We start from the raw sequence: 57,671 nt of genomic DNA on the forward strand, positions 1-57,671 counted from the left end.
CACTATCCAGTGGCCGGTGAGCTGACGCATGCCAAAGATCCGGCGCATTTTGAACGCGTGTTGCTTAACCGTAAAGCTTTAAATTAAAAATATTAAAAAGGGAGAGTCATGACAGAAACCGGAACCCAACAGGGCTTACGCTGGGTGCGTGAAAGTCTGGCCTTGTTTAAAACGCAGCCACATGTCTGGATGCTATGGTCGCTCGCCTATATCGTGATTTTCATGGTGCTGCCGTCACTGCCTTTGCTTGGCTTTCTCGGCTTGCTCTCAGTAGTGATCTGGCCAGCTTGCATGGCATTTGTTGTCTTGCTCTATCGTCAGGTAGATCTGCAAGGGGAAATGGCGCCACGCATTGTCTGGCAACAACTGCAAACGCATTTCAAAACGCTGGTATTACTTGGCGTCAGCTGCCTGATTTATGCGGTGCTGGCGACTTATTTGCTCAGCAGCGAGCTGGCTGACCTGGTAGCACATGCGCCAACCAAGGCAGGCATGAGTGAATCGCAAATGACACAGTTTTTGGAAAATACCCTGTCATTTGTGGTGAAAGTACTTCTTTTATTGCTACCTTTATTTATCGCTACCTGGTTCTCACCGATGCTGATTGCCTTGAACGGCTACGATTTGCCAAAAGCCATTAAATCCAGCATTGCTGGCATGCTGAAATACACCATGCCCATGGGTGTATCCTGGCTGGTGATGACATTAGGCATGCTGGTGGTGATGCTGGGATTAGGCCTGGTGATAGGGATTTTAGGCGCATTGATACCCATGCTTGCTGAATTGCTGATGCCATTACTGGTATTCGCTGCTTTGCTGGTGATTAATGCCTTGATGTTCGCATTTCAATATATCAGTTATAAAGATGTATTCAAAGCCGCGCCAGTGATACACGCATAACAAAATTAAATAATAAAAAACGCCTGTCCGCTACAGGCGTTTTTTATTTGTTGCTCACATATATTTCCTTAATCAATGCTTCGCTAATGACATGGATAGTTATATTTTTTCCAGCTTGGCGTATTCCAGCATTAACGTTTTCAATCCTGCACTGCCAAAATTGACTTTTACTGCCAGATCGTTGGCATTTCCTTCATAGCTGACCACTACACCTTCGCCAAACTTGTTGTGACGCACGCTTTGGCCGATTTTAAAAGGATAACTCGCTTGCGTGCTTTTTGCCGGCGTGTATTGGCCTCCCGTGGCATACGATTTGGCTGCCGGCTTGCTGTTAAGCCGTTTGGTGAGTTCTTCCGGGATCTCGTCGATAAAACGTGAGGCAATGCCATAGCGCACTTGTCCATGCAGCATGCGGCTTTGCGCATGACTTAAATATAGACGCTGGCGGGCGCGGGTGACCGCGACATACATCAGGCGGCGCTCTTCTTCCAGGCCGCCATTTTCATAGGCAGACTGTTCATGCGGAAACAGGCCTTCTTCAACACCGCAGATGAATACGCTGTGAAACTCTAAGCCTTTAGCCGCGTGTACCGTCATCAGTTGCAATGCTTCATGGCCAACATCTGCCTGATGGTCGCCAGCTTCAAGGCTGGCATGGTTCAGAAACTGGGTCATCAGGTCAGCATCTTCTTCCATATTATGGTGATTGCCCAAATCCCGATTACTGAATGCGACCGCAGCAGTGACTAATTCCTGCAAGTTTTCTACGCGCTCTTCACCCTCTTTGTCATTTTGATAATGCGCCATCAGGCCACTCAAGGTAGTGACCATTTCTGCTGTTTCACCGAGGGTGATGCCGTAGGTCTGGTCTATCATATGGCGGATCAAAGCCACAAAACCATCAATCCCTTTGCCACCTAATGTGCCTTCGCCCACTTTGTTGGTGGCTGCCTGCCACAAGCTGCATTCGTTCTGGCGTGCGGCTTCTTGCAGCTGCTCAAGACCGCGGGCACCAATGCCACGCGGTGGGAAATTGATAATGCGTAACAAAGCGGTATCGTCGTTGGCATTGGCGATCAGGCGCATATAAGCTAGCGCATGTTTGACTTCAGCGCGCTCAAAAAAGCGCAAGCCACCATAGACGCGATAAGGAATATTGGCCGAGAACAGTGAATGTTCCAAGATACGTGACTGCGCATTACTGCGGTATAGCAAGGCGATGTCGCCCAATGCTACGCCTTCGTTTTGCAGCATATTCACTTCATCCACAATAAATTGGGATTCATCAGTATCGTTATAAGCTTCGTAGATACGGATAGGCTCGCCCTTGCCAGCGGAGGTCCATAAATTCTTGCCTAGTCGATTAGTGTTGTTGGTAATAATCGCGTTCGCTGCATCAAGAATATTGCTATGCGAACGGTAGTTTTCTTCCAGCTTAACGATGTTTTCCACTTGAAACTCGCGCTGGAAGTCGGACATATTGCCAACCCGTGCGCCACGGAAAGCGTAGATACTCTGGTCATCATCACCCACGGCAAAAATACTGTTGTGCGCGCCGCCCAACAGTTTTAACCATAGATATTGCAAGCGGTTGGTGTCCTGAAACTCGTCCACCAGAATATATTGAAAGCGCTGCTGGTAATGTGCGCGGATGTGCGGTTCGCGCTGTAATAACTCATAGCAACGCAACAGCAGTTCTGCAAAGTCGGTCACGCCATCACGATTGCACTGCTGGTCATAAGCGGCATAAATCTCCCGCAGTTTCTGGCTATGGCCATCATAGGCTTCCACTGCATCTGCCCGTAAACCTTCTTCCTTGCAGCCATTGATATAGCCCATCACTTGCTTTGGTGGATATTTCTCGTCGTCCACATTCATGACTTTCATCACGCGTTTGATGGCAGAAAGCTGGTCGGCGGTATCCAGAATCTGGAAAGTGCTGGGTAACCTGGCTTCACGGTAATGGGCGCGCAGCATGCGGTTACACAAGCCATGAAACGTGCCTGCCCACATGCCACGCGTGTTAATCGGCAGCATGCTGGTCAGGCGCGTCAGCATTTCTTTGGCGGCTTTGTTGGTAAAGGTCACCGCCATAATACCCATGGGTGAAGTCTGTCCGGTTTGAATCAGCCAGGCAATGCGGGTAGTCAGCACCCGCGTCTTGCCGCTGCCTGCGCCTGCCAGAATAAGCGCCGATACATGCGGCAGGGTGACCGCTTGCAGTTGTTTGTCGTTCAGGCCCTGTAATAAATCGATTTCAGATTGCATGTCATTATTATCGCATGCTGATGCAATTCAGCAGAGAACACTGCAAGCTGAAATTGATATTCATGAGCATAAATAAATTCTTGTGAACTTTCTAAATAGTGCGTACTCATACAAGTACGATGATGATGAATCATCTTTCCGCTTCTTTCCTCCCTGAGCGGAAGCCTTTACGATGAGGCCTGTTGCCCCGATTTACCCCTTAATCGGGGCTTTTTTTATTCTTTTTTTGGGTGTAGTTACTTAATCCTTTTATGTTCCACCCGGAAAACCCACCTGACGCCATGCCTCGTACAACAGGATGGCAGCAGAGTTGGATAAATTTAAGCTTCTGCTATGTGGCAGCATCGGTAGCCTGACACGATGCTCAGGTGCGAATTGGGCGCGGATGTCTTCTGGCAATCCGCGGGATTCAGGGCCAAATACAAAAACATCTTCGTCCTGATACTGCAAATCGGAGTGCCGCGTGCTGCCCTTGGTGGTCAGTGCGAATAGTCGCTTACCTTGTAATGCCTGCGCGCAAGAGCCCCAATCTTCATGCACGGTTAAGTCGGCATATTCGTGATAATCCAGCCCGGCCCGTTTGAGGTGTTTGTCTGATAACTCAAAGCCCAAAGGCTTAACCAAATGCAGTTTTGCCCCGGCATTGGCACATAAACGTATGATATTTCCCGTATTGGGAGGAATTTCTGGCTCAAAAAGCACGATATGAAACATTTTTAGCGGTTTGTTTAGAAACGTAGGATTAGAATGTTGGTGATATGATAGAACGAAAAGTAGCTAGATAAATAATTAAAACGCCATGGCACGTCCCGAAAAAATCAGATTAGGTGAAATTCTGGTCAGACAGAATTTCATGACCCAGGAAGAGTTGGATCAAGCGCTGGAAGAACAGCGCAAGACTGGCCGTCGCCTGGGTCGTGTCATCGCCGATAAAGGCTTTGCCAATGAGAGGCAGATTGCCGAGGCAGTGGCACATCAGCTGAATATCCCATTCCTGGATTTAGGCCAGTACGAACTGGACGCCAAACAGGTACAGAAACTCCCGGAAGTTCAATCACGCCGCTTCCGCGCCATTCTGCTGGAGGAACGCCCAAACAGTTTCCTGATTGCGATGGTCGATCCTTCCGATGTCTATGCTTATGACGAGTTAGTCAGACTACTCAAACGAGACATTGATATTGTAGTCGTGCAGGAAAGTCTGCTGATGCAGACCATCGACCGCTCTTACCGGCAAACCGAACAAATCTCTTCACTGGCCCTGGAGCTGCAGGAAGACCTGGCTGCCAGCAATGTCGATCTCGCCAGCCTGATGGGTGTAGACCTGGGTATTGATGATGCCCCGGTCGTTAAATTGTTACAGACTATTTTTGAAGATGCGGTCCAAGTGCGCGCTTCAGATGTGCATATTGAGCCACAGGAAAACAAACTGCTGATCCGCTTCAGGATTGATGGCGTCATGCATTTCCAGACCCAGGCGGATATGAAAATTGTGTCTGCCCTGATCATGCGCCTCAAAATCATGGCCGGCCTGGATATTTCCGAGAAACGCCTGCCGCAAGATGGCCGTTTTGGCTTCACCGTCAAAGGCCGTGCAGTAGATATGCGTATTTCTACCATGCCTACGCAGTATGGCGAAACGGTAGTGATGCGGTTGCTGATCCAGAATACTTCGCACTTTCAGCTGGATAAGCTGGGCATGCCACCAGAATTGCTGGCACGCTTCCGCAAAATGATCAACCGGCCAAGTGGCATGGTGCTGGTTACAGGTCCGACCGGTAGTGGTAAAACAACGACCCTCTATTCGGCACTGAGTGAACTCAATACGCCTGAAACCAAGGTGATTACTGTCGAAGACCCGGTCGAATATCGTTTACCCGGTATTATTCAGACTCAGGTGAGCGAAAAGATCGAGCTCGACTTCCCCAAACTGTTACGTGCCATTTTGCGGCAAGACCCTGATATCGTGCTGGTGGGAGAGATGCGGGATGAAGAAACCGCCCAAACCGGCTTGCGCGCCTCCATGACAGGTCACCTGGTGTTATCCACATTGCATACCAATGATGCCTCCACTGCGCCCGTGCGTTTAATCGACATGGGCGTGCCGCGCTTTATGGTGGCAATGTCACTGTTAGGTGTGATGGCGCAACGTCTAGTGCGGCTAATTTGTCCGCACTGTGCCGTAGACCATACGCCGACCGAAAATGAAGCCGTCTGGTTACGTCAGGTGCTACCCCAGGAAGAAATTCCATCGGTGTTCAAGCATGGCAAAGGTTGCCAACACTGTAATCGCACTGGCTATCTTGGTCGTATCGGCTTGTATGAGCTTCTGGAAATGACGAATGATTTGGCGATGGCAGCCAACATGCCGGATACCAATATTTTTATCCAGAAAGCCCGCGAAAAACTTAAAGGTAAAACCTTAAAAGATCAATCTTTACAGCTTGCTCTGCAGGGTAAAACTACACTGGACGAAATTATGCGTGTAGATAACCAGTTTGAAGGATAAAGCCTGTGCCGATATTTGAATATAAAGGACGTAGCGAAGATGGGTTGATGGTTTCCGGGGTGCAGGAAGCAGCCGATCTGGATGCTGTAGGTAGCGCACTTCTCCTTTCAAAAATCACACCTATTGAAATCAAGCAAAAAGCAGCAGTAGCGGTAGCTTTCAATTTGTTTGAAGAAAAAGTCACCAGCCTCGATGTCATGTTATTCAGCCGCCAGATGTACACGTTGCTTAAAGCGGGCATTCCTATCATGCGCGCGCTCAACGGAATCCAGAGCTCTGTAGGCAACGCTAAACTGGCTAAAGTAGTTGGCCAGCTAAGAACAAGTCTGGATGCAGGTCGTGAATTGTCAATGGCAATGACCGAGCATCCCAAAGTATTCGATAACTTTTATATCAGCATGATTCGTGTGGGTGAAACCACCGGTAATCTCGATAATATTTTTGCCAGGTTAGCCGAGCACATTGAATTCGAGCGCTTCATGCGCGGGCAAATCAAGTCGGCTCTGCGTTACCCCATGTTTGTAATGACCGCCATGGCGATTGCCATTGTGGTCATTAATATCATGGTGATCCCGCAGTTTGAAAAAGTATTTGCCAGTATGCATGCGGATCTACCATTCATTACCAAAATTCTGATCGCATTCTCCAGTTTTATGCGCAATTACTGGTTTGTGTTGATTGGTATGATTATTGGTGCCGCCTACACTTTTAAGTCCTATATCAGTACAGCCGCAGGCCGCTCGAATTGGGATAGAGTCAAAATGCGTATTCCCATCGCCGGAAAGATTATTTTTAAAGGCACCATGGCCAGGTTTGCGCGAAGTTTTGCGCTTTCCACACGCAGTGGATTACCCATTCTTTCCGCTTTGCGCCTAGTCTCTCAAACCGTTGAGAATGATTATATCTCGGTCAAGATTCTTAGCATGTCTGCCGGCATTGAGCGCGGCGAGACTATTCTAAGGACGGCAACGCAAACAGGCGTATTTAATCCTCTGGTATTGCAGATGATCGCTGTTGGTGAAGAGTCTGGGTCGCTGGATGATTTAATGCAAGAAATCGCGGATATGTATCAAGCTGACGTGGAATATGACGTTAAAACACTGGGGGCGCAAATCGAGCCTATCATGATTATGTTTTTAGGTGCGCTGGTCTTGGTCTTGGCCTTAGGGGTATTTTTGCCGATTTGGGACATGAGTTCTGTCATGCTCAAAAGCGGCTAATTAAAAAGGATGAGCAGTTTTTCAATTCTTATCATTGAAATTATTCATTAAAAAAATCGTATCATTATTCAGTATAGTTTTAAAAATGTCTGATGTTTAGAGCTATTTAAATATTGGACCAAAATTGTCTGGCATACTTTTTGCTGGCATAAAATTAACGCAGTTTGCACCTGTCACTGTGACAATAAAGGCAGGAATTTTTGATTAGGAGTCTTGGGAATGAAAAAACAGGCTGGCTTTACATTGGTTGAATTGGTTGTGGTGATTGCTGTATTAGGTATTTTGGCAGCGACGGCTTTGCCAAGATTTGTTAATGTGCAATCAAATGCACGAGTCGCAGCGGGCAACGGGCTTGCAGCTTCACTGCGCTCAGCAGCAAATATGGCGCGCGCATCCTGGGTAGCTGCCGGAAGTAATACTGCTAATCTGGTCGTACCAATGGATGGAAACAACGTAACAGTAAATGCAACTGGTTATCCAACAGCGGATGCAGCTGGTATTGTTGCTGCGTTGCAAAATCTGGATGCACAGTTTGGTACACCTACCCATGCAGCAGGGGTTTCCACTTTCCAAGTGGGTACATTTACACAGTGTACTGTTACATATACAGAGGCTACAGGATTGGTAAGTACTGCAAACTTAACTGCAGCAAGATGTGGTGGTTAATGAAGGATGAAGCAAACTCATGGGTTTACGCTCGTTGAGTTGGTTGTAGTCATCTCTTTAACGGGCATTGTGATAGCTGTGGCTACGCCAAGGTTTGCGAATGGCGATATCTTTGAAACCCGCGGAGACGCGGGTTTGCTTTCATCTACATTACGGTATGCGCAAAAAACTGCGATAGCGCAACGACGACAAGTGTTTGTAATTACCGATACCGCAGCACAGCCTCAAACCGTCAAATTATGTTTTGTGAGTGACCCGAACTGTCCGCTGGCGCAGGCCGTGATTAATCCCGAAACAGATGGCCCTTATGTGATGACACTTTCCAGAAATGTCAGTGTGAATCCATCTAACAATAGTTTGGGGTTTAACGGGTTAGGTCAAGCTGTACCTAATGTAGCAGCAAATTATGTTGTGACCAATCAAAAAAATAATGCGCAAACATTCACAGTAAACATCGAAGCTGACACCGGTTACATACGCTAACCATGCTTTGGCTGGCACATTACTATGTCCCAAATCAGTCGAAAAATAAAAAATATAAACAGTCGGACTCGAAAATCCAATCGTGGATTTTCGCTAGTGGAGCTGGTGGTGTTTATTGTGATTGTGACCACGGCAATAGCAGGTGTGGTAGGCGCGTTAGCCTGGATGAGTGGACACTCTGCTAACCCCATGGCGCGTAAACAGGCGATTGCGATTGCCGAGTCGCTGATGCAGGAAATCCAGCAAATGCCTTTCACATTTTGTGATCCTGATGACCCGAATGCATCAACCGCTGTGGGTTACGGCAATTGTACAACCCCGCAGAATAATCTTAACGGCCCATCACCTGCGGGTGAGAGCAGGTACAGTGCAACTAACCCTTTTGATAATGTCGCCGATTATGGCGGTTTCACCATGCCCGGCGGCGGGTGTGCAAGTATTTGCCGCATAGGCAGCAATGTTTCCATTCCCGGTTTGACGGCGTACACAGCTGCAGTAGTAATCGCGCAAGCGGGCGGTGCCGCACCTTTTGCGGGACTACCTGCGGATGCGGTTCTAAGAGTTGACGTTACGGTGACTGGTCCTTCCAATACCAGAATCAAGCTAACAGGTTTCAAGGTTCGCTATGCGCCAAGAGTTTAAAAAATCTTGTGCATTCATGCGCGGCTTTACCTTGGTGGAGCTAGTGGTGGTCATTACTGTTACCGCGATTATCGGCGGTATCTCATCCACGTTTATTCGGCATTCGGTCATGGCTTATGTGAACTCTGAAGCCTATTACGAGCTGGCAGACCGTGCCGATATTTCATTGCGGCGTATGTCGCGCGATATCAGAAATGCTCTGCCTAACAGTGTGTGGGTGTCTCCCGCCGGTGATTTTGTTCAGTTTGTACCCATCAAATCAGGCGGCCGCTACAAGCAGGATGACTTTGGCGCCAATAACATGAGGGTGCTTGGAGATCTGCCTTCTATGGCCGTTAACGATCAGTTAGTCATTTATAACCTCGGTATACAAGGTGCTGATGTCTACAATGGGGATACGCTCCGCGTTATCAACGCAGCTCCCGATGTCAATTTAAAACTAATGCAGTTTGCGGGTAGCGCCTTCCCGTTATCATCACCGGCTGGCCGTTTTTACGTCGTCAATGGAGCTGTAGCGTATGTGTGTGATCTTCCCAATCGGCGTCTGTTGATGGTGAGCAATATTGCACTTCCTTCAGCACACCCTGCCAATTTCAATGGAGCGAATGCCAGTGTGGTGGTGAGTGATGTCACAGGATGCAGTTTCACCTATAGTGAAGGCGTGATGCAACATACAGGTGTGATGACTGCCCAGTTGGAGCTTTCAAAAAATGGAGGGGTGGCAAGGTTGGTCAACCTCATCAATGTGGTGAATTCGCCATGAAATCCATCTTTTATCGGGCAAAAGGTTTTATGTTGCCTATGGCAATCTTTCTACTGGTCATACTGGCGGCATTGGTAGGCTATGCCATGCGGTTGGCAATGCTTGCCAACTTAGGGACTATCCAGGATGTGCAAGGAGCGCAAGCCTATCTGGCGGCACGAGCCGGGGTAGAGTGGGCGGCATACCAGGTATTGACGCCAGCAAACATGCAGGCGTGCCCGGCAATACCGACACCTTTTACAGTGAACGGTTTTAATGTTGCGCTGACTTGCAACCATTCAGTCGAGCAAGACAAAGCAGGAACTCAGGACATTCGTATTTATACCGTTCAATCAACCGCATCGATTGGCTTGGTTGGGGCGAAAGACTACATAGAACGAAGGATAACGATGACGCTGAGCCGGTGTATAGACTCTACTAATGGTGAGGAATGTAATTAAGGAATACCTAGTGGGCGGATTCATCAAAAAAATATTTCTTTGTATCGCGATTGGGCTGATATGCTCAAGTCATCTTTACGCCGCCACAGTAAGGTTAAACCCTGGCGGTGGACTCAGTGCAGGCGATGGTTTGCATACATACATCGAAGACACCACCCAAATCCAAGTACGTAGACTGAACAACACCGGGCAATTGTATAGCCCGAATGCCATACCAAGTAATACTCAGCTGGATAATGGTATTTACCTTAAAGCAAATGGCGGATTGATCGGGCCTGATCATTTCGGTTTTCCAAGTACGTTGACGCCCACAGCCTATATTAACCGTACGGTTTCTACACCTACTCCTGCAGCAATCTCGCAAGGTGTGACACAAAGTACGACTTCACAATTTAGTGCACCACGATTCAGTACCCTCGTTGCAGGGCCCAGTGTCACTGTAAACTGGAAGTACACTTATCCGCTTGATTACATCACTGCAGAAGTGACCTTGGTCATTCCGGTAGGGTACCCTATTAGCAGTTCAAATCCCGTGCGCTATTACCATGCGGTGGACACTTATCTCGGCGGAGACGATAGGGGGTGTGGCGTACGTTATGTAGACACAAACGGCAAACAGATTGTGGGTACTTACCCATTGTCAGGTGGTACAAATGCGCCATGCCCATCAAGCAATAGTTTGCCTGCGAATCTGGATGTGGTTGAATCATTTCGAGAGCGTAACCGGAGCTTTGATCATTATTGTGTGGGCGCATGGGATTCGTTTTGGACCAGCACCAGCAGCAATGCTTGTGCTATCGCAAAAACCAATTCATTAAGCGACACTATATCAACATCAAAAATTGATACCGGGATAGCAATTGAATATGATTTTATCTTGCCTGGTACATATACCTTTAGTTATGACTTCGTTGTGGGGTCAACCTTCGTCCCAAATTACGACCATCTGGAAATTCGCCATGCAGGCACTGGAACATTATGCCCGGTAGATATTCAAGTGCTGGCATGTCTTTCATCTACAGTGCCTTGTCCTGACAACCAGCTTGTTGCTACTGGTGTTCTGACGGGAAATCTTACCGTTTCACCAAGCACACCTACCGTCACAGCTACACCAGATTCGACATTCAGTATTGGGAGTGGTGTACCAATCGACACAGTATCAATCACTGGAAGTGCCGCAGCTACTTACACCCTAGGGGCTGGCAACTTGACTAAAGCTCCATTGAGCGGGGTCAAGTGCTGGAATACAGCGACTAACTCGCAGAGTTGCAGTTTCACTTTCACCAACACACCTTGCGTAGATTCTTTTGAATGCATGGAGAACAGTCAGGCCACCTACAATAATTTGAAAACTACACCCTCTGCCCGTAACCCGCTGCATACCAAGGTGTGGAACATGAATTTTGATATGGATATTGTGGCCGTACTGGCAAGTGGCGCTCAATCGACAGGCTACAATTCCGCTTCAGGTTTAATTGTCGATCTGGTGGTTGACGATAATAATAGTTGCGGCTCAACAGTCGTTGCTACCCAAACTTTACCGTTTGCCAGTACCGATGCCGGGCGTAAAAAAATCACTTTCACTGCGTCAGCATCCAATATGACGAATGGTAGTTACCCCAAAGGTGTATACCCGAATTTGAGATGCAAAGTGCGTGATCTCACGCTTAATAAATCAGGATGTTCTTCAGATAATTTTGCACTTCGGCCTCAGTCATTTGCTATATCATCCACGTCCGCTAATTTAATCCAAGCCACCGCAAGTCCGACTGTCACGTTGCCGCGTAAGGCATGGATGGATAATTTCAACTTGATTGCGTCGACTGGAGAAATCAATTACACAGGAACTCCGCAGATACTTGCTAGCAGAGTGTTTTCGCATACCGGAAATGTTTCTTTGGGTAAGTTTGGTTACGGCATCCCCAACCCTAATGCTTTACCACCCTATACTCCTCCTGAAAAGACTAGTTTTCCTCAGGCGGTGAATGGAATAAGCAGTGGAAATGATTTTTTATATAGTGAAGTCGGTTTTTTTAGATTTGATCAGTATGGTGTTTATGATGAAACTTTCGCTGCTGTAGATACTGCCAAAGGGGATTGTAATAATGAAGCAGTTACCAACCCTGATTCAAGTTTTAATCCTAATTCTTTTAATAACAATGGCATAAAAAACGGTTGCAGGTTTGGCAATACAAGTGCCACTAATTTCCTGGGTCGTTTTATCCCTGATCATTTCCGAATCGCACCAGGCACTGTTGTCAAAGCGTGTAGTAACTCATTTACCTATTATGGACAGGATGTCGCTAATACTGGAGGGGTGTCGATTCCGTTCACTATTTTCGCTGAGAATGGCGCAAACGGTACCACCCAGTATTACAGCGGTGTACCATCAACAAGTACCTACGCCAAATTTGTTCCTTCAACGTGGACTAACTACAAGTTCACGACTACGCCAAATCTTGGATCCGGCGATACGTTAAGAAGTGCATTTAATCCTGCTTTGCCAACGGGTTGGACTAATGGCCAGGTTTTCGTAGATGCCAAGTTCAAGATTGATCGTCCTGCAAACCAGACTATCCCGCAAAATGTGGCGTTTAGTGCGGAAATCAGCGATTCAGATGGCACTGCCACTAAACCTGTCAAGATTGCGTTGGATAGTAGCACTCAATTCCGTTATGGCAGGTTGGCAATCCCTCCCGTGCATGGTTCTGAATTATTGCCATTGCCTTTGAGAGTTGAGGCACAGTATTGGGATGGTGCCAGTATCAACTCCTATCGTCGCAGCACCGACGATAGTTGTACTGCGGTTCTGCCTTCAACCGTTGTCATGAGAAATTACAGAGGCAATTTGAATGCTTGTGAAACCCAGTTAAGCGGGGGCGCAATGACTAATGGAATATCTAATTTGAGGCTGTCAGCCCCTGGTGTCGGGGGGGATGGAAAGCCTAACACAGGCAGTGTCGATCTTGAAGTGAATCTGGGTGCCGTAGTTGCTGGAGAGAGAACGTGTACCGGACCAGCTGAAGCTAATGCGACCAGTGGAGTCATCCCCTGGTTTGGTGGGCCGGATCCAGTAGGGCGCGCCACATTCGGGGTCTACAAAGCCCCCATCATCTACATGCGAGAAAACTTCTGATTCACTCAAAACCACCTTAACAGGTGGTTTTATTATTTTAATCAATGAATTGAAGTGGCCAAGCAGGCACTAAAGTTGCTACCTGTTATAAAAAAGCCTAACGACTGACAGTTTTTGTAACGAAATACCACAGTTTGCAGGTTTAAATTACCTGATATGTAAAGCCGTAGTAGCTTATATAGTCAATCATACGACAATGCTTTATGATTCACTTTAAAATTGATTTGTTGTGCATTGATTTTAAATAATAAATTTTCATTATTCTAACTATTGGGTGTATATGAGTTGGTTTAAACGACAAAAGAACAAGCAACAGGTGGGGGTGAGCTTCACTGATATGCATGTTAGCACCGTGGCGTTAGCGCCAGGGCTAGATGGCGCTAAACCAACTGTCTCACTTGCTGCAATTCAGCAGGTGCCGCTGCAGGCGACTTCCACTTTGCGGCATTTTGTGACCAAAAATGACCTAAAGGCCATGCCTTGCAACGTCATGCTTAATGTAGACCAATATAATGTCTTGCAGATCGAAAAGCCCACCATGCCGGAATCCGAGATCAAGCAGGCATTGCGCTGGAAGGTAAAAGATCTGCTGGATTATTCGGTTGAGCAAGCCGTCGTAGATGGCATTAACGTACCTGTAGACCCTGCATATGCTAATCGCCAGCCAGCGATGCTGGCTATTTGTGCTAAAAAATCCACTGTCTCCCTGATTGGTAACCAGATGGTAGAAGCTGGTTTTAACCTGAAAACCATTGATGTACATGCGCTGGTGCAGCGTAACATCGCGCAATTGCTGGAAACCGAGGGCCGTGCGCTGGTGATGCTGACTATGCTGCCCAGAGGATGTTTGCTGACATTCACTGCCAAAGGCGAGTTATATCACGCCCGCCTGATTGAGCTGGATAGAGATTTCCTGAATGACAGGGGCGATTTATACCAGAGTAATTTCGACAAACTTGTACTCGAATTGCAACGTTCACTGGATAGCTTTGATCGCCAGTTCCCATATTTGAGCCTTAACCGGTTGGTGGTGTCACCAGTAGCCAATCGTGATTACCTGGTGAGCGGGCTGAGTACCAGCTTGTATGTGCCGGTCAATGTATTCAACCTGGAAGACATCGTTGATTTGCCGCCTAACCAGGACTTTGCCAGCCTGGAGAAACAGGCGATGTTGCTGCCCGCCCTGGGCGCAGCTTTACGCGAGGAGGCAGTCGCGTGAGTCAGCAAATCAACTTGTTTGAAAGCGGGCTTGTCAAGTCCAAAGACTGGTTCACGTTATCTTTCGTAGCTGCGATCTATATTCTGGCTGCCATCGTCATGGTGTATTTCTATACCGGTATTGAGTCTGAAAATGCCCAGCTGCTGGCTCAGCGCAATCAAACTGTGATCCAGTACGAAAGCATGCAAAAAAAGGTGGAGGAGTTTGCCAAGAAAGCAGTACCGGTTGATAACAGTCAGCTGGAAGCTGAACTCAAAAACCTGAATAGCCGATTTGAAATGCAATCGCAGATGCTGGTCATTTTCCAGCAATCTATTTCCGAGAATGCTTACCACCTGATTGATTATATGCGTGGGTTAGCCTCACAGCAGCTTTCTGGCGTGTGGTTGACTGGTTTTAAAATCGAGCCTGCTGCACAACATGTATCACTGTCTGGCCAGGCATTGCAAACGGAAGAAATTCCTTTGTACCTGGATTTGTTATCTGCACAAAAAGTATTTGAAGGTACCCAGTTTTCCGGTTTGCAGTTCAAACAGGTTGAATTGCAAAAGCAGCTTGCGCCACAAGCACCTGCTGTGGCCATACCAGCCACTGCGCCTGCAGCTGCGCCAGTGACTACCCCTGACACTTCGGGCAAAAGTGCTTCTGCCACTCCAAGCACCACGAATAATCCTGTCACGCCACCTGCAAGCACAGCACCAGCAAACGCAACGGTTCCTGAAGAAGCAAGCAAGCTGAAAATTTATGCATTCGATGTTAAAGGCCAGGATCTACGCGATAAAAGCAAACCTGCCACTGCTTTGAGCTGGGATGACTTTGTCAGCCAGACCGGCACCCAGGCTAAGCCACAAGCGAAGCAGCCATAGGAAAGTGCACCCCTGATGCGATTTGAACAGTTACACACACTCAACACTAAATGGCTGGCGCTATCCAAGCGGGAGCGCTGGATGATTTTTGGCGCGGGCCTGTTTGCCGTGGTTGGATTAATGGATACCTTTTTGCTGGAGCCACAACGCGTCCAGTTAGCCGGCACGCAACAAGAGATTCTAAAAATACAGAATGACACGACAACATTGACCGAACAGATGACCACTATTGCCAGCCAGGCTGCACCAAAGCCTGAGAGCAATGGCTTTAAGCGTGATATTGATGCCGTGAATGCAAAAATCGCCAGTCAGTCCTCAGACCTGGTGAAAATTTCTGCCTATATGGTGCCGCCGCAGGAAATGGTGCTGTTACTGAAGAAGCTTTTGCAAAAGCACACCGATGTGCAGGTGATTGAAATGCAGTCACTGCCGGTGGTCGACTTTATTGAGAAGCAAAGAAAACTGATACAGGACCAAAAAGCGCCTGCCACCAGCAATCCACAGGATGCGACCGCTGAAGATATCTGGAAAAACGTACCGCATGTTTACCAGCATGCAGTGAAAGTCAGGCTGAAAGGTAAATACTTCGCGCTGATGTCTTATGCACAATCACTGAAAGCGATTGGCCAGAGAGTGGCATGGGAAAACGCCGAGCTGAAAGCCGATTATCCGGAAAGTGAATTGACCGTTCAGGTATATACCCTGAGTGGCGAAAATGCATGGTTGGGGATTTAGCATGCGCGTATTGGTAAAAGCAATGTGGATGTTAATGCTGATGCAAGGTGTCGCCTTTGCGGAAATGGTGGACCCCACCAAGCCGCCGCCATCTGTCATGGAGTATTTGCCAAATGCAGAAATGCAGGCAGAAAAGCCATGGGAGCTGACCGCTTTGCAGCATAACGGTAAGAGCGGATTTGCTGTGGTTAATGGCCAGATGGTGCAAGTGGGCGAGAGCTATAGTGGTTTCACGCTAGCATCGGTGAAAAACCAGCAGGCGGTATTCGTCAGTAAAACCGGCGAGAAAAAAGTGATCGGGTTAGGTTTGACCAGCTATATCGTGCCTGCCCAGCCACCGGCAAAAATTAAAGCTAAAACAGCCAAACAGACTAAAAAAGCAAAGAAATAAAGTAATAAGTACCTGCGTGTTGAAATGTTCAGCATTCAGGTTAAAAACACATTGAGAGACTGCTATGAAAACTTTTGTGAATACCTTGGGTGTGGTGATTATCGGTGCCGGACTGGCAGGGTGCAACAGCAATCCGTTTGCGCCAAGCAATGCATCCATCAACCCTAAAATTCAAAGTGAGCTGAGCAAATCTGCTGCCCAGGCAAAAGGGCATACAGCTCCGTTGCCAAAAGAGGTGACCGACGAACTGTTTGAGCCTCTTAAAATTGAACCGCCCAAATCTCTTGCCAAACGCGTTGAGCCTAGATTCGACCTGGTCGTCAATAAGGCGCCGGCTACGCAGGTGTTGATGGGTATCGTCTCCGGCAGTCCTTACAGCATCGCATTGAGTCCTGACCTTAGGGGAGATATCTCGATTAACTTGCGCGATGTGACGCTGTTTGAAGCGCTGAACGCCTTGCGTGATTTGTACGGCTACGAGTACAAAATGAGTGGCAAACAGATTTTTGTCGAGCCACAAAATATCCAGACAAGGGTGTTCCAGGTGAACTACATCAGCGGAGCACGTAAAGGTACTTCAGCCACGAAAGTGACTTCAGGCACCGTGAGCAATTCAAGTGGTGGTGGCGGTCAGGCTGCGGCAGCTTCCGGCGGTACTGCAGTAGGTGCACCGGCAGCATCGGGTGGTGGCGCTGCCAATCTGCAGGTGTATGCCTCTGATGTCAGCATGGGTACCAATAATGATTTCTGGGGCGAGATGGCTAACTCGCTGAACAGCATGATCGGTGAAGAGGGTGGCCGCAAGGTGGTGATCAACTCGCAGTCCGGCCTGATCATGGTCAAAGCGATGCCTAAGGAAATCCGCCAGGTTGAGAAGTTCCTCAGCCTGATGCAGGTGACGGTAGACCGCCAGGTGATCCTGGAAGCTAAAATCCTCAAAGTACAATTGAATAAAGATTCACAACAGGGCATTAACTGGTCTGCAGCCAGGTTTATGCGCGGCCGTGATGTGACCTTCGGTAATGTAAGCGGTAACAGCACTGTGAATGGTGACACTGGCAATATCACGGATGGCAATGTCACTACTTCGCCGGCAGCGAATCCAGGTTTCCTGGATAACAATTCTGCGATTGGACTGGGTGGCTCGGTATTTGCACTTGCTGTACAGGGCAAGGGCTTCTCTGCATTGCTTACTTTTCTGGAAACACAGGGTAATGTGGAAGTACTTTCCAGCCCGCGTATCGCCACCATTAATAACCAGAAAGCCGTGCTGAAAGTCGGTAACGATGCGTTTTTTGTGACTAACGTCAGAACCAACGTGACCACTACCACTGGTGGTGCGATTGTGACACCGGATATCCAGCTGCAACCGTATTTTTCCGGTATCTCGCTGGACGTGACACCACAGATCGATAAAAACGACAATATCATCCTGCACGTACACCCGTTCGTCAGCGATGTGACACAGGTCAACAGGACCGTGACATTGTCCAGTGCTAACGGTGGTGTATATACTATCCCGACTGCGTCTTCCAACATTAACGAAACCGACAGTATCGTACGCACCCGGGACGGCAACGTGATTGCAATCGGCGGGTTGATGTCCGAGTCTATAGATAATACACGGACTAAAGTGCCGGGTTTCGGTGATATCAAATACCTGGGTAACCTGTTCCGCCAGAAGAGCGAAATCACCAGAAAAACCGAGTTGGTGATCCTTCTGAAATCCACTGTAGTACGTGGTGGCGACAATTGGGCTGAAGATATGCTTGAAACTCAGGGCCGTATTGATAAACTGAAAGGTGAGAGCTTCTAGGAGCGGGTTATGTACCTGCAACACTTTGGTTTAAAAGAGTATCCATTCACCATCACCCCGGATACCAGTTTTTATTATGCGACGCGCAGCCTGCAAGAGGCTTTGAATACCTTGCTGGTGGCGATTCAGTCCGGGGAAGGGTTTGTCAAAATTACAGGCGAAGTTGGCACTGGCAAGACGCTTTTGTGCCGCCGCCTGCTCAAAGCACTCGAACCCACCTGCAAAGTGGCGTTTATCCCTAACCCGTATCTTGACCCGCATGCCTTGCTGATGACTTTGGCCACCGAGTTTGGCGTGGCTTTCAAACCGGATTTTACCCACCATGACATGATAGATGCGCTGCATCGCAAACTGCTTACTTTTGCTGAAGAAGGCACGCATGTCATTGTCTGCCTGGATGAAGTGCAGGCGATGCCGTTGGAAACGCTGGAAGCATTACGCCTGCTGAGCAACCTGGAAACCGAAAAACGTAAATTGATACAGGTAGTGATTTTTGGGCAGCCAGAGCTTGAAGAACGCATCAACCATCCGTCTATCCGCCAGTTACGCCAGCGCATCAGTTTTGAGTATCAGCTTAAAGGCTTGCAATGGTCTGAATTGGGGTTCTACCTCAATCATCGTATGCATGTGGCCGGCTACCAGGGCGGCATGGTTTTCACACCGGCCAGCATGCGGCTACTTTACCGCTATGCCAATGGCATCCCCAGGTTACTGAATATCCTGGCGCACAAATCCTTGCTGTCAGCGTTTGGCAGAGGCCAACAGGGTGTATCTGCAGAAGATGTCAAAGCCGCTATCCTCGATACACAAGCCAGTGTTAGAGCACAACACCGGTGGTGGAGCCATGGTTTAAAATGGTGGCTGGCATTTCATTCCGCTCTTGCCGGTGTTGGCCGTTAATCAGGGCTTTGAGGACAAGCAGTGAGTTTAATTAATCAGGTATTGAAAGATGTTGAAGCGCGCCAGGGCGGGACCATGAATGATGGCTGGGCTGGGCAACAAGTCAAACCGGTTTTGACACATCAACCTTCTACTTCCCGGCAATGGGCCAAACGCCTGATTTGGCTATTGATGATTGCGGGCTTGGTCGCTTGGATAATATTCAACCGAACCGAATTGTCAGCGTTTTACCGGTCAACTTTAGCCAGTATTCCATTGGCTAGCGAGAAAAAATCGTTTGGGAATAACTCACAAACCAAGCCAACAGTTACCACATTGCCTGCAAAAGCAGCTATTCCAGAAACACCAAAGCAGGCTTCAAGTGAGAGCAATCCAGTTGTTGATGCGCATCCGCAATTAACCAAATCTCTGTTTAGTGAATGGCAAGCCGAGCTTGCTGAGTCTATGACCAAACCGCCCATTCGTCAAAAAGTGACGCCTGCGCCTGTGTCTAAACAAACGGTTGTCTCTAAGCAAACTTCAGTCAAAGGTGAAGCACCACAGGTTGAAGGCGAATTTTCCATCAAGCCGACCGAAAGCAACTCATCAGGCACTGTGGTTTCTGTCGTTGAACCGCCGCTGGAATCAGGTAACGCTGGTAAAAGCAAAGCCACTGCCGAAACATCCACAGAAACCAATGGCACTGTGAACAAGCATGTGCGGCCGGAACAGGAAGTCAACTTGCTGATTCAAAAAGCAGTTGATCATGAACAAAAAGGGCGGTTGAGTGAAGCGTTGACCATTTTACGCCAAGCACTGGTCACGTATCCGCAATCTGAAGATGCCCGTCAATTACTCGCCGCTTATCTGTTTGAAACCAAGCAGGAGGCTGAAGGTGTAGCCGTATTGCAGGCAGGTATCAAACGTAATCCAGAGCAAGTCGGGTTATCCAAATCTCTGGCTAAATGGCAGTTGGCACACAATCAGCCCGAGGCTGTGTTGCTGACTTTAAAACCATTTGCCACTGTGTTGGCGCGTGACGCCGAAAGCCAATGGATACAGGCAATCGCTTGTCAGCAACTGGGCCAGCATCAAGCAGCTTTGCCTTACTTTGAGCGTGCGATCATTTTGCGTCCGGGTCAGGCGCAGTGGGTGGTGGCTTATGCTATTTCTCTACAGGCAAGCGGTCAAAATGCGCAAGCCTTGCAACAATTACAGTCAGCGCAGACCATGCCATTAAGTGAGCGCCTAGCCGAATTTGTTAATCAGCGTATCCGCCAGCTTGGTGGTTCAGTGCAACCGCGTGACGAGTAAGTGGCGAGCGCGGTAAGTTTATTGCTCACCTGAAATAGCACTTTATTCTTCTGTACTTTTTAATGTGCGCGCAAACACCAGCGCCGATACTTGTCCAGCCCCCGCTTGTTTGAGTACCTTTGCCAGCGCATGCATGCTTGCACCGGTAGTCATGACGTCATCTACAACCAGCACATGTTTTCCCTGCCAATCTTTTGGTGATGCAAACGCACCGCGTAAATTGCGGATTCTTGTTTTCATGTCCATGCCCGCTTGCGATGGCGTGTCCATCACGCGCGTGCAACCATCAATGTCCAGCGGAATCTTCAATGCTTTTTGTAAGTGCTTTGCCAGTTCCAAGGCATGGTTAAAACCTCGCTGGCGCACTCTTTGTGTATGCATGGGCATGGCAATCATCACGTCCGGGATATTAGCGGCTAACAATGTCGGCAAATGCGGCAGCACAGCCTCCGTGATTAATTTGCCTATGGGTAATTGCTGATGGTACTTGAATTGTTGCAACAAGCGGTCTAGCGGATAAGCATAACGGAAAGGTGCAAACGTCTGGTCAAATGCAGGTGGATGTTGCAGGCAAATGCCACAGTAATCGCCATTTAATGTAGGCAGTGCGCACTGTGGGCAGCGCGATGAGGTATACCAAGGTAGTGCGGCAGCGCAATCATTGCAAAATGGCGCATGACCTGTCTTGGTTTCTGACCAATATTCGGGTTGATATTTCTGGGCAGGCGCTGCACACATAGGGCAAGGCTGGCTGGCTTTTAACCAGGCTTGTAACCATTGTAAAAGGTGTATGTGATTAATATTTAAGCTGTTGTAAAAATTTTTCACGTTTAAGAGTAAACAACCTATAATTCAGCCCAATTAAAATCATCTTAAAACTGTCTGCGATTACTATGGAACAACAAACTTCTTCTAGCGCTTGTAACAGCGAACTGCAAACTTCCATCATTAATATCGATGGCCTCAAAGCCGCCAGTGCCTGCGAACACACTACCGTTGAACGCTGGTCTGTCGATGACATCATGGCATTGTTTGAACTGCCGTTCAATGATCTACTGCACAAGGCACAACTGGTACATAGGGAGCACCATGAGCCGAACGCGGTACAGGTCAGTACCTTACTTTCGATTAAAACTGGCGGATGTTCGGAAGACTGCGGATATTGCCCACAAGCGGCGCGATTTCACACTGAGGTGGAAAACGAACCTTTAATGAAGCTGGATGACGTGTTAGCCGCGGCCAAAGCGGCCAAAGACAGCGGCGCCAGCCGTTTCTGTATGGGTGCTGCCTGGCGCGGCCCGAAACAGCGTGACCTCGACCCGGTGCTGAAAATGATTGCTGAAGTGAAAGCGATGGGCCTGGAAACCTGTGCTACTTTGGGCATGCTGAAAGATGGCCAGGCCGAGCAATTGAAAGAAGCCGGGCTGGATTATTACAACCACAACCTGGATACGGCGCCGGAATATTATGGTGATGTGATCAGCACACGCACTTATCAGGATCGCCTTGATACCTTGGATCGCGTGCGTAGCGTGGACATCAATGTTTGTTGTGGCGGTATTATCGGCATGGGCGAAAGCCGTGCACAGCGCGCCGGTTTGCTGGCGCAGCTGGCGAATATGGAGCAACCGCCCGAAAGTGTGCCGATCAACTTGTTAACGCAGGTCGAAGGTACACCTATGCATGGTACCGAAGCGCTGGACCCACTGGAATTCGTGCGCACGATTGCTGCTGCGCGCGTGACCATGCCAAATAGCTTTGTCCGTTTGTCCGCCGGTCGTCAAAGTATGGGCGATGCTGTGCAGGCTCTGTGTTTCCTAGCTGGTGCCAATAGCATTTTCTACGGTGAGAAATTGCTCACAACCGGCAACCCGGAAGCCGATGCTGATAATGCATTATTCGCCAAACTAGGCCTGAAGAAAATCTAGTAATCATATGCTGGACTTTTTACAAGCCGATCTCGAAAAGCGCAAAACCTTGGGACTGACGCGTCAGCGTCGGTTGCTGGATTCGCCGCAAGCCGAGCATATCACCGCCAATGGTCAGCGATATCTCTCATTTTGCAGTAACGATTACCTTGGCCTGGCAAACGATGCTGCGCTGGTGACTGCCTTGCAACAAGCGGCGGCAGAGGCGGGTGTTGGTAGTGGCGCCTCCAATTTAATTACCGGCCATCACCGTTATCACGACCAACTTGAGCATGCATTGGCGACATTGGTTGGCAAGCCAGCAGCTTTGCTGTTTTCAACTGGGTACATGGCTAATATCGGTGTGATCAGTGCCCTGATGGGACGTGACGACGCGGTGTTTTCGGACAAGCTTAACCATGCCTGCCTGAATGATGGCGCTTTTTTGTCGCGCGCCAATCATCACCGCTTTCCACACAATGATGTCGCCGCTTTGGAAAAACTGCTGCAAACCAGTACAGCCCGCCACAAATTGATTACTGCAGATGCCGTATTCAGTATGGATGGCGATATCGCACCCCTGGCCGCATATCTTGAGCTTTGCGAACGTTACGATGCTTATCTCTACGTAGATGATGCGCATGGGTTTGGTGTGTTGGGCCCGCAAGGCCGCGGCACATTGAAACATCTGGGTCTGGAATCGCCACGTTTAATCATGATGGGTACGCTGGGAAAGGCTGCCGGAGTTGCTGGCGCATTTGTTGCCGGGGAGCAGGTGGTGATTGATTACCTGATCCAGTATGCCAACAGCTATATCTACACCACGCCGGCGCCACCGCCATTATCGGCAGCTTTGTTAGCTTCGGTTCATGAAATTGAACATGGCGATGCGCGCAGGCAACAATTATTTGCCATGATTAATTTGCTGAAAAGTGAGCTGTCACTCATGCGCTGGCATTTACTGCCATCAGAAACTGCGATACAGCCATTGATCGTCGGCGATAATTTTGAAGCGCTTGCGCTGAGCCAATATCTGCAAACGCGCGGTATTCTGGTACCTGCTATTCGACCGCCTACCGTACCGGTCAACAGCTCGCGTTTACGTATTTCGCTTTCTGCCACGCATGGTGAGCAAGAAGTGCGCGCCTTGATTGATGCATTGCATGAAGCCGAGCGCATCATTCCGGTCAGGGAACAGGCATGAGTTGTTTCATAGAGATGATGGGTCAGGGCAAGCCGCTGGTGCTGCTGCACGGCTGGGGCATGAATAGTGCCGTCTGGGAGCGCATCACCAAACGCCTGTCGGCCAACTACCGCTTGTTTCTGGTGGATCTGCCCGGCATGGGCCAAAGCCGCCCGATTACTCCCTACCATTTGCATAGCATGGCTGAAACGATCGCCGAGGAAATCCCGGGAGTTTCCAGTATCCTGGGCTGGTCGTTAGGTGGATTAGTAGCACAACGGATTGCCTTAAACCAGCCGGATCGGGTTGAGAAACTCATTCTGGTGGGTAATAACCCGTGCTTTGTCAGCAAGCCGGATTGGCCGCACGGCATTGAAGCCCGGCACTTTCAGCAATTCAATGAACGTTTTGAAAAAGACTTTCAAACGACTTTGCTCAATTTCCTGACTTTGCAATGCATGCACGCAAAAGACGCCCGTAGCACCGTGCGTCAGTTACGTATCGCTTTCGCTGCCAAGCCAACGCCGACACAGGAAAGCCTGAACCTGGCGCTGGATATCCTGTTGCAAACGGATATACGTGAAGAAGTCAGCCGCCTGTATCACCCAACCCTGATTATCCACGGTGACCGTGACACCCTGGCACCAGTCAGTGCCGCACACTGGTTGGCCATGCACCTGCAACGCGCAAAACTGCGTGTGATTGCCGGTGCAGCGCATGCGCCGTTTCTCTCGCATGCCGATGCTTTCTGCGAAGCGGTAGACACATTTATGGCCGAAGACTCCGCGGTGCGCGCTGTTGCGGAGACTTGAATGCAGGATGAATATTCAATAGACAAGGCGCGCATGCGGCAGGCGTTCCATCGTGCGGCAAAACAGTATGATGGCGCCGCCATTTTGCAGCGCCAGGTGCGTGAAGAAATGCTAAGCCGTCTGGATGTCGTCAAGCTGCAACCGCAAGTCATCCTCGATGCCGGATGCGGCACCGGGCATGGTTTATACGCCTTACTCAAACAATATAAAGCCGCAAAAGGCATCGCGCTGGATATCGCCGAGGGCATGCTGGCACGTACACGTACACTTTTTCCAACATATAAATTCTGGCAATCACAGCCGCGCTTTGTCTGTGGGGATATTGAAACTATTCCTTTAGCCACCGGTAGTGTGGATATGGTGTGGTCCAACCTGGCTATGCAATGGTGTAATGACCTGGATGCCGCCTTGCAGGAATTCCGTCGCGTGCTACGCCCTGATGGCTTGCTAATGTTCGCTACATTGGGGCCGGATACCTTGAAAGAATTGCGGGCAGCTTCAGGTGCCGATCATACGCATGTCAGCCGTTTTATCGATATGCATGATATTGGCGATGCCATGACCCGTGCCGGGTTCAATGCACCGGTGCTGGATGTCATGCATTACACCCTGACTTACGATACCGTTGAGTCGGTGATGCGCGACCTCAAGGCGATTGGCGCGCATAATGCCACTGCCGGGCGACCTAAAGGATTGACCGGAAAAGGGTTTTTGCAGAAATTGCGCCAGGGTTATGAAGGTTTCCGCCAGCAGGGAAAGCTGCCAGCGACCTATGAAGTCGTATTTGTGCACGCATGGACAGGTAGCCAGCCGTACACCGAACCCGGCAGCAGCCCGATACAACTGATGCCGCGCAAAGTCACAGCAGAATAAGTGATGACAATCGATTCGTTGCCGCGCCATTTCTTCGTCACCGGGACTGATACCGGCGTCGGGAAAACTACGGTGACGGTGCGCCTGATGCAGCACTTTGCCGCACGAGGCCTGAAAGTGGTGGGGATGAAACCTCTTGCGTCCGGCTGCGAGTGGGTGGATGGCCGCTGGCAAAATGAAGATGTGAGGCAATTAACCGCCGCCTCAAATGTGCAAACACCGCCTGAACTCGTGAATCCCTATTGTTTTCAACCGCCAATTGCCCCGCATATTGCTGCTGCGCAAGCGGGTACAGAAATTCAACTGGATGTCATCAAGGATGCTTATACTGCATTAACTGAGCTGGCAGATGTGGTCATTGTAGAAGGTGCAGGCGGTTTGCTGGTCCCGCTCAATAAAACCCAAACCATGGGCGATCTGCTGCGAGTGCTTGAACTGCCTGCGCTGGTGGTGGTAGGCATGCGACTTGGCTGTATTAATCACGCGTTGCTGACCAGGCAGGTTTTGCAGCAGCAAAAAATTCCGTTTTGCGGTTGGGTAGCTAACCAGATTGACCCTCACATGAGCATGCAGCAAGAAAACCTGCAGACGCTGGTTGAGTGGGTACAGCAGCCGCCCGTTTTGCATTTGCCTTATCAAGGACAAGAAACCTAGATGGTAAAACAGTCAGAAATGGGCCAATCCCCCCTAAGCCAGATTGGCATGCACGCACCTGTGCCACCAGTCACAAAGGCATTGATTGCTCTCAATCTATTGGTGTTTGTGATCATGCTCTGGGGTGGTGCCGGCTTCTGGCATTCGCCTAACAATGTGCAACTGACCTGGGGCGCTAACTTTGCGCCTGCTACGGCAGATGGACAATGGTGGCGACTCGGTTCTGCCATGTTCCTGCATTTTGGCGCATTGCATTTAGGCATGAATATGCTGGCTTTATGGGATGGCGGCAAGCTGGTTGAACGCATGTTTGGCCCGGTGCGATTCTTAAGTATTTATATTGTCAGCGGCATTGCAGGTAACTTGTTGTCGCTGGTTATTCAGGGTAATGAAGCAGTTTCCGGTGGCGCTTCGGGCGCCATTTTTGGGATCTACGGTGCGCTGCTGGTGCATGTCTGGTATACCAGGCAGCACATGCAACAAGTCGAATTCCGCTGGCTATTCTGGGGTGCCCTGGCATTCTCGGCGCTGACGATTATCATGGGATTTATTATCCCCGGCATTGATAACTCGGCGCATATTGGCGGCTTTGTGACCGGGATTGTTGGCGCAGTATTATTGCTGCCGACCAGTGAAGCGCATCATCCGCATCTGCAAAAGTGGCGTTTTCTTTCCGGCATCAGCTGGCTGATTGCTATCGCGATTTTGCTGACGCATTTGCCGGAACCTAAATATCGCTGGCATGAAGAACTGGCCATCCGCAAACAGGTGCAAAAGTTTACCCTGATAGACCAGCAGGCCAACCGCAAATGGAACGCCATTATGCTGGAAGGGCGCGAGGGCAGTGTCAGCTTTGACGACATGGCTACCCAGATTGATGAAGAAGTGGCGAATACCTACGAGGAAAGTTTTGAAAAACTTTCCTCGCTACCAGATGACCCTAATCTGCCGTCAGCGGCGTTGCTGGAACAAGCCAAGGCTTATGCCTTGAAACGCAGTGAAGACAGTAAAGCTGCTGCAGATAAGTTACGTAACATTCCATTTACGCCTGGTCGCGCAGCCCAGTAAAACGCGCATTCATACGTTTTCAGTAAAACGTATTCAATCCAGCCCTGCAATTTAAAGCGATGGCGCTATAAATCCGTCGCATCTCTCTGTTGTTTGAATTTCTTTTGTTGTTTCGGGCTATGGAATTTGCCATGCAAACGATGAGCCCGAGTGAAAGCCCGTTTCCAGAAATCGTCAGATTGCGGCAAGTAGTGTGCCTTGAATACCTGCCAGTCTTCACGCGTAAAGCCAAAATCCATACACGAGAAAATCAGTCCGGCAATATCTTTGCGCACGGCAGTGCCATTGGGTGAAACACCTTGCAGTACACGGTGCAAGTCCAGCAAGTAAAACTCAGTGTCCGCTGTTAAGGATGCAGATTTCTGCAAGGCGATATGGCAAAGGTAAAAGTCTCTATGGCATAAGCCTGCGGCATGAAATTTTTTCGCCAGCTTCGCTACTGCGATTAACATCGCGTGGCGCTGTTCTGCTGAGGCAGGTTGCGATTGCCAGCTTTTGCAAATATCTTCCAGTGATTCAATATCACCTAAATCTTCAGTCAACAAAAATGAGCGCTGGCTGGCAGCACAGTGACCTTGTATGCCATACGCTGCTATCGGAGTAGTCGCAATGCCAATGTTTTCAAGTGACTGAATTGCACGCACTTCAGTCATGGCGCCAATAATCGGGCGTTTAAAAGTCAGCCAGTTTTTGACAATCTCTTGCCAGCCAGTGACGCCATGCTGTTTGATGAAGTAGGATTGTCCGGCAATCGTGAGACGCATGGTTTTACGATTGGCAGCCGCGCGTACGGTATGGCCTTCTAATGCCATAAAATCTTCAAAAGAAAATTCCGTTAAGCGAGACGCGTGTTTAGGTGACAGCCAAAGATGGGTATCAGAGGATGGTGGCACAGGATTACGGTGCTGTGTTTGTTGAGCCAATGTTCTTTTCCGAAGCTAACTGCGTGAGTAGCTTTGCCTCAGCCTTTCCTGGGTTGTCTTGCATTAGTTGGTTAGCACAAGCCAGCCCGGCCTTGCTAAACGTTGCACGCTCAGAGGTCAGTGCTGTAGCAAGCGCCTGATCAAGTGCGGATTGTGTAAATGGACTGGCAAGTACGATCCCTGCACCTGCATTTTCTATATATGGGGCATAACCGCACACATTTGTAGTGACTACCGGCAAACCGCAAGCCATGGCTTCCAGCAATACATGACCAGCCAGTTCGCGTCTGGCCGGATGCACCATCCAGTCACATGCTTGCATCAGCTGTGGAATATCATCACGACCGCCCAGCACCTGTATCTGGCCGCTTAAATGATGTGCCTCAATATGTTTCTGCAACCAGCGTGGATTATCCTGGCCTATGATCAGCATGCGGACATTTTTTCTCATACTTTCCGGCAAACTGGCAATGGCCGTGACTGCGCGGTCAGCCCCCTTGGTTTTAAAGCCTGAGCCTACCAGTAGCAGTGCAATCTGCTCAGGCAATATACCGAATGTGTCTGCCAGCCATTGCTTTCCGTGTGCACGGTTAAAACTGGGGAATCGCTGCGGATCCAGGATAGGCGGGATCAGGTGAAAACGCTCGCTTGGTGTCTGGTACCAATGCTGGAATGTCGTTTGTTCCTGCGGCGTCAGCGTCAGAATGTGGGTGTTGCTGCTTGGCGAGAAGATTGATGCTTCTGCCTGCTGGAACCAGCGATAACGACTGGTCAGCCTATACCACCACGGCCGCTCTTCATGTGCTTTAGCAATAAAGCAGGAGTCTGCAGCAAAATAGACGTCTATCGGCTGCATGCGGTTAAAGCCTACCACCAGGTCAAAAGGTTCTGCCCGCACAGCCTGCTGCATCGCGCTAATCAGGCTGGCATGTCTGGTATGGTTACGCCAGCCGTTGCTTGCGCATAACTTCACCTGGATTTCTGCTGGCTGCTGCCCTTGCCATTCACCAGTGAAAATCGTCACTTGGTGACCCAGTGCAACACAGTCTTTTGCAATACGCAGCATGTCGCGCTGCACACCGCCATATGGGAAATATTTGAATATCAGAAAAGCAAACTTCATGGCCGAGATTGTATGCGAAAATAGCGCCCATGAAACGGATTCTGATTGTCAAAACCACCTCAATGGGTGACGTGATCCATGCACTACCAGCCGTGCAGGATATATTGCAGCATTTTCCGGATGCGCAGATTGACTGGCTGGTAGAAGAAAGCTTTGCTGATATTCCCCGTTTGCATCCACACGTTCAGCTGGTGTTTACCGTTGCCATCCGTCGTTGGCGAGAGCAATTGTTAAGCTGCGAAACCTGGCGTGAAGTGAGAGCGGTTAAACGTGCAATCGCCAGCCACACTTATGATGCCGTGATTGATGTACAAGGCCTGATTAAAAGTGCCTGGATGGCGCGCTGGGCACGTGGGCCGCGATACGGTTACGATACGGATTCTATTCGCGAGCCACTGGCGAGTCGTTTTTACCAGTATCAATATGCTATCTCTTATCAGCAACATGCCGTAACGCGTATCCGTACTTTAGTAGCTTTGAGTTTAGGATATGAAGTACCGCAGGATTTACCGGATTATGGTTTGCAAGGTGGGCAGTCAGTTGCGACCGGTTTGCCGGTAGCATTGACATTACCAAACCGTTTTTGGATCGCTTTGCATGCAACTAGCCGGGACAGTAAATTATGGCCTGAAGCGTATTGGATAGCACTGGGGCAGCACTATGCTGCACTAGGATTGGCAATGTGCTTGCCATGGGCTTCAGTTGAAGAGAAAGCACGCGCAGAGCGTATAGCTTCGCAAGTTAAACAAGCAAAAGTGTCGCAAGCGATGGTATTGCCTAAATTAAGTTTGCAGCAATTGGCGCAGGTCATTCCGCGGGCAACATTTGCGGTGGGCGTAGACACCGGATTGTCACATTTGGCTACAGCACTGGATATCCCAGTAGTGGCTTTATACACAGATACCGACCCAGGATTAACCGGGGTTGCAGGTGGGCGTAAAGCAGCAGCGATTAATTTAGGTGGCAAACAGCAAGTCCCTGATATCCCTGCAGTTCTGGCAGCAATCAAGCATGTAACCACCTGATCATTGGCACTGGCTTGATCGGTGCTATTCAATTTTCACATAAATCGTTCACTTACCCTTGAAATCAGTAGGGGCATCCCCATGTTTGTGAGCATGGTATGAAATTAGTGAAACGAAAAAGTCTTGAATTCTATAGGGGATCATCATGCAAGAACCACAAACATCCGTAGAGTCAGCGCCGAACGAGCAAGCTGTCAACGAGATAAATCCACAACAAACTGATAACCATGAGGCACGTATTGTGGAGCTGGAAGCTGCGCTGGAAGAGGCAAAAGCCCAAGTGCTGTATGTAAAAGCCGAGGGCGAAAACGTCCGCCGCCGTGCGCTGGATGATATTGATAAAGCACGCAAGTTTGCACTGGAGAAATTCAGCAATGAGTTGCTGGCAGTGAAAGACAGCCTGGATGCGGCATTGGTCGTCGAAAATGCCGATGTCACTAGCTACAAAAATGGTGTTGAATTGACCGCCAAGCAATTACTGGGTGTGTTCGAAAAATTCAATATTGCAGAAATCAATCCATTGGGCGAAAAATTTGACCCCAACAAGCATCAGGCAATCAGCATGGTGCAGGCGGAAGGTGAGCCTAATACAGTCTTGAGCGTACTGCAAAAAGGCTATGCACTGAATGAGCGTGTATTGCGCCCGGCGCTGGTGACTGTCATCCAAGCAAAATAATTTATACAACCACATTTTAACCACATTTCCATTGGGGACTTGAAATCTGTTCAGGCATCCCAATTATTGAAACATGAGGTTTTGATTAACAATGAATGTGATTAATAAAATTTAAGGAAGCGAAGAATGGGAAAAATAATTGGTATTGACCTGGGGACCACCAACTCATGTGTAGCCGTCATGGAAGGTGGCAAACCACGTGTGATTGAAAACGCTGAAGGTGCGCGTACAACGCCATCTATTATTGCGTACCAGGAAGACGGCGAAATTCTGGTAGGTGCACCGGCTAAGCGCCAGGCAGTGACTAACCCTAAAAACACCTTGTTTGCGGTGAAACGTTTGATTGGTCGCCGCTTTGATGAAAAAGAAGTGCAAAAAGATATCGATTTGATGCCTTACACCATTTCAAAAGCAGACAACGGTGATGCCTGGGTTGAAGTGCGTGACAAGAAACAAGCACCACCACAGATTTCTGCTGAAGTTTTGCGCAAAATGAAGAAAACTGCGGAAGACTATTTGGGTGAAGAAGTGACTGAAGCAGTGATTACTGTGCCAGCTTACTTTAACGATAGCCAGCGCCAGGCCACCAAAGATGCGGGCCGTATCGCCGGTTTGGACGTTAAACGTATTATTAACGAACCAACTGCTGCTGCTCTGGCATTTGGCCTGGATAAACAAGAAGGTGACCGCAAGATCGCGGTATATGACCTGGGTGGTGGTACGTTCGACGTGTCTATCATCGAAATCACGGAAATCGATGGCGAGCACCAGTTTGAAGTTTTGTCGACTAACGGCGACACATTCCTGGGTGGTGAAGACTTTGATAACCGTATCATCGACTTTTTGGCAGATGAGTTCAAAAAGGAAAATGGTCTGGACTTGCGTAACGACTTGCTCGCTAAGCAACGCCTGAAAGAGGCTGCTGAAAAAGCCAAGATTGAATTATCTGGTGCGCAACAAACTGAAGTGAACTTGCCTTATATTACGGCAGATGCCACTGGTCCTAAACACTTGGTGGTGAAAATCACGCGTGCCAAACTGGAATCACTGGTGGAAGACCTGATTGAGCGCACTATCAGCCCATGCAAAACAGCATTAAAAGATGCCGGTGTGTCTCCTTCAGATATTTCTGACGTGATTTTGGTGGGTGGTCAGAGCCGCATGCCAAAAGTGCAAGAGAAAGTGAAAGAGATTTTTGGCAAGGAGCCACGTAAAGACGTAAACCCGGATGAAGCAGTGGCAGTAGGTGCTGCGATCCAGGGTGGCGTGTTGAAAGGTGACGTCAAAGATGTATTGCTGCTGGATGTAACACCTTTATCCCTGGGTATTGAAACCCTGGGCAGCGTGATGACCAAGCTGATCAAGAAAAACACCACGATTCCTACCAAGGCATCACAAGTGTTCTCGACAGCGGAAGATAACCAGAACGCAGTAACGATTCATGTGTTGCAAGGTGAGCGTGAAATGGCTGCTGGCAACAAGAGCCTGGGTCAGTTTAACCTGAGCGATATTCCACCTTCACCACGTGGCATGCCACAAATTGAAGTGACTTTCGATATTGATGCCAACGGTATTTTGCATGTGTCTGCTAAAGACAAAGCCACTGGCAAAGAGAACAAAATCACCATCAAGGCTAACTCAGGTTTGTCTGAAGAAGAAATTCAGCGCATGGAAGAAGATGCTGCTAAATATGCTGACGAAGACAAAAAACTGCGTGAGCTGGTGGATGCCCGTAACCAGGCTGACAGCGTATTGCACAGCGTGAAGAAATCTCTGGCTGAACACGGTGACAAGATCGAAGCCGATGAAAAAGCCAAGATTGAAGATGCGGTGAAAGAGCTGGAAGCTGTCGCCAAAGATGGTGATGACAAAGAGGTCATTGAAGCTAAAACCAATGCCTTGATGGAAGCATCACAAAAACTGGGTGAGAAGGTCTATGCTGAGCAACAAGCACAGGCCAATACCGAAGGCGGCGCACAACCACAGGATGAAAAAACAGTGGAAGGCGACGTGGTAGATGCCGAGTTTGAAGAAGTGAAAAAAGACTAATCCTAAAGGGCGGGTGGTGACACTTGCCCTTCTTTATGATGCCGGCAAACACACTTCGTTGATAGCGAGTGTGTTTGTTTGTATGGCGCAGGCGCATGATGGCGCAAATGCATAATCGGAATAAATATGGCAGCTGCAAAAAAAGATTACTATGAAGTGTTGGGTGTAAACCGCGATGCTGGGGATGAAGAGATAAAAAAATCCTTCAAGAAATTGGCAATGAAGTTTCACCCTGACCGCAACCCGGATAACCCCAAAGCTGAAGAAAGCTTTAAGGAAGCCAAAGAAGCTTACGAAATATTAAGCGACGAGCAAAAACGTGCTGCTTATGACCAGTATGGTCATGCTGGTGTCGACCAGAGCATGGGCGGTGGTGGCTTCAGCGGATTTAACTCCGGTAATTTCAGTGATGCTTTTGGCGATATTTTCGGTGATATTTTTGGCGGCGGCGGTGGTCGTAACCAGCGATCGAATGTGTATCGTGGTGCTGACCTGCGTTACAACCTCGAAATTTCGCTGGAAGACGCGGCTAAAGGGACTGAGACTAAGATCCGTATCCCGGTGCAGACTAATTGTGAAACATGTCATGGTTCAGGCGCCCGTCCAGGCACTTCGCCTGTGACTTGTACCACCTGTAACGGCCATGGCCAGGTGCGTATGCAACAGGGCTTTTTCTCCGTGCAGCAAACGTGCCCGAAATGTCATGGCAGCGGCAAGATGGTAAAAGAACCATGCCCAACCTGCCATGGTGGCGGCCGCATCAAGCAGAATAAAACCCTGAATGTCAAAATTCCGGCCGGGGTTGATGAAGGTGACCGTATCCGCTTGAGTGGTGAAGGTGAAGCAGGTGTAAATGGCGGGCCAACAGGTGATTTGTACGTGGTGGTCCACTTAAAAGAACATGCGATCTTCCAGCGTGAAGGCGCCAACCTGCATTGTGAAATGCCTATCAGTTTTAGTACGGCTGCTCTGGGTGGGGAAATCGAAGTGCCGACACTGGATGGCGCTGCGAAAATGAAAATCCCATCCGAAACGCAAACGGGCAGTGTATTCCGTTTACGTGGCAAAGGCATCAAGCCATTGCGCTCCAGTGAACATGGCGATTTGATGGTGCACGTGGTGGTAGAAACGCCGGTGCGCCTGACTGAAAAGCAGAAAGACTTGTTGCGCGAATTTGAGAGTAGTACTCAGGCAGATGCCGGCAAACACAGCCCGAAAAATAAAAGCTGGGTAGATAAAGCGCGCGACTTTTTTAGCTGATTCTTAAAAGGATGGATTAACGGATAAATCGCAATTTTTGCTTTATCCGTTTTCATTTTTGTATGAGGGGCATAAGTCAGTAAATTGCATTGGTTACAATTCAATAACAATTAAATTTTGATTTTTACAATTCAGTTACAGCTCGGTCAAATAATTGCAATAACTCTCTCCTAAACTAGAGCCATCTTTAAATGAAACACAAAACGTTTTGTTTAATGGCTAGCTTGGTTGATTTGTCAACGACTAGCATTGATTTCCTCCTGATCCAAACCCCCTTTTAACCCGCCTTAGCGGGTTTCTTTTTGTCTGCTACTTTCGCAACATCATCACGCATATATTCCAGGCTTGCTGAAATTAATGGTGAGCAGCGTGTAGTCTGTAACCGCAACATCGTTTATGATGATTAGCAATTACATTACAGGATCAGCTTCAAAAGTTGATTCTGCACATATCCATCATGTTAAAAATCGCTATTTTTAATGCTAAAGCAGACGTAGGGGCAACAACAACTGCGCTTAATTTGGGCGCTGCCTGGCAACGCCAGCATAAGCCCGTTCTGTTAATCGATATGGATCCGCAGGCGCGCCTGACTGAGACTTACAAATATATCGGCCTCGATTTGCAAAAGCATTTGTTCAGGTTTTATCAGTCTGATACGCCGTTACTAGAGTTGATTCAGCCTTTACGTAACGGGCTGCCGCTGATTACAGCCAATAAAGAGCTGATGAATCTGGATTCGCAGTGTGGTCGCGGGCCTGCAACTTTGAAAAGGCTGGCTGAAGGCTTGGCTAAGTTGCAGCCTACGCATGCTGAATATGCAGTACTTATGGATTGTTTCTCCGGAATCGGAGTTATTTCTCTAAGTGCCGTTTTCGCCAGTGATCTGGTGCTGGTGCCGGTGTCGGCGGATTATTTATCCATTCATTCCGCTGTTAAAGTCGACAAAGCACTCAATGCGCTGGAGCCGGTGTTAAAACGGCGCATCCAGCGCCGCTATCTACTGACGCGTGCTGATAAACGTAAGGAAATGACCGCTGAAGTTGCGCAGGAAATGCGTCGCCTGTTTGGCAACGAAGTGCTGCTCACCCAGATCTCAGAGCATGCGGCCTTGGCAGAGTGCGCACGTATGGGTCAGCATGTGTTTGAGTATGATGCTGCGAGTGCCGGGGCACGTGATTACATGACACTGTATTTTGAGTTGCAAGATGTCATCAAGAAATTGCCACTTTCGACATCATAGTGACTGCATTTAGCGATGGCGGCTTCCCAGCCATTGCCGTCGCCAGAACATCAGCAGCATCACTGATGCAATGCCAAGCATGATAAGGATCGCCCACCAGAAACCATACGGATCATGCGTCCATGGCATCTCTTCGAAATTCATACCAAAAATACCGGCGATTAATGTGGCTGGCATAAACAGCATGGCCACTACCGTCAGTGCGCGCACTTCCAGGTTCACCCGCTGGCTGATACTGGTCATATAAATATCCATCAGGCCGCTCAGCATGTCACGGATAGCTTCAAGAGATTCCGTAAAGTGTGCGGTGTGGTCGTACAAGTCGCGTAAATAGGGCAAGGTTTGCGGACTAAAAAAGCCATGCTCATTACGAATCAGGCTGTTCAGCACTTCGCGCAGCGGCCACACGGCACGACGCAACTCAATGGTGACATGTTTGAGCCTGTGTATGTTTTGCAGATCTTCCGGGCTGGGCTGGTCAAGCAAATGCGTTTCAAGCAACTCGGCATCTTCGTTGATCGCTTCCAGCACCTGGAAATAGCGCTCCATCAAACTGTCCAGCAGTGCATAACAAAGGTAATCCGGGCCACTTTGGCGCAACAACACCTGGCCTTGCCGTAACCGCTCACGCACCGGTTCAAAACTGCCGGATGGCCGCTCCTGAAAGCTAAGTAGCCACTCACGGCCCAATGCAATACTGATTTGCTCTGAGCTGACACTCATGGACTCCGCATCGTAATAAAACAAACGTGTTTCAAGAAAAAGGTAATCCGGGTAAGTATCCAGTTTAGGTCGTTGCTCGGTATTTAAAATGTCGTCTAAAACCAGCGGATGCAATTTAAAACGACGGGCAACCGCTTGCAGCAACGCAATGTCCAGCACGCCATGTACATTAATCCACGAGGTATGTTCTGCCGGCGCCTGCCATTCGACGATGTCGTGCATGGTCAGTTGCCTGGAATCCATATCATTGGCGTTGTAGCTGATGCTATGGATACAAGCAGGCGTTGCTTCATTTTCTGTGGCAGTTTCGGGTGTAAATCCCGGGCTGGAAGTACCAAGTAAGCGATGCTTGCGGTGAGAGTGTTTGCGTTTGGCCATAAGTATACGAATCAACAATGCGGGTTTAGCATAAGCGTTCATTATGCGGAAATCAAGCCAAAGCTAAGCGGCAAAGCCAACAGGCAGGCCACAAGCCAGTCTATGATAAAATAAGCGAAACTATTCAATGAAAGAATCGCATGTCTGGCAACACCATTGGTACGCTGTTTACCCTGACTTCGTTTGGCGAGTCGCACGGCCCGGCCATCGGCGGGGTGGTTGATGGTTGCCCGCCAGGTTTGGAATTGTCGGCAGCGGATTTGCAGGTTGACCTGGACAGACGTAAACCTGGGACTTCCCGTCATGTGACCCAGCGCAGTGAGGCTGATGAAGTTGAAATTTTGTCTGGTGTATTTGAAGGCAAAACCACTGGTGCGCCTATCGGGTTGTTAATCCGCAATACCGACCAGCGCTCGCAAGACTACAGCAAGATCATGAATACGTTCCGGCCCGGACATGCAGACTACACATACACCCAAAAATATGGCATTCGCGATTATCGTGGCGGTGGTCGTTCCAGTGCTCGTGAAACGGCTGTGCGCGTAGCCGCAGGCGCCATTGCCAAAAAATGGCTGAAACAAAAATACGGCGTGCAGATTCGTGGCTATCTGAGCCAACTGGGCGAAATAAAAGTGCCATTCGTTAGCTGGGATGCGATATCACAAGAAGGTAATCCTTTCTTCTCGCCAAATGTGGAAATTCTGCCGCAACTGGAAGCTTATCTGGACCAAATCCGCAGTGAGCGCGACTCTGTCGGTGCGCAAATTACCGTTGTCGCCGAGCATATGCCAATCGGTCTGGGCGAGCCTATTTTTGACCGCCTGGATGCAGATATTGCGCATGCCATGATGGGTATTAATGCCGTTAAAGGCGTTGAAATCGGCGCAGGGTTTGATTCTATAGCGCAACGCGGCAGTGAGCATTGTGATGAGCTGACGCCACAAGGTTTCGCTTCCAACCATGCAGGTGGCGTATTGGGTGGCATTTCCAGTGGTCAGGATATCGTGGTCAATGTGGCTTTTAAACCAACGTCGAGTATTCCTCAAGAGCGTCGCTCGATCAATCACGCTGGTGAGCCGGTGATGATGCAAACTACTGGCCGTCACGATCCTTGTGTAGGCATACGGGCAACACCGATTGTGGAAGCCATGTTAGCGCTGGTGCTGATGGATCATGCTCTGCGCCATCGTGGTCAGAATGCCGATGTGCACACGACAGTACCCACATTGTAAATCCATAAAGATTACCAAACCTTCAATTTTCTAACCGACTGATGGCTGCCAAGCTGGTCACGGTTTTCTTTAAAAACGCGAGTATTTAATGAGTCACGCTTTACACTTTAATCTCTCGCGTTTTTATTTCATCTATTACTTTTTCGTCGGCGCTTTTGTGCCTTATTGGGGGTTGTACCTCAGCTCAGAATCCTTTTCACCGGCTGATATTGGCATACTGATGTCTTTGTTCCAGGTCAGTCGCATCATCGCCCCTAATTTGTGGGGCTGGTTGGCTGACCACACCAGGCAAAGAGTGCGTTGGATCCGGACCACAGCATTTTTAGGGTTATTTGGTTTCGCAGCGATTTTCTGGGCACATGATTTTATGACCATGTTTGTGGTCATGGCAGCTTTAAGTATGTTTACCAGCTCTACCTTGCCACTATCCGAGTCTCTGTTATTGGCACATCTGGCGAGCACCAACGGCCATTACAGCAAGATCCGTCTATGGGGCTCCTGGGGCTTTATCGTAGCGTCTGTTTTGCTGGGTTATTTAACTGACTGGTTTGGCATTAAAAGCCTGCTCTGGTTTATCCTGGTTGTGCAGTGCGTGCTGTTCGGATTAACCTGGAAACTCCCTGAAGCACATGTGCCGCCTCATGCAAATGATAGTTTTTCTGTGTGGAAAATCCTGAAGCAACCTGCGGTTATTTCCCTTCTGGTTGGCTGTGCCATGATGGTGACCGCACATGGCTTGATGTATAACTTTTATTCTATTTACCTGGCAGAACACGGTTACAGTAAAGGCATGATAGGCTGGTTGTGGGCGTTAGGCGTGATTTGCGAAATAGGCATATTTATCAAAATGCCGTGGATTATGTCCCGCTTCAAACTGAAAACAATTCTAGTCGCCAGCCTCTTGATAGGCGTCATTCGTTTTTCCATGATGGGTTTGGTGCCGGATCACCTGGGTTTATTATTGCTGGCGCAAACCATGCATGCATTTACCTTTGGCAGCTTTCATGCGGCGGCGGTAGAGGTGGTCACGCAATATTTCAATGGCCGCCATCAGGCCAAAGGCCAGGCCATCTATAACAGTGTCGCGTATGGCATAGGCGGTGCCCTGGGTGGCTTGCTAGGCGGGTTTTCACTGCAGTACTTAGGCGGGCAGCTCACTTTTACGCTGGCTGCCTTATTTCCTTTATTAGGCGCAGCGATTGTCATGTTCGGACTGCATTTATCGCAACCCTATGCCCGCAGCGGCATGTTCAGCCATTAGCTAAAATGCAGATGTGAAAACAGCCCGCATGCGGGCTGTTCTTGTTTCGCTAAAGATAATTAATTAATACGTTTGTCACGCTCAATCAATGCATAAGCACTATGGTTGTGGATGCTCTCAAAGTTCTCTGATTCCACCACATATTTCACAATGCGTTTTTCTTCATTTAATTGTGCTGCGACATCACGCACCATGTCTTCCACAAATTTTGGATTGTCATACGCACGTTCAGTCACAAATTTCTCATCCGGCCGCTTGAGCAAGCCATACAACTGGCACGAAGCCTGTTCTTCCACAAGTGAAATCAAGTCTTCCAGCCAGATGAATTCGTTCAGCAAGGCAGTCACTGTCACATGCGAACGCTGATTATGCGCGCCGTAATTTGAAATCTGTTTGCTGCATGGACATAAGCTGGTGACTGGCACCATGACCTGAACGGTAATTTCAAACTGGCCATTCTTGATTTCACCGATGAAAGTGACTTCATAATCCAGCAGGCTTTTCACGCCAGATATAGGCGCGGCCTTGTTGATGAAATACGGGAAACGCATCTCTACATAACCGGATTCCGCTTCCAGGCGTTCCACCATTTGACGCAGAATTGTCTCGAATGAGTCGATCGAAATGGCGCTTTCGTTCATGTTGAGAATCTCAACAAAGCGCGACATATGCGTGCCTTTGAAGTTGTGCGGCAAATGCACATACATATCGAACACCGCTACGGTATGTTGCTCACCACCGGTTTTATCTTTGACAATGACCGGGTGACGGATAGACTTGATACCTACCTTGTTGATGTCTAGGCGACGCACATCGGGAGTATTTTGTACGTCTTCAATCACTGCAGGGATTACGGGTTGATTCATCAGGGTTTCCAAAGCGGGAGTTGCCCGCGATTTGATAAATGGTTGAATATACTACTCAGCTATTAATTTCTCAATAGCAGAACAAATACCGGATTTGTCTAGACCGCAGTCGCTCAACATAGTTTCATGCGAGCCATGCTCGATAAAACGGTCAGGTAGTCCTAAACATAGAGTGGATATGACAATATGATGGGCTTGCAGGCATTCCATCACGGCAGCACCGGCGCCCCCCATGATCGCATTCTCTTCTACAGTCACTATATGGTCATGCGTGCGGGATATTTCAAGTACCATGTCCGTATCCAGCGGTTTGATAAAACGCATATTTACCACAGTCGCGTCCAGCGTTTCTGCTGCTTGTAGTGCCGGATGCAGCATGCTGCCAAAGGCAAGGATGGCGACTTTTTTACCCTGGCGGACTAATTGTGCCTTGCCAATTTCCAGTGTGTCCAATGATGCCGAAGTCGCTGCACCTATGCCGCTACCACGGGGATACCGCACAGCCGCCGGGCCTTTGTACTGATAGCCGGTAGTCAGCATCTGGCGGCATTCCTGCTCATCACTCGGTGCCATGATCACCATGTTAGGGATACAGCGCATAAAACTTAAGTCAAAGCTACCAGCATGTGTGGGGCCATCAGCGCCGACAAGGCCAGCACGGTCAATCGCCAGCAAGACATCCAGGTCTTGCAGCGCAATATCATGTACCAATTGATCATAAGCGCGTTGCAGGAAAGTGGAATAGATGGCAACTACCGGTTTCAAGCCATCGCAGGCCATCCCTGCCGCAAAAGTGAGCGCATGCTGTTCTGCAATGCCTACATCAAAGTAACGTTGCGGATACTTTTCCGCAAAACGGTTGAGGCCTGAGCCATCACACATCGCTGGTGTGATACCAATCAAACGGCTATCTGCCGCTGCCATATCCACCAGCCAGTCACCAAAAATCTGGGTATAAGTAGGGCACCCACTCTGGGTCATGCAATGGCCATTCAGCGGGTCGAACTTGCTGACACCGTGATATTTATTCGGATTATCTTCCGCCGGACTGTAGCCTTTGCCTTTTTGCGTGACAACGTGCAAAAACTGTGGGCCTTGTAATTGGCGGATGTTGCTTAAGGTATCTACCAGCGTCGCGATATCATGGCCATCAATAGGCCCAATGTAATTAAATCCGAATTCTTCGAACAAGGTGCCGGGAGTGACCATGCCTTTGGCATGCTCTTCAGCACGGCGGGCAAACTCTTTGACCGGGGGAATAATATCCAGTACTTTTTTCCCGCTACGCCGAACGCTGTCATACAGTTTGCCGGACATCAGGCGCGCCAGGTAATTGTTCAATGCACCGACATTATTGGAAATGCTCATGTCATTGTCGTTCAGGATCACCAGCAGGTTGGTGTCCATATCACCCGCATTATTTAGGGCCTCGAATGCCATGCCCGCTGTCATTGCCCCATCGCCGATAATCGCGACGCTGCGACGGTCAGACCCCAGCGTTTTGGCAGCAACCGCCATGCCTAATGCAGCTGAAATAGAGGTGCTTGAATGGCCGGTACCAAAAGTATCGTATGCGCTTTCGTCACGTTTGGGAAAACCGGCGATGCCGCCGGCTTTACGTAATTGCGCCATCGCATCACGACGTCCGGTTAAAATTTTATGCGGATATGTTTGATGGCCAACGTCCCATACCAGCCGGTCATCGGGTGTATTGTAGACGTAATGCAATGCAATCGTGAGCTCTACCACGCCAAGGTTGGACGACAAATGCCCGCCGGTTTTGGAGACGCTTTGAATGAGGAATTCACGTAATTCTGCGGCTAGTGCTTTCAGCTGTGACCTCTCCAGCAGGCGCAGGTCGGTTGGAGAATCAATGCGGGACAGCAGGGAAGTCATCATTAGGATGTGCGCTCACAAATGAAACGGGCAATCGCGCGAAGTGGATCAGCCTGCTTATCAAACCCGGCAAGTAACTGCAAGGTTTGCTCATACAATCTTTTAACCAATGCATTAGCCTCCTCAATACCAAGCAGGCTCACATAGGTCGATTTTTCCTGCAAGGCATCTTTACCAGCCGTTTTCCCCAGGGTTTGTGTATCTGCAGTGGCATCCAGAATGTCATCTACCACCTGGAACGCCAAGCCCATGTTCTCGCTGTATTGATTAAGCAAACTTATGTGAGCTTCAGAAGTGCTTTCTGCTGCGTAGGCGCCGAGCAGTGTTGAAGCCCTGATAAGTGCGCCGGTTTTGTACTGATGCATGGTTTCGAGCTCGGAGCGAGTCAACAGCAGGCCTGTGCTTTGCAAATCTATACTTTGTCCACCGCACATGCCGCGCGAGCCGGTGGCTTGCGCTAATACCTGCACTTGTTTTAACGCTTGTGGCGCATTTGTATCGGCAATCGTTTGAAATGCAAGGGATTGCAGCGCATCGCCCACCAGCAAAGCCGTCGCATCCCCGTATTGCTTGTGGCAACTGGGCTTGCCACGACGCAAATCATCATCATCCATGCACGGCATGTCATCGTGCACTAGCGAAAACGCATGTATCAACTCTACAGCCACTGCAGCGGCATCGGTCGACTTTGCTGGTGCTCTGACAAGCTCGGCAGCCGCATAACTAAGCAATGCCCGCACGCGCTTACCGCCGCCTAGCACTGCGTAACGCATGGCAGAATGCAATCTTGCAGGTGACGTCTCTTCTGAAGGCATCACGCGCGCGAGTGCATCTTCAACCTGTTGTTGGTGAATGGTTGCCCAAGGCTCGAATGTAAATAATGAGATGCTCATGACTGTAAGTGAAGTTGTGGCGAATCACTCAAGTTCGAAGGGTTTTAATTGCTGCTGCTGATTCAAGATCAAAACTGTTTGTTCAGCCTGCTGTAACGATGTCTGACAGGCTTGTAGTAATTGCATGCCATCAGCATAAGCTTTGAGCGCGTCTTCAAGAGGCAACTCTCCTGACTCCATGTTTCTGACAATCGTCTCCAACGCGATCATGCGCTGTGCAAAAGTTTGCGACTCACTTGCCACATCTGGAGATTTTTTTGAAACACTCATGAAAGTCAACCTGTTAAAACGCCTGACATTTTAACAAAACTATTTCGCTTGCGGGATTATTCTCAGAAGGTCGGAAGCAGATCAGGCAGGTAACACGCGTAACAGGAAGTTGCGGATATCGTCTATCTCCTGTTCGCAGACGCTATGCGGCATGTCGTATTCGTGCCATTCCACTGGATATCCAGCGTCTTCCAGCACTTCTCGCGAGGATTGCGCAGTAGATAATGCGATGACATTATCAAAACGCCCATGTGCCATCCAGATAGGCATGTGTTGATTTACGGGGTGCTGTTCACTTGAAAGTTTACTTTTCAAAGGCAGGTAAGTGGAGAGTGCGAGTACACCAGCTAAGGGTTGGTTGAACCGTGTAGCAGTATGCAGCGCAATCGCGCCACCTTGTGAAAACCCGGCCAGTAGAATTCGGTTTGATGAAATGCCTGTAGAGATTTCACTCTCAATCATCGTATTAATCGTGCCCTGCATTTCTTTGATGCCAGTCTCGTCCTGGGGACTATCCGGCTGAAGACCAAAGATGTCATACCAGGCACGCATCTCGTAGCCATTGTTCAGACTCACTGGTCGATAAGGTGCATGCGGCAGTATGAATTTAATATGCGGCAGGTCAAGCATATGCACCACGGGCTTAAAATCATGACCGTCAGCACCCAGGCCATGCATCCAGATGACGGTGGCTGTCGAATCTTTTGTGTTGAGGATGATCTTTTCCAGCATTGTTTAGCAGTCAGAATTAAACTGTCAGTATATCAGCTGAGTAGTACAGAACTTAATAATGCAGAAGTCAGAGCATCGGGTCGCTTAAAGTATAGCGACAGACCTGGAACACAATACTTCTGCGCTCAGGTCGCAGGTGATATTGGCTGTACCGGGTGTTCTCGCTAAAGCTGAAAAAGTGGTTGCAGACGTGAGTGGTACGCCATTGTTTATTTCACTGCATGCTCGTGCAATGGGGGCGGGGATATCGGCAGATGGTTTATTGAGTTGAATGTCCGTGCTCACTCTTCTTGCGTAAGCGTCTGCCTCAGCTAGACATGCATTGTCAGCGGCTTCTTGCGTGTAATTTTGATAGGCTGGTATTGCGATAGCCGCAAGAATGCCTATGATGGCAACGACGATAGTTAATTCAATTAGCGTGAAGCCATGATATCTATGCATTCTTAATGCCCTTTGATCGTTAAGCTTAAAATGGCTTGGCTGTAGCGTTCTGTTTCTAGCTTGCAATTAAATAAAAGCCCCGCACATGCAGGGCTCTTTATCAATCTGCTTATGTAGATATTATGATCGTGTGCAATTGCCACCAGTTGCCAAATCGCAGGTTACTGTACCTGTGCCTGGATTTCTTGGTGTAGCAGTGATAGTGCCCAAAGTTGTCGAGGTCATTGCTGCGGCACTTGTTATCGTGCCTCCACATGCTCCACCTGTGCCTGTTGGAGGTGTCGCAACTGGTGTTCTGCCAATCGAGATATCTGTTAAAGCTCTTTTGGCATAAGCGCCTGCTTCAGCCATGCAAGCGTTATTCGCTGCATCTCGTGTGTAATCTTGGTACGCAGGAATCGCTACAGAAGCCAAAATACCAATAATAGCTACCACAATCATCAATTCAATCAGGGTAAAACCTTGTTGTACGTGTTTTTTCATCATATTTCCTTCAAGTCAAGTTTTAGAGTGAACATCTTCTAGTTCAGCCACTGCTTTTCCAACAGTGTTCGGTGAAACTATAAGCAACAGATGTGCCAGCCAAAATTTAATTCAATAAGTGATTGAAAAAAAAGAATTAAATAAGTTTTATGTCTTAGTTCTTTGAATTGAAGTGCATTTCTGAGGAGTAGATTCAATACGAGTGAAATGAGAAAAAGTGACAGACTTAGTCAGTCTTTATGATAAAAGTGATTTTTTTTGTCAGCTTACAGCACTGCTTGAGAAAGCAATAAAGGGATTGTGTTGTGCACAATCCCTTTATTTGTGACAGCGTCAGACTTTTGGCCTGCACTGTGTTTGCAAAAACTTAAATAGTTATAGCGTAAGACTTACCAGAATTTCCACCAGGGTGTACTGTTGCCTTGCGAACTTTTTCCAGAACCCTGGCTAATTACTTTCCCGATTCGGCTACCTTTTTCAGGCTTTCCAGGCCTGGATCAAAATACTCATTGATGGCTTTAGTCGCTGCATCATCGTTTTGTTCTGGTTTTGGAATATTAGATGAGTCGGCACGTGTGTAGCTGCCTTTTACAGTTACTACCGTTTCGTTACCTTTGGCAGTCACAGAAACAGTTGGATAAAAGTTGGACAGTTGCAGTGTGCTTTTATCCAGGATGTACTCATATTTCAAGCGCATGCCAGCGTCATCGATTGACCGCAGTTTTTCATACATGGTGCCACCGTTTTTCAGCTTGACTGTGCGATAAGTAGTGTCATCACCGTTCTCGTCCTTTTTCTGCTCTACTTTGGCAGACTCAACGCCAGAATGCCAGGCTTGTACATTGCCAAAATCCTTCAACAAGGCCCACACTTTCGCTGCAGGGGCTTTGATGGTGACGGTTTTTTCAAATCGCAATGCCGCGGCACCGTGCGCAGCAGCGGTCAATGGAATCAATGGCAATAAAGAAACGGCAATGATGCCAAATATTTTTTTCATTTCAATCTCCTGATATTTACAGATGTTTTAAAGCTTAAAAGTAATCAGTCTTCTGAGTTTTAAAATAACCCGTGACTTTACCTAAAAAAAAGACTCTTTGCGACTAATTCATGGGCAATCCTGTGAAAAAACTAAAAAAAGAAATGGTGGAAACACGGTTATTATTTTGCTTCCAGAATAAATTGCCCAAACGAGCGACAAAGTTTGGGGCTGGCAATAGTGTTTGTTACCGTATTAGTTTTTGCATCGATAATCGACACTGTATCTGATCCCCAGTTGGCAACTAGGACTTGCTGCGTCGCTTTGTCATACTCGATACCTTCGGGAAACTCGCCAACCTCAATAGTCTTGATCGTTTTTCCACTGGTAATATCGATCACGGAAACACTCTCAGCATGATTGTTGCTGACATAAGCCCGGCGACTGTCGGGGCTGATCGCTACGCCATACGGATGCGCGCCGGTTTTGATAGTGCTGGTCTGGAAGGAGTCCACATTCAGCAAAGTTAGCGAATTGCTAACGACATTGACAACAAATACCGTCTTGCCATCAGGACTTAAAGTCAGCGCAAACGGATGGATACCAACCTTCACTTGTGCAATCGGTTGCAGTGAACGCGTGTCAACCACCGTCACATCATCACTATCGCGGTTGGCGATAAATAGCTTTTTGTTATCTGCACTTACCACCATGCCCGAAGGGGTTTTGCCTGCTTTAAAAGCTTTTTGTTTTTCCGGATGTGCGGTGTCTACTGCAATCACTTGCGCGCCACCCCAATCGGCAACATACAGCGTTTTTTCATCACGACTTAACGTGATGCCGACTGCCTGGATATTCACGGGGATTTCCTGGATGGCTTGTTGTGTGCGGCTATCGAGCACGGAAACGCTTTGGCTATTCGCATTGCTGATATATACCCGCTGCTGTTTGCTGGCGATTGCCACGCCGACCGGCGCTTTGCCGACTTCTATTGTATGCGTGACTTTTTTGTTCTCAATATCGAGTACGGAGACTGAATCGCTGCCTTGATTGGTAATGTAAGCAATATTGCCTGCAGACGTATTCAAACTCCAGAGCAATGAGAGCAATATGCCCAGGCTGATATGCCGGAAATCAAATTTGCGTCTATGCATTGATTTTAGATACGTAGATGTGTTCGAAGTAAAGGGCATGGCAGGAAAACGCTTTGACTTAAATCGGGTTGACAGCGGAGTTTGCATAAAATTTTGTTTAGAAGCAACAGATTGGAACGAAATTTGTAAATGTATGAAAATTAAGGGTTTTTAATCTCTTTTTGTAGGGTAGGAAAAACTCCTGACCCATTAATTACCCTACAATAAGTATGGGGATTATTAAACATTCATATAGAGGAGCTTTGAAATGAAAAAAACATTTTCTTTAGGTAGTAAGTTGATATTGGCAATATCCTTCCTGGTCGCAGCACATTCTGCTAATGCGTTAACCACAGGCACAGTGTTAGGAACTGATTTCGTAAATGGGCAATCGAGTTATAGCACGTCTTTTTCAGACGGGACTTCTGCTACTTTTGTAGGTAGCAGATCCTTCCAGAAAAAGACACAAGATGGTATGACAGGTGTAGGTATTTCTGGCGGAAGAACAGCAGGCGAGATTGATATCGATGAAACGCTGACCGGCACTTTTTCTAAAGAAGTCATCTTTTCAACACTGACAATTGGCTTGCTGTTTGACGGCCCTGAATATAATGATGTGAAAGAGGTCGCAAAATTCCTGGTGAATTTTGCTGACGGAGGGAGTGATACTTTTTATTTGACGGCAACTGGCAAACATACTGCGAGCTGGACAGGCGAAGGTTCTCCCTTATCCCTCGGTAGTGGCGCTGTGGATGGTGGGACTGGCGCATGGCTATTGAATAATCCTTTTGGCTTCCGCTCAGTCGACAGCATCGTATTTAGTGCATCACCTGGTGTTGCCAAACATTCTTGCCATAACTGTACCAACCAGTCAGACTTCACTTTTGTAAGTGCGACCGTCATCCCGGTGCCTGAAGCGCAGACTTCAGCCATGCTGTTTACGGGATTGCTTTTGATGGGTGCTTTGTCATTGCGTCGTAAATTCTGATTAGCAATCTAGGCATTAAAAAGCTCACCGTTGGTGGGCTTTTTTGTTAGCTGCCAGCCATTTCATCCACGCCACCATGGATGTCCTTTCATTAAACTGTAAAGTGTGAAAAAATTGCAGTAAATATTGAAGGCAGTTTTTATGTTAGATCGTGATGGATACCGTCCTAACGTGGGGATTATTTTATGTAATTCCCACAATCAGGTGTTTTGGGGCAAACGTATCAAAGAGCATGCATGGCAGTTTCCTCAAGGAGGCATCAAGTATGGTGAAACTCCTGAGCAGGCGATGTATCGTGAATTGATGGAAGAGGTAGGCCTCAAGCCTGAGCACGTGAAAATTTTGGGTCGCACCCGGGATTGGCTGCGTTATGAAGTGCCCACCAGCTGGATCAAGCGTGAGTGGCGCGGCAGTTATAAAGGCCAAAAGCAAATCTGGTTTTTATTACGGCTAACCGGTCGTGATTCCGATGTCTCATTGCGTGCCACCGAGCACCCGGAGTTTGATGCCTGGCGCTGGAGTGAATACTGGGTGCCGCTGGCAGATGTGATTGAATTCAAGCGCGATGTTTACCAATTGGCCCTGAATGAGTTGGCTGTTTTTCTGCGCAATCCTGCCAAGCGTTATGGCGGCAAGACACGCAAGCCGGCCAATAATGCGCTACCTACCGTAGGTGATGAGTAACTCTATTTAATATTTCAAACAGCCTCAGTTATATCACGCGGCAAAATCCACTCAGGACGAATTCGGTGGCAAGTATAGCCGTCTGGGTAACGGACCAGATAGTCCTGATGCTCGGGCTCAGCTACCCAAAAATCACTGGCAGGTGTCACTTCAGTGACCACTTTGCCTGGCCAGATGCCTGAGCTATCCATTTCATTAATTAATTCTTCAGCAGTTTGCTTCTGTTGCTCGTTCAGGTAAAAAATCGCTGAGCGATATGAAGGCCCCATGTCATTACCCTGACGGTTAAATGTGGTTGGGTCATGAATTTTGAAAAAGAAAACTAATAGCTGTCGCAAAGAGATGCGATCAGCATCGTATACAATTTCCATCGCCTCAGCATGATTGCCATGGTTGCGATACGTCGCATTTTGCACATCACCGCCGCTGTAGCCAACGCGCGTACTGATAATGCCGGGTAACTGGCGAAACAGATCCTGCATTCCCCAGAAACAACCACCGGCAAGAATTATTTTGTCTGACATATTAGAAAACGCTCTCTTTCAAAGCAGTAAAGAAAATGGATAATCAAAAATTAAAAAAATAAGCTAACGAGAAACTAAAAATATTTCGAAACCTGTTTATGATGTTCTCGCGTATCAAATCAACTACTTACAATCTGTCCAGTATAGGAGGTTTAGGTTAAAATGCTGAGTTTTAGTTCTATTGCATGTTTTGGGGAAAACTATGGCTGTGAAGTTAGGGATTAATGGGTTCGGGCGTATTGGGCGCATGGTTTTGCGTGCGGCGGTTCAAGAAGACGAATTCAAAGATATTGAGGTAGTAGCTATCAATAGCTCATATGACATCGAGTATATGATGTATATGCTCAAATATGATTCCGTACATGGCCGTTTTCAAGGCACAGTAGAAGCAGACAACGGTAATTTAATCGTGAATGGCAAACGCATTCACCTGACTGCAGAGCGTGACCCTAATCATATTGACTGGAGCAAAGGCGGCGCGGAAGTCATTGTAGAATCTACCGGCGCATTTTTAACGCTGGACAGCTGTCAGCCTCACCTTAGCCGTGGTGCGAAAAAAGTGGTGCAATCGGCGCCGGGTAAAGATGACACGCCTATGTTTGTTTATGGCGTGAATCATCAGGAATATGCTGGCGAAGCCATTATTTCTGCTGCCTCGTGTACCACCAATGGTCTGGCGCCTTTAGCCAAAGTGCTGCATGACAATTTTGGTGTCAAACGTGGGCTGATGACTACCATTCATGCAGCAACTGCCTCGCAACTGACAGTTGATGGCACTTCCAAGAAAGACTGGCGCGGCGGCCGTAGTGTTTTTGAAAACATTATTCCTTCGAGTACCGGTGCTGCCAAGGCAGTGGGTAAAGTGATTCCTGCGCTAAATAAGAAGCTGACTGGTATGTCCATGCGAGTCCCATCTGCCGATGTATCCGTAGTTGACCTGACTGTAGAGCTAAGTAAAGAAACCACTTATGAAGCTATCTGTGAAGCCATGCAGCAAGCTTCTAAAGGTGCATTAAAAGGAGTGCTGGATTACACCAGTGATAAAGTAGTTTCTACAGATTTCCGCAGTAGCCCTGCCGCCAGTGTGTTTGATGCGGATGCGGGTTTGATGCTGGATCCTACTTTTGTCAAAGTGATCGGCTGGTACGATAATGAATATGGTTATACCTGCAATCTGTTGCGTCTGGTTCAACATATTGCTTAAATGATGACGGGGCTTATTGCCCCGTTTGCATATCTGTCATAATCCATTTTGCCTATTTAATTATTAATCAATCTTGATCGCTACGGAGCGCATGTATGAAATTCATCAAAATGACCGACCTTGATTTGCGCGGCAAGCGTGTGTTTATCCGTGCTGACTTAAATGTGCCGGTAAAAGATGGCGTGGTCACCAGCGATGCGCGTATTGTGGCCAGCATGCCAACAATTGAATTTGCTTTAAAAGCGGGCGCCAAAGTGATGGTGACTTCGCATCTGGGTCGTCCTGAAGAGGGCATTTACTCAGAGGAGAACTCCCTCAAGCCGGTGGCTGATGTCATGAGCAAGCTGCTTGGGCAACCTGTGCGCCTGGTAAAAAACTGGCTGGCTTCCAATGCGCCCGCTGATAGTTTGGGGACAGAAGATGGCCAGCTTATCCTGCTGGAAAACTGCCGCTTTAATGTCGGCGAAAAGAAAAATGATGATGCACTAGCCAAAAAGTATGCTGCTTTGTGCGACATATTTGTGATGGATGCCTTTGGCACCGCGCACCGCGCTGAAGCCTCGACCCATGGCATTGCCAAATTTGCGCCTGTGGCCTGTGCCGGTATTCTGCTGACGGAAGAGCTGGATGCATTAGGTAAAGCATTACTGGCGCCAGCAAGGCCATTCGTGGCTATTGTCGGCGGTTCTAAAGTGTCCACCAAGCTGACCGTGCTGGAAAGCCTGTCTGATAAAGTGGATCAATTAGTGGTAGGCGGTGGCATTGCCAATACTTTCCTCAAGGCTGATGGTCATGAAGTGGGCAAGTCCCTGTGTGAAGATGACCTGGTGGAGACTGCCAAAGGTTTGATGAGCAAAATGTCCGACCGGGGCGCCTGTGTACCGATCGCAAAGGATGTAGTAGTGGGTAAGCAGTTTGATGCCAACGAGCCGGCAGTCAAAAAATCTGCCGATGAAGTGGCAGCCGACGACATGATTTTTGATATTGGCGAGAAATCGGCGGCTGAGCTGGTGGATATCATCATGAATGCGGGGACTGTGGTATGGAATGGCCCGGTTGGCGTATTTGAATTTGACCAGTTTGGCGAGGGCACCAAAACCATAGCCAAAGCCATTGCAGAAACAAAGGCATTCACGCTGGCGGGTGGTGGCGACACGATTGCCGCTATCCAGAAATATGATATTTACGACAAGGTTTCGTATATTTCTACTGCAGGCGGCGCTTTCCTCGAGTTCCTCGAAGGTAAAACCTTACCGGCGGTGGCTATCCTGGAAGAGCGCGCCAGCTGATCCTGACCCACATACATTCTCCCGCTAATGTTTTAAAACGTTAGCGGGACAGTCAACCGGTGATGTTTGTCATACACTTCAACACGGTTCCTGCCTTGTTTTTTCGCCACATACAGTGCCTTATCAGCTTGTTCCAGCAATAAGTCACCATCTTCACTGAAATTCAGCGCCTGATTGCGTGCATGTTGTTCTTTGTGAGTGGTGGAATGCTGCACGCCCAGTGACGCAATACCGATGCTGATCGTCATCAGGCGATGCCCGGCAAAGCGGATATCCAGCTCCATCACTTTCTGGCGGATACGTTCGGCAATTTTAATCGCTTCCTGCTGGTTGGTCTGGCCCAGAATCAGCACGAACTCTTCGCCGCCATAGCGCGCCGCCATGTCGCCGGGGCGGTTGCTATAACGTTTTAAAATGCCTGCCAGCTTACGCAAACACTCATCTCCGGCCGCATGCCCCATGCTGTCATTCAGCTGTTTAAAGTGGTCTGCATCTATCATCATCACACTTAAGCTGGATTGATGGCGGATGGCACGTGACCATTCATCCCGCATGAATTGCTCTAGCCGGCGGCGATTGGCCAGGCCGGTGAGCGGGTCAGTGTGGGTGAGCGCGGAGATGCGATCCTCAACCTGCTTATGATGCGTGATGTTGGTCAGTGATAGCAAGAAAAGCTTGTTATCAGCCAGCGATGTTTGCATGGGTTGCAAGCTCAAAGTGAGCCAGGTGGGTTGTTTGGTGGGTGTATGACACAGATAGTCCATGCTGAAGTGACCGACTTTGCCACTTAACACTTTTTCAATGCCGGAAATCAATGGTGGCAGATTAGTATCTTCATTGGCACGGCAGATGTCCAGGTACGCAATACCAAACCAGTCGGTATCCAACTCCAAACCAAAAAACAAACCGAATGAACGCCAGGCCTGATTGACATAAATAATGCTGCTCGTCTCATCTATCACTGCAATTTGCAGTGGCAGTGTGTCCAAAATACCATTCAGTAATTGTTCTGCAATATCCACAAAATATCCAACAAGGTTGCTGAAACTTACAACGGGAATAGCGTGTCAGTCTTATTCTATTCAAGCGGGAACCGCCTGTCTAACTTTCGTGATGTAAATTAGCATTAAAATTGCTTGTGTGATAACTAACCAACAATGAAAGAAATCAATAATGACTACTCGGGTAGGTATTAACGGATTTGGCAGGATAGGCCGCATGGTGCTGCGAGCCGCATTAAATCAGGCAGAGTTTAAAGAGCTGGAAGTGGTTGCCATCAATGGCATCGAAGAGCCGGACCATATGCTCTACATGCTGAAATATGATTCAGTGCATGGCCGACTGGCATATGATGCACACTTAGAGGGCGATTTTCTGGTGGTGGATGGCAAAAGAATACGCTTGACTGCCGAAAAAGATCCTGCGGACATCAACTGGGCAGCTGTTGAAGTCGATGTGGTAGTTGAGTGTACCGGTGTTTTTCTGACAAAAGAATCTTGTGCAGCCCATATTGCCGCAGGTGCAAGTATTGTGGTGCAATCGGCGCCAGGTAAAGATGATACCCCTATGTTTGTTTTTGGCGTGAATCACCTGGATTACCAAGGCGAAGAGATTGTATCCGCGGCTTCTTGCACAACCAATGGTCTGGCGCCTATCGTTAAAGTGTTGCAAGACCAGTTTGGGGTCAAGCGTGGATTGATGACGACGATTCATGCGGCAACGGCTACGCAGAAAACGGTTGATGGTACCTCGAAAAAAGACTGGCGCGGCGGGCGTGGAGTGTTTGAAAACATTATTCCTTCAAGCACCGGCGCGGCAAAGGCAGTCGGTAAAGTGATTCCTGAGTTAAACAAGAAGCTGACGGGCATGGCGATGCGTATCCCTTCAGCAGATGTCTCTGTCGTTGACCTGACTGTGGAGTTGGAACAGGAAACTTCATATGCAGAAGTTTGTGAAGCAATGAAATTTGCCTCCGAGCGTGATTTAAAAGGCGTGCTTGGCTATACCGAAGAGCAAGTGGTCTCAAGTGATTTCCGTGGGTATCCGGCAGCCAGTGTATTTGATGCCAGCGCCGGCATCATGCTCGATTCCACTTTTGTTAAAGTGATCGGCTGGTACGACAACGAATATGGCTACACCTGCAACCTTTTACGTCTAACCAGTTATGTGGCACAAGCCAAATTGGCGATAACGCAATTGCCAGAACAAACCGTAGAGGCAGAAGCTGCTTAACGTGTCTTGAGCTTTACTTCAGTCAACATGCCCCGGTAAATTGTTCGCCAGTCATCTAACAGTGCATTTATAATATCGGTTTTACTTTTGCGATAGATATTATGCGTGCGCCTTTGCTGGAAACTTCGATTAAAAGCCTGAAGAAATTGCATCAAGGCAAGGTGCGCGACATTTATGATATCGACGCGCAAACTATGTTGCTGGTCAGTACTGATCGATTGAGCGCGTTTGATGTGATTCTGCCAACCGGTATTCCTCACAAAGGTGCCATGCTGACACAAATGGCTAATTTCTGGTTTGAACAACTGGCAAATGTAGTGCCCAATCACCTGACCGGAATAGCACCGGAATCCGTCGTAGCCCCAGATGAAGTTGAACAAGTCAAAGGCCGTGCAGTGGTTGTCAAAAAGCTGAAAGCATTGCCACTGGAAGCGATTGTGCGTGGTTACCTGGTCGGTAGCGGCTGGAAAGAGTATCAGGTCAAAGGCACTGTTTGCGATATTCCATTACCTGCCGGGCTGCAACTGGCACAACAATTACCAGCCCCTTTATTTACACCTTCCAGCAAAGCTGCGGTTGGCGAGCATGATGAAAATATCAGTATTCCTCAAGTCGAAGTGTTGATTGGCAAGGATATGACTGCCCAAGTCGAAAAAGCGGCGATTGCGCTGTATACCCAAGCTGCCGAATACGCGCTTACTAAAGGCATTATCATTGCCGATACCAAGTTTGAATTTGGCGTGGATGAGGATGGTGTGTTGCACGTCATGGATGAAGTGCTGACACCGGATTCATCGCGTTTTTGGCCAGCTGATCAATACCAGGTAGGTGCTAATCCCCCAAGTTATGACAAGCAATATGTGCGTGACTGGCTGGAAACTTGTGACTGGAACAAAACAGCGCCGGGCCCGGAGTTGCCAGCAGATGTTGCGAAGCGAACCTCCGATAAGTATATGGAAGCATTTGCCAAGCTGACTGGCCGTACCTTGCAAGTCGATTAATTCAATACACTGATGAGTTTTCGCGCACAGCTGGCTACCCTGGCCAGCAGATTCAAACAAGAGTTAGCGTTTTACCGGGCGCTACATGCGCATCCGCAAACCCCAAGGTTGGCAAAAGCATTGTTATGGCTGGCGATGGGCTACCTGGTTTTACCCTTTGACCTGATTCCGGACTTTATCCCGATTATCGGCCAGCTGGATGAGCTGGTGATTATTCCGACACTGCTCTACTTCGCTCTGAAATTAACGCCGGTTGAGGTGCGTCAATTTTGCCGAGATCAGGTAAGCGCTGCTGAAAATCAAAAATAATGCGGTTTGCAAACAAAGGTTTATGTTAATCGCCTATAATGGCGGCTTTTCGTGAAATAGGTTTGAAAAGATGTCATTGAATTTGGTAGCAAGCGGCAAAGACTTGCCGAACGATTTTAACGTCATTATTGAAATTCCAGCCAATGGCGACCCGGTTAAATATGAAGTAGACAAAGAAAGCGGCGCATTGTTTGTTGACCGTTTTATGGGTACTTCCATGCAATACCCATGTAACTATGGCTACATTCCACACACTTTGGGTGATGATGGAGACCCGGTTGATGTACTGGTGATCACGCCAGTGCCACTGCTGCCAGGCGTAGTGGTGCGTTGCCGTCCATTGGGCATGCTGAAAATGACTGATGAAGCTGGTGGCGATGCCAAAGTGCTGGCAGTGCCTATTGAAAAAGTATGCGGTTTGTACGCTTACCAAAGAACATTAAGTGATGTTTCGCCTTGGCGCCTGGACATGATTGCGCATTTCTTTGAACACTACAAAGATCTGGATAAAGGCAAATGGGTGAAGATTGAGGGTTGGGCCGGCATTGAAGAGGCACATGCTGAAATTCTTGGGGGCGTCGAGCGTTATAACGCTTTAGAAGTGAAGCCTGCATTCTAAATATTCATGGTTAATTGAATGAAAACAAAAAAGTCGGCAATCGCCGACTTTTTTGTTTTAGCGCGGTTAAATTAATGTAGAAGCGGGACAATCAATAATGCAACGATGTTAATAATCTTAATCAGCGGGTTGACAGCGGGTCCGGCGGTATCTTTGTAAGGATCGCCTACAGTATCCCCGGTCACTGCGGCTTTGTGTGCATCTGAACCTTTGCCGCCGTGATGACCATCTTCAATGTATTTCTTGGCATTATCCCAGGCGCCACCACCGGTACACATTGAAATCGCTACAAATAAACCCGTGACTATCGTGCCCATCAGCAAGCCACCTAAAGCGACCGGGCCGAGGAACAGGCCGACCAGTATTGGTGCAGCTACTGGCAATAATGAAGGAATCATCATTTCCTTGATTGCCGCTGTGGTCAGCAGATCGACCGCCTTGCCATATTCGGGTTTGGCCGTGCCTTCCATCAGGCCCTTGATTTCGCGGAACTGGCGGCGCACTTCTTCTACCACGCTGCCAGCAGCACGACCCACGGCTTCCATCGCCATCGCCGCAAACAGAAAGGGAATCAGGCCGCCGAGGAACAAACCAATAATCACATTGGGATCGCTTAAATCAAAGCTGGCTGTAATGCCGGCACCTTCAAGTTTATGTGTGTAATCAGCAAACAAAACCAGCGAAGCCAGTCCGGCAGAGCCAATCGCATAACCTTTGGTCACGGCTTTGGTGGTATTGCCAACCGCATCCAGTGGGTCAGTGACATCACGCACGCTACTTGGCAATTCTGCCATTTCGGCGATTCCACCTGCGTTATCTGTAATTGGGCCATAGGCATCCAGTGCCACTACGATGCCAGCCATGCTCAGCATGGCCATAGCGGCAATTGCAACGCCATATAGCCCTGCCAGGTGGAATGCCACATAAATCGCTACACAAACCGAAAGCACAGGTAAGGCGGTGGATTTCATGGAGACGCCGATTCCCGCAATGATGTTAGTTGCATGTCCAGTGGTGGAGGCTTGAGCTACGTGCTTGACCGGCGCGTAATCAGTACCAGTGTAATACTCTGTGATCCAAACCAGTGCCGCAGTGAGTACTAACCCAACTGCGCAAGCGCCAAACAACGCCAGGTTGGATACGGTCACTTCTCCATGAGTGTAACCTTGCGGAAATGCATATTGCGTGACAAAGTAAAACGCAATAAGCGACAGCACACCAGCTACAGCCAAGCCCTTATACAGCGCAGGCATTACATTTTTCATGCCTGGCGATGCCTTTACGAAGAAACAGCCAATAATGGAGGCAACGATAGATACCGCACCCAACAGCAGCGGATATATCACGCCGTTGGCGCCCGCTTCAGCTGCCATTAGCCCACCGAGCACCATGGTAGCAATCAGGGTCACGGCGTAAGTCTCAAACAAATCGGCGGCCATGCCAGCACAGTCACCAACGTTATCGCCTACATTGTCAGCAATCACTGCCGGGTTGCGTGGATCATCTTCTGGAATGCCTGCTTCAACCTTGCCCACCAGGTCGGCACCAACGTCAGCGCCTTTGGTGAAAATCCCGCCGCCCAAACGTGCAAAAATCGAAATCAGTGATGAACCAAACGCTAGGCCGATTAAAGGATTCAAATCGGTTGCCTGTTCTGCACCCAGAAAAATATAGAATCCGGCGACACCCAATAATCCCAGCCCTACCACCAGCATGCCGGTAATTGCTCCGCCTTTAAAAGCGACATCCAGCGCCGGCCCGATGCCATTGGTGGCCGCTTGTGCCGTACGCACGTTTGCTTTTACGGAAACATTCATTCCAATAAACCCGCAAGCGCCCGAGAGCACAGCGCCTACCACAAACCCGATTGCGGTGTATAAGCCCAGGAAAATCCCAATCAGCACAGCCAGGATGACGCCGACGAGGGCAATCGTTTTGTATTGTCTGGCCAGGTAGGCGGCCGCGCCTTGTTGAATCGCCCCTGCAATTTCTTGCATGCGGGCGTTGCCTGCAGGTAATCCCGAAATCCACTTACTCATTACTACGCCATAAAGTACCGCCAAAACTGCTGCGCCTATGGCCAACATTAATGCGACTGACATGTGTTCTCCTGTTCCTTTTGAAACTGCGTTGAACGTAATGACTACTTAAATCTGTTACTTAAGCTGTAAATGCTGAATCGTTCCTTAGGTATGTGAGTTGTAAATGAAGTGTAACAGCGTGGTGCATTATGGCACTATTTAAAGAATGCGCACAAGTAAGGTGCAATTAGAAGCAGCATAACGGTGAAACGCACCTACGATTCGGTGACGACAGGGTGCAAGGTTTGCAAAAAAGAGTCAGGTATCGCGCTGGCGGTCAATAAAGTGACGTAAAGCGGCTTCAAGTGCTGGGTTCTCAATCTTGTCTGCGCATGCTTCCAGCGTGCTCAGGGCTTGATCTGACGGGGACTGGATACGTTTCTGTCTGGGTTTTGGACGAGATTTGACTTGCACTTTAA

Annotated in this window: 57 protein-coding genes (2 of these 57 running past the window's edge); 38 read left to right on the plus strand and 19 right to left on the minus strand. The window is 48.6% G+C overall.

Going from position 1 to position 57,671, the window contains the following annotated elements; all coding sequences use genetic code 11:
• On the plus strand, positions 1 to 87 hold the end of the coding sequence (locus ASG24_RS13765) for a homoserine kinase (RefSeq protein WP_055872216.1). The gene continues 840 nt to the left of window position 1, outside the view; the window shows 87 of its 927 coding nt (coding positions 841-927); the start codon falls outside the window, past its left edge; it ends in the stop codon at positions 85 to 87.
• Positions 88 to 108: 21 nt separating this feature from the next.
• Entirely contained in the window at positions 109 to 900 is a 792-nt protein-coding gene (locus ASG24_RS13770; RefSeq protein WP_055826975.1) for a BPSS1780 family membrane protein, read from the plus strand.
• Positions 901 to 999: 99 nt separating this feature from the next.
• Here ASG24_RS13770 and ASG24_RS13775 read toward each other — a convergent pair whose 3' ends face one another.
• Together ASG24_RS13775 and trmL are read right to left on the minus strand one after the other, a co-directional pair.
• Positions 1,000 to 3,168: a UvrD-helicase domain-containing protein gene (locus ASG24_RS13775; protein ID WP_055872217.1), complete on the minus strand. Its 2,169-nt coding sequence runs from the start codon at positions 3,166 to 3,168 to the stop codon at positions 1,000 to 1,002.
• Positions 3,169 to 3,417: 249 nt separating this feature from the next.
• On the minus strand, positions 3,418 to 3,882 hold the full coding sequence (gene trmL / locus ASG24_RS13780; RefSeq protein ID WP_055872218.1) for a tRNA (uridine(34)/cytosine(34)/5-carboxymethylaminomethyluridine(34)-2'-O)-methyltransferase TrmL: 465 nt from the start codon (positions 3,880 to 3,882) through the stop codon (positions 3,418 to 3,420).
• An 85-nt stretch (positions 3,883 to 3,967) separates the two neighbouring features.
• Here trmL and ASG24_RS13785 point away from each other — a divergent pair, with 85 nt between their 5' ends.
• The 15 genes from ASG24_RS13785 to ASG24_RS13855 all read left to right on the plus strand — a co-directional run bounded on the left by ASG24_RS13785 (position 3,968) and on the right by ASG24_RS13855 (position 20,244).
• Positions 3,968 to 5,674: a GspE/PulE family protein gene (locus ASG24_RS13785; RefSeq protein ID WP_200937021.1), complete on the plus strand. Its 1,707-nt coding sequence runs from the start codon at positions 3,968 to 3,970 to the stop codon at positions 5,672 to 5,674.
• 5 nt (positions 5,675 to 5,679) lie between these two features.
• Positions 5,680 to 6,894 carry a type II secretion system F family protein gene (locus ASG24_RS13790; protein WP_055872219.1) on the plus strand — a complete coding sequence of 405 codons (1,215 nt, stop codon included), beginning with the start codon at positions 5,680 to 5,682 and terminating at the stop codon, positions 6,892 to 6,894.
• Positions 6,895 to 7,113: 219 nt separating this feature from the next.
• Positions 7,114 to 7,560 carry a type II secretion system protein gene (locus tag ASG24_RS14915; RefSeq protein ID WP_055872220.1) on the plus strand — a complete coding sequence of 149 codons (447 nt, stop codon included), beginning with the start codon at positions 7,114 to 7,116 and terminating at the stop codon, positions 7,558 to 7,560.
• A 6-nt stretch (positions 7,561 to 7,566) separates the two neighbouring features.
• The gene (locus ASG24_RS13800; RefSeq protein WP_055872221.1) at positions 7,567 to 8,043 is read left to right on the plus strand and encodes a Tfp pilus assembly protein FimT/FimU; all 477 of its coding nucleotides are present in this window, start codon (positions 7,567 to 7,569) and stop codon (positions 8,041 to 8,043) included.
• Between the two features lie 24 nt (positions 8,044 to 8,067).
• Positions 8,068 to 8,685, plus strand: coding sequence for a prepilin-type N-terminal cleavage/methylation domain-containing protein (locus ASG24_RS13805; protein ID WP_055872222.1), 618 nt, complete (start codon positions 8,068 to 8,070; stop codon positions 8,683 to 8,685).
• A gap of 16 nt (positions 8,686 to 8,701) precedes the next feature.
• Entirely contained in the window at positions 8,702 to 9,448 is a 747-nt protein-coding gene (locus ASG24_RS13810; RefSeq protein ID WP_055872278.1) for a type II secretion system protein, read from the plus strand.
• A gap of 38 nt (positions 9,449 to 9,486) precedes the next feature.
• Positions 9,487 to 9,888, plus strand: coding sequence for a hypothetical protein (locus ASG24_RS13815; RefSeq protein WP_235562428.1), 402 nt, complete (start codon positions 9,487 to 9,489; stop codon positions 9,886 to 9,888).
• Positions 9,889 to 9,898: 10 nt separating this feature from the next.
• Complete coding sequence (locus ASG24_RS14860) at positions 9,899 to 13,024, plus strand: DUF6701 domain-containing protein (RefSeq protein ID WP_055872224.1); 3,126 nt, start codon at positions 9,899 to 9,901, stop codon at positions 13,022 to 13,024.
• 280 nt (positions 13,025 to 13,304) lie between these two features.
• The gene (locus tag ASG24_RS13825; RefSeq protein WP_055872225.1) at positions 13,305 to 14,243 is read left to right on the plus strand and encodes a hypothetical protein; all 939 of its coding nucleotides are present in this window, start codon (positions 13,305 to 13,307) and stop codon (positions 14,241 to 14,243) included.
• The gene (locus ASG24_RS13830; RefSeq protein WP_055872226.1) at positions 14,240 to 15,109 is read left to right on the plus strand and encodes a PilN domain-containing protein; all 870 of its coding nucleotides are present in this window, start codon (positions 14,240 to 14,242) and stop codon (positions 15,107 to 15,109) included. Before ASG24_RS13825 ends, ASG24_RS13830 begins: the two co-directional genes overlap by 4 nt.
• 15 nt (positions 15,110 to 15,124) lie before the next feature.
• Positions 15,125 to 15,844, plus strand: a complete 720-nt coding sequence (gspM, locus tag ASG24_RS13835; RefSeq protein WP_055826940.1) for a type II secretion system protein GspM — start codon at positions 15,125 to 15,127, stop codon at positions 15,842 to 15,844.
• Position 15,845: 1 nt separating this feature from the next.
• Positions 15,846 to 16,235 carry a hypothetical protein gene (locus tag ASG24_RS13840; RefSeq protein WP_235562429.1) on the plus strand — a complete coding sequence of 130 codons (390 nt, stop codon included), beginning with the start codon at positions 15,846 to 15,848 and terminating at the stop codon, positions 16,233 to 16,235.
• 64 nt (positions 16,236 to 16,299) lie between these two features.
• Positions 16,300 to 18,051: a secretin N-terminal domain-containing protein gene (locus tag ASG24_RS13845; protein ID WP_055872227.1), complete on the plus strand. Its 1,752-nt coding sequence runs from the start codon at positions 16,300 to 16,302 to the stop codon at positions 18,049 to 18,051.
• Between the two features lie 9 nt (positions 18,052 to 18,060).
• Positions 18,061 to 18,951 carry an ExeA family protein gene (locus ASG24_RS13850; protein ID WP_055872228.1) on the plus strand — a complete coding sequence of 297 codons (891 nt, stop codon included), beginning with the start codon at positions 18,061 to 18,063 and terminating at the stop codon, positions 18,949 to 18,951.
• A 21-nt stretch (positions 18,952 to 18,972) separates the two neighbouring features.
• On the plus strand, positions 18,973 to 20,244 hold the full coding sequence (locus tag ASG24_RS13855) for a M48 family metallopeptidase (RefSeq protein WP_055872229.1): 1,272 nt from the start codon (positions 18,973 to 18,975) through the stop codon (positions 20,242 to 20,244).
• A gap of 42 nt (positions 20,245 to 20,286) precedes the next feature.
• Here ASG24_RS13855 and ASG24_RS13860 read toward each other — a convergent pair whose 3' ends face one another.
• Complete coding sequence (locus ASG24_RS13860; protein ID WP_082488123.1) at positions 20,287 to 20,982, minus strand: ComF family protein; 696 nt, start codon at positions 20,980 to 20,982, stop codon at positions 20,287 to 20,289.
• Between the two features lie 155 nt (positions 20,983 to 21,137).
• On the opposite strand from ASG24_RS13860, the gene bioB reads away from it, so the two are divergent.
• Genes bioB through ASG24_RS13890 form a run of 6 tightly spaced genes read left to right on the plus strand, consistent with a single transcriptional unit; the run spans position 21,138 to position 26,741 of the window.
• Positions 21,138 to 22,172, plus strand: a complete 1,035-nt coding sequence (bioB, locus tag ASG24_RS13865) for a biotin synthase BioB (RefSeq protein ID WP_055872231.1) — start codon at positions 21,138 to 21,140, stop codon at positions 22,170 to 22,172.
• 7 nt (positions 22,173 to 22,179) lie between these two features.
• The gene (gene bioF, locus ASG24_RS13870; RefSeq protein WP_055872232.1) at positions 22,180 to 23,355 is read left to right on the plus strand and encodes an 8-amino-7-oxononanoate synthase; all 1,176 of its coding nucleotides are present in this window, start codon (positions 22,180 to 22,182) and stop codon (positions 23,353 to 23,355) included.
• Positions 23,352 to 24,146: a pimeloyl-ACP methyl ester esterase BioH gene (bioH, locus tag ASG24_RS13875; protein WP_055826921.1), complete on the plus strand. Its 795-nt coding sequence runs from the start codon at positions 23,352 to 23,354 to the stop codon at positions 24,144 to 24,146. Before bioF ends, bioH begins: the two co-directional genes overlap by 4 nt.
• Positions 24,147 to 25,019 (plus strand): malonyl-ACP O-methyltransferase BioC, encoded by an 873-nt coding sequence (gene bioC / locus ASG24_RS13880; RefSeq protein ID WP_055872233.1) that lies wholly within the window; start codon positions 24,147 to 24,149, stop codon positions 25,017 to 25,019.
• Between the two features lie 3 nt (positions 25,020 to 25,022).
• Positions 25,023 to 25,673 (plus strand): dethiobiotin synthase, encoded by a 651-nt coding sequence (gene bioD, locus ASG24_RS13885; protein ID WP_055872234.1) that lies wholly within the window; start codon positions 25,023 to 25,025, stop codon positions 25,671 to 25,673.
• An 18-nt stretch (positions 25,674 to 25,691) separates the two neighbouring features.
• Positions 25,692 to 26,741: a rhomboid family intramembrane serine protease gene (locus ASG24_RS13890; RefSeq protein ID WP_055872280.1), complete on the plus strand. Its 1,050-nt coding sequence runs from the start codon at positions 25,692 to 25,694 to the stop codon at positions 26,739 to 26,741.
• A 65-nt stretch (positions 26,742 to 26,806) separates the two neighbouring features.
• On the opposite strand, the gene rfaP is transcribed toward ASG24_RS13890, so the two are convergent.
• On the minus strand, positions 26,807 to 27,553 hold the full coding sequence (gene rfaP / locus ASG24_RS13895) for a lipopolysaccharide core heptose(I) kinase RfaP (RefSeq protein ID WP_055872235.1): 747 nt from the start codon (positions 27,551 to 27,553) through the stop codon (positions 26,807 to 26,809).
• 85 nt (positions 27,554 to 27,638) lie between these two features.
• Positions 27,639 to 28,787: a glycosyltransferase family 4 protein gene (locus tag ASG24_RS13900; RefSeq protein WP_055872236.1), complete on the minus strand. Its 1,149-nt coding sequence runs from the start codon at positions 28,785 to 28,787 to the stop codon at positions 27,639 to 27,641.
• A 29-nt stretch (positions 28,788 to 28,816) separates the two neighbouring features.
• On the opposite strand from ASG24_RS13900, the gene waaC reads away from it, so the two are divergent.
• The 5 genes from waaC to ASG24_RS13925 all read left to right on the plus strand — a co-directional run bounded on the left by waaC (position 28,817) and on the right by ASG24_RS13925 (position 35,037).
• Complete coding sequence (gene waaC, locus ASG24_RS13905) at positions 28,817 to 29,812, plus strand: lipopolysaccharide heptosyltransferase I (protein ID WP_055872237.1); 996 nt, start codon at positions 28,817 to 28,819, stop codon at positions 29,810 to 29,812.
• 145 nt (positions 29,813 to 29,957) lie between these two features.
• On the plus strand, positions 29,958 to 30,488 hold the full coding sequence (gene grpE, locus ASG24_RS13910) for a nucleotide exchange factor GrpE (RefSeq protein WP_055826905.1): 531 nt from the start codon (positions 29,958 to 29,960) through the stop codon (positions 30,486 to 30,488).
• Positions 30,489 to 30,614: 126 nt separating this feature from the next.
• A complete protein-coding gene (gene dnaK, locus ASG24_RS13915) occupies positions 30,615 to 32,537 on the plus strand; it encodes a molecular chaperone DnaK (RefSeq protein WP_055826902.1) in 1,923 nt (640 codons plus the stop codon).
• A 126-nt stretch (positions 32,538 to 32,663) separates the two neighbouring features.
• Positions 32,664 to 33,797 carry a molecular chaperone DnaJ gene (gene dnaJ / locus ASG24_RS13920; protein ID WP_055826900.1) on the plus strand — a complete coding sequence of 378 codons (1,134 nt, stop codon included), beginning with the start codon at positions 32,664 to 32,666 and terminating at the stop codon, positions 33,795 to 33,797.
• A gap of 457 nt (positions 33,798 to 34,254) precedes the next feature.
• On the plus strand, positions 34,255 to 35,037 hold the full coding sequence (locus tag ASG24_RS13925; protein ID WP_055872238.1) for a ParA family protein: 783 nt from the start codon (positions 34,255 to 34,257) through the stop codon (positions 35,035 to 35,037).
• Between the two features lie 9 nt (positions 35,038 to 35,046).
• On the opposite strand, the gene corA is transcribed toward ASG24_RS13925, so the two are convergent.
• A complete protein-coding gene (gene corA, locus ASG24_RS13930) occupies positions 35,047 to 36,138 on the minus strand; it encodes a magnesium/cobalt transporter CorA (protein ID WP_055872281.1) in 1,092 nt (363 codons plus the stop codon).
• 140 nt (positions 36,139 to 36,278) lie between these two features.
• Here corA and aroC point away from each other — a divergent pair, with 140 nt between their 5' ends.
• Both aroC and ASG24_RS13940 read left to right on the plus strand, forming a co-directional pair.
• Positions 36,279 to 37,370 carry a chorismate synthase gene (gene aroC, locus ASG24_RS13935; RefSeq protein WP_055872239.1) on the plus strand — a complete coding sequence of 364 codons (1,092 nt, stop codon included), beginning with the start codon at positions 36,279 to 36,281 and terminating at the stop codon, positions 37,368 to 37,370.
• 88 nt (positions 37,371 to 37,458) lie between these two features.
• Positions 37,459 to 38,631, plus strand: coding sequence for an MFS transporter (locus tag ASG24_RS13940; protein WP_055872240.1), 1,173 nt, complete (start codon positions 37,459 to 37,461; stop codon positions 38,629 to 38,631).
• Positions 38,632 to 38,690: 59 nt separating this feature from the next.
• Here the strand turns inward: ASG24_RS13940 and folE2 are convergent, their stop codons facing one another.
• The 9 genes from folE2 to ASG24_RS13985 all read right to left on the minus strand — a co-directional run bounded on the left by folE2 (position 38,691) and on the right by ASG24_RS13985 (position 46,342).
• Entirely contained in the window at positions 38,691 to 39,497 is an 807-nt protein-coding gene (gene folE2, locus ASG24_RS13945; RefSeq protein WP_055872241.1) for a GTP cyclohydrolase FolE2, read from the minus strand.
• Positions 39,498 to 39,548: 51 nt separating this feature from the next.
• Positions 39,549 to 41,393, minus strand: a complete 1,845-nt coding sequence (gene dxs / locus ASG24_RS13950) for a 1-deoxy-D-xylulose-5-phosphate synthase (protein ID WP_055872242.1) — start codon at positions 41,391 to 41,393, stop codon at positions 39,549 to 39,551.
• 2 nt (positions 41,394 to 41,395) lie between these two features.
• Positions 41,396 to 42,286 (minus strand): polyprenyl synthetase family protein, encoded by an 891-nt coding sequence (locus ASG24_RS13955; RefSeq protein ID WP_055872243.1) that lies wholly within the window; start codon positions 42,284 to 42,286, stop codon positions 41,396 to 41,398.
• 24 nt (positions 42,287 to 42,310) lie between these two features.
• Positions 42,311 to 42,556, minus strand: coding sequence for an exodeoxyribonuclease VII small subunit (xseB, locus tag ASG24_RS13960; protein WP_055872244.1), 246 nt, complete (start codon positions 42,554 to 42,556; stop codon positions 42,311 to 42,313).
• 81 nt (positions 42,557 to 42,637) lie between these two features.
• Entirely contained in the window at positions 42,638 to 43,288 is a 651-nt protein-coding gene (locus ASG24_RS13965; RefSeq protein ID WP_055872245.1) for an alpha/beta hydrolase, read from the minus strand.
• Between the two features lie 84 nt (positions 43,289 to 43,372).
• A complete protein-coding gene (locus tag ASG24_RS14975) occupies positions 43,373 to 43,729 on the minus strand; it encodes a prepilin-type N-terminal cleavage/methylation domain-containing protein (protein ID WP_055872246.1) in 357 nt (118 codons plus the stop codon).
• Positions 43,730 to 43,849: 120 nt separating this feature from the next.
• Complete coding sequence (locus ASG24_RS14925) at positions 43,850 to 44,212, minus strand: prepilin-type N-terminal cleavage/methylation domain-containing protein (RefSeq protein WP_055826873.1); 363 nt, start codon at positions 44,210 to 44,212, stop codon at positions 43,850 to 43,852.
• A 451-nt stretch (positions 44,213 to 44,663) separates the two neighbouring features.
• Positions 44,664 to 45,209, minus strand: a complete 546-nt coding sequence (locus tag ASG24_RS13980; RefSeq protein ID WP_055872247.1) for an SRPBCC family protein — start codon at positions 45,207 to 45,209, stop codon at positions 44,664 to 44,666.
• A gap of 161 nt (positions 45,210 to 45,370) precedes the next feature.
• Entirely contained in the window at positions 45,371 to 46,342 is a 972-nt protein-coding gene (locus tag ASG24_RS13985) for a beta-propeller fold lactonase family protein (RefSeq protein WP_055872248.1), read from the minus strand.
• A gap of 247 nt (positions 46,343 to 46,589) precedes the next feature.
• On the opposite strand from ASG24_RS13985, the gene ASG24_RS13990 reads away from it, so the two are divergent.
• Complete coding sequence (locus ASG24_RS13990) at positions 46,590 to 47,309, plus strand: hypothetical protein (protein ID WP_055872249.1); 720 nt, start codon at positions 46,590 to 46,592, stop codon at positions 47,307 to 47,309.
• Between the two features lie 141 nt (positions 47,310 to 47,450).
• The gene (locus ASG24_RS13995; protein ID WP_055872250.1) at positions 47,451 to 47,993 is read left to right on the plus strand and encodes an RNA pyrophosphohydrolase; all 543 of its coding nucleotides are present in this window, start codon (positions 47,451 to 47,453) and stop codon (positions 47,991 to 47,993) included.
• A gap of 14 nt (positions 47,994 to 48,007) precedes the next feature.
• Here ASG24_RS13995 and msrA read toward each other — a convergent pair whose 3' ends face one another.
• Complete coding sequence (gene msrA, locus ASG24_RS14000) at positions 48,008 to 48,517, minus strand: peptide-methionine (S)-S-oxide reductase MsrA (RefSeq protein ID WP_055826857.1); 510 nt, start codon at positions 48,515 to 48,517, stop codon at positions 48,008 to 48,010.
• A gap of 202 nt (positions 48,518 to 48,719) precedes the next feature.
• Between msrA and gap (ASG24_RS14005) the strand changes: the two genes are divergently transcribed.
• Both gap (ASG24_RS14005) and ASG24_RS14010 read left to right on the plus strand, forming a co-directional pair.
• Positions 48,720 to 49,721, plus strand: coding sequence for a type I glyceraldehyde-3-phosphate dehydrogenase (gene gap / locus ASG24_RS14005; protein ID WP_055872251.1), 1,002 nt, complete (start codon positions 48,720 to 48,722; stop codon positions 49,719 to 49,721).
• Positions 49,722 to 49,816: 95 nt separating this feature from the next.
• Positions 49,817 to 51,010 (plus strand): phosphoglycerate kinase, encoded by a 1,194-nt coding sequence (locus tag ASG24_RS14010; protein WP_055872252.1) that lies wholly within the window; start codon positions 49,817 to 49,819, stop codon positions 51,008 to 51,010.
• A 32-nt stretch (positions 51,011 to 51,042) separates the two neighbouring features.
• On the opposite strand, the gene ASG24_RS14015 is transcribed toward ASG24_RS14010, so the two are convergent.
• On the minus strand, positions 51,043 to 52,032 hold the full coding sequence (locus tag ASG24_RS14015; RefSeq protein WP_055872253.1) for a sensor domain-containing diguanylate cyclase: 990 nt from the start codon (positions 52,030 to 52,032) through the stop codon (positions 51,043 to 51,045).
• Positions 52,033 to 52,183: 151 nt separating this feature from the next.
• On the opposite strand from ASG24_RS14015, the gene gap (ASG24_RS14020) reads away from it, so the two are divergent.
• The 4 genes from gap (ASG24_RS14020) to ppa all read left to right on the plus strand — a co-directional run bounded on the left by gap (ASG24_RS14020) (position 52,184) and on the right by ppa (position 55,171).
• Entirely contained in the window at positions 52,184 to 53,242 is a 1,059-nt protein-coding gene (gene gap, locus ASG24_RS14020) for a type I glyceraldehyde-3-phosphate dehydrogenase (RefSeq protein ID WP_055872254.1), read from the plus strand.
• A gap of 101 nt (positions 53,243 to 53,343) precedes the next feature.
• Entirely contained in the window at positions 53,344 to 54,243 is a 900-nt protein-coding gene (locus ASG24_RS14025; protein WP_055872255.1) for a phosphoribosylaminoimidazolesuccinocarboxamide synthase, read from the plus strand.
• A gap of 12 nt (positions 54,244 to 54,255) precedes the next feature.
• Positions 54,256 to 54,552 (plus strand): YkvA family protein, encoded by a 297-nt coding sequence (locus ASG24_RS14030; RefSeq protein ID WP_055872256.1) that lies wholly within the window; start codon positions 54,256 to 54,258, stop codon positions 54,550 to 54,552.
• A 70-nt stretch (positions 54,553 to 54,622) separates the two neighbouring features.
• Positions 54,623 to 55,171 (plus strand): inorganic diphosphatase, encoded by a 549-nt coding sequence (gene ppa / locus ASG24_RS14035; protein WP_055826835.1) that lies wholly within the window; start codon positions 54,623 to 54,625, stop codon positions 55,169 to 55,171.
• A 71-nt stretch (positions 55,172 to 55,242) separates the two neighbouring features.
• Here ppa and ASG24_RS14040 read toward each other — a convergent pair whose 3' ends face one another.
• A complete protein-coding gene (locus ASG24_RS14040) occupies positions 55,243 to 57,273 on the minus strand; it encodes a sodium-translocating pyrophosphatase (RefSeq protein WP_055872257.1) in 2,031 nt (676 codons plus the stop codon).
• A gap of 237 nt (positions 57,274 to 57,510) precedes the next feature.
• Positions 57,511 to 57,671 carry the 3' portion of a DciA family protein gene (locus ASG24_RS14045; RefSeq protein WP_055872258.1) on the minus strand. The gene runs 286 nt beyond the window's last position, so the window shows 161 of its 447 coding nt (coding positions 287-447); its start codon lies beyond the right edge, outside the window — the gene reads right to left on this strand; its stop codon occupies positions 57,511 to 57,513.

The organism is Methylophilus sp. Leaf414 (assembly GCF_001425425.1).
Classification (GTDB): Bacteria; Pseudomonadota; Gammaproteobacteria; order Burkholderiales; family Methylophilaceae; genus Methylophilus.

Bases quoted from the DNA above. Each gene is read 5' to 3' on its own strand.
- ASG24_RS13990 (WP_055872249.1), top strand. From the start codon at position 46,590: ATGAAAAAAACATTTTCTTTAGGTAGTAAGTTGATATTGGCAATATCC.
- ASG24_RS13770 (WP_055826975.1), top strand. From the start codon at position 109: ATGACAGAAACCGGAACCCAACAGGGCTTACGCTGGGTGCGTGAAAGT.
- ASG24_RS13775 (WP_055872217.1), bottom strand. From the start codon at position 3,168: ATGCAATCTGAAATCGATTTATTACAGGGCCTGAACGACAAACAACTG.
- ASG24_RS13965 (WP_055872245.1), bottom strand. From the start codon at position 43,288: ATGCTGGAAAAGATCATCCTCAACACAAAAGATTCGACAGCCACCGTC.
- ASG24_RS13925 (WP_055872238.1), top strand. From the start codon at position 34,255: ATGTTAAAAATCGCTATTTTTAATGCTAAAGCAGACGTAGGGGCAACA.
- ASG24_RS13815 (WP_235562428.1), top strand. From the start codon at position 9,487: ATGGCAATCTTTCTACTGGTCATACTGGCGGCATTGGTAGGCTATGCC.
- ASG24_RS13825 (WP_055872225.1), top strand. From the start codon at position 13,305: ATGAGTTGGTTTAAACGACAAAAGAACAAGCAACAGGTGGGGGTGAGC.
- ASG24_RS13800 (WP_055872221.1), top strand. From the start codon at position 7,567: ATGAAGCAAACTCATGGGTTTACGCTCGTTGAGTTGGTTGTAGTCATC.
- waaC (WP_055872237.1), top strand. From the start codon at position 28,817: ATGAAACGGATTCTGATTGTCAAAACCACCTCAATGGGTGACGTGATC.
- ASG24_RS14925 (WP_055826873.1), bottom strand. From the start codon at position 44,212: ATGAAAAAACACGTACAACAAGGTTTTACCCTGATTGAATTGATGATT.
- gap (WP_055872251.1), top strand. From the start codon at position 48,720: ATGGCTGTGAAGTTAGGGATTAATGGGTTCGGGCGTATTGGGCGCATG.
- dnaJ (WP_055826900.1), top strand. From the start codon at position 32,664: ATGGCAGCTGCAAAAAAAGATTACTATGAAGTGTTGGGTGTAAACCGC.
- corA (WP_055872281.1), bottom strand. From the start codon at position 36,138: ATGGCCAAACGCAAACACTCTCACCGCAAGCATCGCTTACTTGGTACT.
- ASG24_RS13940 (WP_055872240.1), top strand. From the start codon at position 37,459: ATGAGTCACGCTTTACACTTTAATCTCTCGCGTTTTTATTTCATCTAT.
- ASG24_RS13845 (WP_055872227.1), top strand. From the start codon at position 16,300: ATGAAAACTTTTGTGAATACCTTGGGTGTGGTGATTATCGGTGCCGGA.
- ASG24_RS13810 (WP_055872278.1), top strand. From the start codon at position 8,702: ATGCGCGGCTTTACCTTGGTGGAGCTAGTGGTGGTCATTACTGTTACC.
- gspM (WP_055826940.1), top strand. From the start codon at position 15,125: ATGCGATTTGAACAGTTACACACACTCAACACTAAATGGCTGGCGCTA.
- ASG24_RS13805 (WP_055872222.1), top strand. From the start codon at position 8,068: ATGTCCCAAATCAGTCGAAAAATAAAAAATATAAACAGTCGGACTCGA.
- trmL (WP_055872218.1), bottom strand. From the start codon at position 3,882: ATGTTTCATATCGTGCTTTTTGAGCCAGAAATTCCTCCCAATACGGGA.
- ASG24_RS13995 (WP_055872250.1), top strand. From the start codon at position 47,451: ATGTTAGATCGTGATGGATACCGTCCTAACGTGGGGATTATTTTATGT.
- ASG24_RS14025 (WP_055872255.1), top strand. From the start codon at position 53,344: ATGCGTGCGCCTTTGCTGGAAACTTCGATTAAAAGCCTGAAGAAATTG.
- xseB (WP_055872244.1), bottom strand. From the start codon at position 42,556: ATGAGTGTTTCAAAAAAATCTCCAGATGTGGCAAGTGAGTCGCAAACT.
- grpE (WP_055826905.1), top strand. From the start codon at position 29,958: ATGCAAGAACCACAAACATCCGTAGAGTCAGCGCCGAACGAGCAAGCT.
- bioD (WP_055872234.1), top strand. From the start codon at position 25,023: ATGACAATCGATTCGTTGCCGCGCCATTTCTTCGTCACCGGGACTGAT.
- folE2 (WP_055872241.1), bottom strand. From the start codon at position 39,497: ATGAATCAACCCGTAATCCCTGCAGTGATTGAAGACGTACAAAATACT.
- ASG24_RS14975 (WP_055872246.1), bottom strand. From the start codon at position 43,729: ATGCATAGATATCATGGCTTCACGCTAATTGAATTAACTATCGTCGTT.
- ASG24_RS14915 (WP_055872220.1), top strand. From the start codon at position 7,114: ATGAAAAAACAGGCTGGCTTTACATTGGTTGAATTGGTTGTGGTGATT.
- ASG24_RS14010 (WP_055872252.1), top strand. From the start codon at position 49,817: ATGAAATTCATCAAAATGACCGACCTTGATTTGCGCGGCAAGCGTGTG.
- bioH (WP_055826921.1), top strand. From the start codon at position 23,352: ATGAGTTGTTTCATAGAGATGATGGGTCAGGGCAAGCCGCTGGTGCTG.
- msrA (WP_055826857.1), bottom strand. From the start codon at position 48,517: ATGTCAGACAAAATAATTCTTGCCGGTGGTTGTTTCTGGGGAATGCAG.
- ASG24_RS13785 (WP_200937021.1), top strand. From the start codon at position 3,968: ATGGCACGTCCCGAAAAAATCAGATTAGGTGAAATTCTGGTCAGACAG.
- ASG24_RS13860 (WP_082488123.1), bottom strand. From the start codon at position 20,982: ATGTGTGCAGCGCCTGCCCAGAAATATCAACCCGAATATTGGTCAGAA.
- bioC (WP_055872233.1), top strand. From the start codon at position 24,147: ATGCAGGATGAATATTCAATAGACAAGGCGCGCATGCGGCAGGCGTTC.
- dxs (WP_055872242.1), bottom strand. From the start codon at position 41,393: ATGACTTCCCTGCTGTCCCGCATTGATTCTCCAACCGACCTGCGCCTG.
- ASG24_RS14040 (WP_055872257.1), bottom strand. From the start codon at position 57,273: ATGTCAGTCGCATTAATGTTGGCCATAGGCGCAGCAGTTTTGGCGGTA.
- bioB (WP_055872231.1), top strand. From the start codon at position 21,138: ATGGAACAACAAACTTCTTCTAGCGCTTGTAACAGCGAACTGCAAACT.
- gap (WP_055872254.1), top strand. From the start codon at position 52,184: ATGACTACTCGGGTAGGTATTAACGGATTTGGCAGGATAGGCCGCATG.
- ASG24_RS13900 (WP_055872236.1), bottom strand. From the start codon at position 28,787: ATGAAGTTTGCTTTTCTGATATTCAAATATTTCCCATATGGCGGTGTG.
- ASG24_RS13890 (WP_055872280.1), top strand. From the start codon at position 25,692: ATGGGCCAATCCCCCCTAAGCCAGATTGGCATGCACGCACCTGTGCCA.
- aroC (WP_055872239.1), top strand. From the start codon at position 36,279: ATGTCTGGCAACACCATTGGTACGCTGTTTACCCTGACTTCGTTTGGC.
- dnaK (WP_055826902.1), top strand. From the start codon at position 30,615: ATGGGAAAAATAATTGGTATTGACCTGGGGACCACCAACTCATGTGTA.
- ppa (WP_055826835.1), top strand. From the start codon at position 54,623: ATGTCATTGAATTTGGTAGCAAGCGGCAAAGACTTGCCGAACGATTTT.
- ASG24_RS13850 (WP_055872228.1), top strand. From the start codon at position 18,061: ATGTACCTGCAACACTTTGGTTTAAAAGAGTATCCATTCACCATCACC.
- ASG24_RS13840 (WP_235562429.1), top strand. From the start codon at position 15,846: ATGCGCGTATTGGTAAAAGCAATGTGGATGTTAATGCTGATGCAAGGT.
- rfaP (WP_055872235.1), bottom strand. From the start codon at position 27,553: ATGGCATTAGAAGGCCATACCGTACGCGCGGCTGCCAATCGTAAAACC.
- bioF (WP_055872232.1), top strand. From the start codon at position 22,180: ATGCTGGACTTTTTACAAGCCGATCTCGAAAAGCGCAAAACCTTGGGA.
- ASG24_RS13955 (WP_055872243.1), bottom strand. From the start codon at position 42,286: ATGAGCATCTCATTATTTACATTCGAGCCTTGGGCAACCATTCACCAA.
- ASG24_RS14030 (WP_055872256.1), top strand. From the start codon at position 54,256: ATGAGTTTTCGCGCACAGCTGGCTACCCTGGCCAGCAGATTCAAACAA.
- ASG24_RS13985 (WP_055872248.1), bottom strand. From the start codon at position 46,342: ATGCATAGACGCAAATTTGATTTCCGGCATATCAGCCTGGGCATATTG.
- ASG24_RS13980 (WP_055872247.1), bottom strand. From the start codon at position 45,209: ATGAAAAAAATATTTGGCATCATTGCCGTTTCTTTATTGCCATTGATT.